This is a genomic window from Streptococcus sp. CCH5-D3 (assembly GCF_001556435.1).
GTDB lineage: Bacteria > Bacillota > Bacilli > Lactobacillales > Streptococcaceae > Streptococcus.
In genome coordinates, this window is sequence record NZ_LSIW01000011.1 from 1 (window position 1) to 45569 (window position 45569).

43 protein-coding genes and 1 pseudogene are annotated in these 45569 nt (G+C 37.6%); 40 read left to right on the forward strand and 4 right to left on the reverse strand.

Annotated elements, in window-relative coordinates; translation table 11 throughout:
- The 35 genes and pseudogenes from AX662_RS00195 to AX662_RS00360 all read left to right on the forward strand — a co-directional run.
- Positions 1-395: LPXTG cell wall anchor domain-containing protein (locus AX662_RS00195; protein ID WP_156430680.1), on the forward strand; the 395-nt coding region annotated here is incomplete at its 5' end.
- A 159-nt stretch (positions 396-554) separates the two neighbouring features.
- A complete protein-coding gene (gene rpiA / locus AX662_RS00200; protein WP_014634433.1) occupies positions 555-1235 on the forward strand; it encodes a ribose-5-phosphate isomerase RpiA in 681 nt (226 codons plus the stop codon).
- Positions 1236-1356: 121 nt separating this feature from the next.
- Positions 1357-2568: a phosphopentomutase gene (locus AX662_RS00205; RefSeq protein WP_060971250.1), complete on the forward strand. Its 1212-nt coding sequence runs from the start codon at positions 1357-1359 to the stop codon at positions 2566-2568.
- Position 2569: 1 nt separating this feature from the next.
- Positions 2570-3115, forward strand: a complete 546-nt coding sequence (locus AX662_RS00210) for a DUF1697 domain-containing protein (RefSeq protein WP_060971251.1) — start codon at positions 2570-2572, stop codon at positions 3113-3115.
- 18 nt (positions 3116-3133) lie between these two features.
- A complete protein-coding gene (locus AX662_RS00215; protein ID WP_060971252.1) occupies positions 3134-3943 on the forward strand; it encodes a purine-nucleoside phosphorylase in 810 nt (269 codons plus the stop codon).
- A gap of 13 nt (positions 3944-3956) precedes the next feature.
- The gene (locus AX662_RS10900; RefSeq protein ID WP_229040600.1) at positions 3957-4163 is read left to right on the forward strand and encodes a hypothetical protein; all 207 of its coding nucleotides are present in this window, start codon (positions 3957-3959) and stop codon (positions 4161-4163) included.
- Positions 4156-4482 carry a LemA family protein gene (locus tag AX662_RS10905; RefSeq protein WP_229040599.1) on the forward strand — a complete coding sequence of 109 codons (327 nt, stop codon included), beginning with the start codon at positions 4156-4158 and terminating at the stop codon, positions 4480-4482. Before AX662_RS10900 ends, AX662_RS10905 begins: the two co-directional genes overlap by 8 nt.
- Before the next feature lie 182 nt (positions 4483-4664).
- Complete coding sequence (locus AX662_RS00225) at positions 4665-5912, forward strand: chloride channel protein (RefSeq protein WP_060971253.1); 1248 nt, start codon at positions 4665-4667, stop codon at positions 5910-5912.
- Positions 5909-6622 (forward strand): type 1 glutamine amidotransferase, encoded by a 714-nt coding sequence (locus AX662_RS00230; RefSeq protein ID WP_060971280.1) that lies wholly within the window; start codon positions 5909-5911, stop codon positions 6620-6622. Before AX662_RS00225 ends, AX662_RS00230 begins: the two co-directional genes overlap by 4 nt.
- Positions 6623-7021: 399 nt before the next feature.
- A complete protein-coding gene (gene deoD, locus AX662_RS00235) occupies positions 7022-7732 on the forward strand; it encodes a purine-nucleoside phosphorylase (protein WP_060971254.1) in 711 nt (236 codons plus the stop codon).
- Positions 7733-8072: 340 nt separating this feature from the next.
- Positions 8073-9533, forward strand: a complete 1461-nt coding sequence (gene cpsA, locus AX662_RS00240) for an LCP family glycopolymer transferase CpsA (protein WP_060971255.1) — start codon at positions 8073-8075, stop codon at positions 9531-9533.
- The gene (cps4B, locus tag AX662_RS00245; protein WP_002890887.1) at positions 9534-10265 is read left to right on the forward strand and encodes a capsular polysaccharide biosynthesis protein Cps4B; all 732 of its coding nucleotides are present in this window, start codon (positions 9534-9536) and stop codon (positions 10263-10265) included.
- Positions 10266-10273: 8 nt separating this feature from the next.
- Positions 10274-10966: a capsular polysaccharide biosynthesis protein gene (locus AX662_RS00250; protein WP_049545874.1), complete on the forward strand. Its 693-nt coding sequence runs from the start codon at positions 10274-10276 to the stop codon at positions 10964-10966.
- Between the two features lie 9 nt (positions 10967-10975).
- Positions 10976-11716 (forward strand): tyrosine-protein kinase, encoded by a 741-nt coding sequence (locus AX662_RS00255; RefSeq protein WP_060971256.1) that lies wholly within the window; start codon positions 10976-10978, stop codon positions 11714-11716.
- 57 nt (positions 11717-11773) lie between these two features.
- Positions 11774-13141, forward strand: coding sequence for a sugar transferase (locus AX662_RS00260; protein WP_060971257.1), 1368 nt, complete (start codon positions 11774-11776; stop codon positions 13139-13141).
- 32 nt (positions 13142-13173) lie between these two features.
- A complete protein-coding gene (gene cps2T / locus AX662_RS00265; protein ID WP_060971258.1) occupies positions 13174-14346 on the forward strand; it encodes a beta 1-4 rhamnosyltransferase Cps2T in 1173 nt (390 codons plus the stop codon).
- A gap of 2 nt (positions 14347-14348) precedes the next feature.
- Positions 14349-15494, forward strand: a complete 1146-nt coding sequence (locus tag AX662_RS00270; RefSeq protein ID WP_060971259.1) for a glycosyltransferase family 4 protein — start codon at positions 14349-14351, stop codon at positions 15492-15494.
- 44 nt (positions 15495-15538) lie between these two features.
- A pseudogene (locus AX662_RS00275) lies at positions 15539-16177 on the forward strand (DUF1919 domain-containing protein).
- 24 nt (positions 16178-16201) lie between these two features.
- A complete protein-coding gene (locus tag AX662_RS00280) occupies positions 16202-17176 on the forward strand; it encodes a glycosyltransferase (RefSeq protein WP_060971260.1) in 975 nt (324 codons plus the stop codon).
- A 143-nt stretch (positions 17177-17319) separates the two neighbouring features.
- Positions 17320-18309, forward strand: coding sequence for a stealth family protein (locus AX662_RS00285; protein WP_060971261.1), 990 nt, complete (start codon positions 17320-17322; stop codon positions 18307-18309).
- 29 nt (positions 18310-18338) lie between these two features.
- The gene (locus AX662_RS00290; protein WP_049545866.1) at positions 18339-19451 is read left to right on the forward strand and encodes a glycosyltransferase; all 1113 of its coding nucleotides are present in this window, start codon (positions 18339-18341) and stop codon (positions 19449-19451) included.
- Between the two features lie 16 nt (positions 19452-19467).
- Entirely contained in the window at positions 19468-20397 is a 930-nt protein-coding gene (locus tag AX662_RS00295; protein ID WP_049545865.1) for a glycosyl transferase family 2, read from the forward strand.
- On the forward strand, positions 20394-21635 hold the full coding sequence (locus AX662_RS00300; RefSeq protein WP_049545864.1) for a hypothetical protein: 1242 nt from the start codon (positions 20394-20396) through the stop codon (positions 21633-21635). Before AX662_RS00295 ends, AX662_RS00300 begins: the two co-directional genes overlap by 4 nt.
- On the forward strand, positions 21628-23082 hold the full coding sequence (locus tag AX662_RS00305) for a flippase (RefSeq protein WP_060971262.1): 1455 nt from the start codon (positions 21628-21630) through the stop codon (positions 23080-23082). The genes AX662_RS00300 and AX662_RS00305 overlap by 8 nt, the downstream gene beginning before the upstream one ends.
- Before the next feature lies 1 nt (position 23083).
- Positions 23084-24190, forward strand: coding sequence for a glycosyltransferase family 4 protein (locus AX662_RS00310; protein WP_060971263.1), 1107 nt, complete (start codon positions 23084-23086; stop codon positions 24188-24190).
- A gap of 175 nt (positions 24191-24365) precedes the next feature.
- Positions 24366-25187: a Cof-type HAD-IIB family hydrolase gene (locus AX662_RS00315; RefSeq protein WP_060971264.1), complete on the forward strand. Its 822-nt coding sequence runs from the start codon at positions 24366-24368 to the stop codon at positions 25185-25187.
- A 17-nt stretch (positions 25188-25204) separates the two neighbouring features.
- The gene (locus tag AX662_RS00320) at positions 25205-25807 is read left to right on the forward strand and encodes a histidine phosphatase family protein (RefSeq protein WP_060971265.1); all 603 of its coding nucleotides are present in this window, start codon (positions 25205-25207) and stop codon (positions 25805-25807) included.
- Positions 25804-26412, forward strand: coding sequence for a histidine phosphatase family protein (locus AX662_RS00325; RefSeq protein ID WP_060971266.1), 609 nt, complete (start codon positions 25804-25806; stop codon positions 26410-26412). The genes AX662_RS00320 and AX662_RS00325 overlap by 4 nt, the downstream gene beginning before the upstream one ends.
- Positions 26409-27005, forward strand: a complete 597-nt coding sequence (locus tag AX662_RS00330; protein ID WP_060971267.1) for a histidine phosphatase family protein — start codon at positions 26409-26411, stop codon at positions 27003-27005. The genes AX662_RS00325 and AX662_RS00330 overlap by 4 nt, the downstream gene beginning before the upstream one ends.
- Positions 27006-27082: 77 nt before the next feature.
- Positions 27083-28219: an AI-2E family transporter gene (locus tag AX662_RS00335; protein ID WP_060971268.1), complete on the forward strand. Its 1137-nt coding sequence runs from the start codon at positions 27083-27085 to the stop codon at positions 28217-28219.
- 125 nt (positions 28220-28344) lie between these two features.
- Positions 28345-29781 carry a glycoside hydrolase family 1 protein gene (locus AX662_RS00340; protein ID WP_060971269.1) on the forward strand — a complete coding sequence of 479 codons (1437 nt, stop codon included), beginning with the start codon at positions 28345-28347 and terminating at the stop codon, positions 29779-29781.
- Positions 29782-30027: 246 nt separating this feature from the next.
- A complete protein-coding gene (locus AX662_RS00345) occupies positions 30028-30306 on the forward strand; it encodes a phasin family protein (RefSeq protein WP_060971270.1) in 279 nt (92 codons plus the stop codon).
- 17 nt (positions 30307-30323) lie between these two features.
- Complete coding sequence (locus AX662_RS00350; protein WP_060971271.1) at positions 30324-31901, forward strand: ABC1 kinase family protein; 1578 nt, start codon at positions 30324-30326, stop codon at positions 31899-31901.
- 3 nt (positions 31902-31904) lie between these two features.
- Entirely contained in the window at positions 31905-32525 is a 621-nt protein-coding gene (locus AX662_RS00355; protein ID WP_002890919.1) for an SGNH/GDSL hydrolase family protein, read from the forward strand.
- Positions 32522-33373 (forward strand): patatin-like phospholipase family protein, encoded by an 852-nt coding sequence (locus AX662_RS00360; RefSeq protein WP_060971272.1) that lies wholly within the window; start codon positions 32522-32524, stop codon positions 33371-33373. The genes AX662_RS00355 and AX662_RS00360 overlap by 4 nt, the downstream gene beginning before the upstream one ends.
- 24 nt (positions 33374-33397) lie before the next feature.
- On the opposite strand, the gene AX662_RS00365 is transcribed toward AX662_RS00360, so the two are convergent.
- Together AX662_RS00365 and AX662_RS00370 are read right to left on the reverse strand one after the other, a co-directional pair.
- Positions 33398-34744 carry a D-alanyl-D-alanine carboxypeptidase gene (locus AX662_RS00365; protein ID WP_060971273.1) on the reverse strand — a complete coding sequence of 449 codons (1347 nt, stop codon included), beginning with the start codon at positions 34742-34744 and terminating at the stop codon, positions 33398-33400.
- Positions 34745-34973: 229 nt separating this feature from the next.
- Positions 34974-36170: a cation diffusion facilitator family transporter gene (locus tag AX662_RS00370; RefSeq protein WP_013990637.1), complete on the reverse strand. Its 1197-nt coding sequence runs from the start codon at positions 36168-36170 to the stop codon at positions 34974-34976.
- Between the two features lie 212 nt (positions 36171-36382).
- On the opposite strand from AX662_RS00370, the gene AX662_RS00375 reads away from it, so the two are divergent.
- From AX662_RS00375 to AX662_RS00385, 3 genes are all read left to right on the forward strand, one after another.
- Entirely contained in the window at positions 36383-37036 is a 654-nt protein-coding gene (locus AX662_RS00375) for a uracil-DNA glycosylase (RefSeq protein ID WP_060971274.1), read from the forward strand.
- A 19-nt stretch (positions 37037-37055) separates the two neighbouring features.
- Positions 37056-38324, forward strand: coding sequence for a dihydroorotase (locus AX662_RS00380; RefSeq protein ID WP_060971275.1), 1269 nt, complete (start codon positions 37056-37058; stop codon positions 38322-38324).
- A gap of 77 nt (positions 38325-38401) precedes the next feature.
- Complete coding sequence (locus tag AX662_RS00385) at positions 38402-40369, forward strand: DUF2207 domain-containing protein (protein ID WP_060971276.1); 1968 nt, start codon at positions 38402-38404, stop codon at positions 40367-40369.
- Between the two features lie 167 nt (positions 40370-40536).
- On the opposite strand, the gene AX662_RS00390 is transcribed toward AX662_RS00385, so the two are convergent.
- On the reverse strand, positions 40537-41826 hold the full coding sequence (locus AX662_RS00390) for a hypothetical protein (protein WP_060971277.1): 1290 nt from the start codon (positions 41824-41826) through the stop codon (positions 40537-40539).
- Positions 41816-42808, reverse strand: a complete 993-nt coding sequence (locus AX662_RS00395) for a hypothetical protein (protein ID WP_231728401.1) — start codon at positions 42806-42808, stop codon at positions 41816-41818. The genes AX662_RS00390 and AX662_RS00395 overlap by 11 nt, the downstream gene beginning before the upstream one ends.
- Positions 42809-43266: 458 nt before the next feature.
- Here AX662_RS00395 and AX662_RS00400 point away from each other — a divergent pair, with 458 nt between their 5' ends.
- Positions 43267-44238 (forward strand): thiamine pyrophosphate-dependent dehydrogenase E1 component subunit alpha, encoded by a 972-nt coding sequence (locus AX662_RS00400; protein WP_021144192.1) that lies wholly within the window; start codon positions 43267-43269, stop codon positions 44236-44238.
- A 24-nt stretch (positions 44239-44262) separates the two neighbouring features.
- Positions 44263-45261 carry an alpha-ketoacid dehydrogenase subunit beta gene (locus AX662_RS00405; protein ID WP_060971279.1) on the forward strand — a complete coding sequence of 333 codons (999 nt, stop codon included), beginning with the start codon at positions 44263-44265 and terminating at the stop codon, positions 45259-45261.
- Positions 45262-45569: the final 308 nt, after the last annotated feature.

The following is a 45569-nucleotide window of genomic DNA, read 5'->3' on the forward strand; positions in this document are numbered from 1 at the left end:
AAGTACCTGGTAAACCACAAGCACCAACACCACCAACAGGTCCAACGGCACCAACACCACCAACACCAAAAGTAGTTGAAGTTCCTGCTAAACCAGTAGAACCTAAAACTCCTGAAAAACCAAGGGTTGTATGGCACAAGAACTATGTCGTTGAGAGAGAGTCTCACGTGGTACCACCAACACCACCGACTCCACAAACACCACCAACACCTGTTACTCCTCCAACTCCAGTGACACCGCCAACTACACCAACTCCAGATACTGAAGTTCCTGTAGTGCCTCAAGCTGAGTTGCCACAAACTGGTGAGCACACTAGCAATGCTGGATTTATTGGACTTCTTTCAATGATTTTTGCAGCCTTTGTAGGATTCTTCAAACGTCGTAAAGAAGATTAAGTGGTGCTATTAAATTAGTTCCCCATCAAAACTAGATTCTATTTAGAATCTAGTTTTTATTTTTGCTAGGTTTTACTCCCTCGTATCATTTCTATTTACTGTTGAAACATGTTATAATTATTCTGAACGACTATTATAGAAAGATGCAAGGAGACGAGCATGGAAGAACTTAAGAAAATCGCTGGCGTAACCGCTGCCAAATACGTTGAAGATGGAATGGTTGTTGGACTCGGTACAGGGTCAACAGCTTATTTCTTCGTGGAGGAAATTGGCCGTCGTATTAAGGAAGAAGGCCTTAGTGTTGTTGGAGTAACGACATCAAGTCAAACCACTAAACAAGCTGAAGGCTTAGGTATTCCTTTGAAGGCAGTGGATGATATTGACAGTATTGATGTTACTGTTGATGGCGCCGACGAAGTAGACCCTCAACTCAATGGGATTAAAGGTGGCGGTGGTGCCCTTTTGATGGAAAAAATCGTCGCTACACCTACTAAAGAATATATCTGGGTAGTTGATGAGTCAAAAATGGTTAATCAATTAGGTGCTTTCAAATTACCAGTTGAAGTGGTTCAATATGGTGCTGATCGTCTCTATCGTGTCTTTGAGTCGAAGGGCTATAAGCCATCATTCCGACTTACGGAGGAAGGTAATCGCTTTGTTACAGATATGAAGAACTATATCATCGATCTTGATTTAGGTAAGATTGAAAATCCAGTAGCTCTTGGTGAAGAACTAAAAGCTATGACAGGTGTTGTCGATCATGGATTGTTCAATGGTATGGTTAACAAAGTCATCGTTGCAGGAAAAGACGGTGTTAAGGTCGTTGAAGTCAAGGCCTAGTCCAATTTTGATTTCCCCTCACTTTTAATGAGGAAAACTAATTAATTTTTGTCAAACTATTAAATAATATAGAAAGGCAAGAGGTAATTTCGAAAAGATTTTATCTCTTTGTGGTGTTATTATGTCCAAATTTAACCGAATGCATTTAGTCGTTCTTGATTCAGTAGGAATTGGTGCTGCTCCAGATGCCAATGACTTTGTCAATGCAGGTGTGCCAGATGGTGCTTCAGATACCCTTGGTCATATCTCTAAATCAGTAGGATTGAATGTGCCAAATATGGCTAAGCTTGGTCTAGGAAATATTCCTCGTGAAACACCTTTGAAAACAGTACCAGCAGAAAGTAACCCAACTGGTTATGCAACAAAATTGCAGGAAGTTTCTCTTGGTAAGGATACGATGACTGGTCACTGGGAAATCATGGGTCTCAATATTACTGAACCTTTTGATACCTTCTGGAACGGATTCCCAGAAGAAATTCTCACTAAAATTGAGGAATTCTCAGGTCGTAAAGTCATTCGTGAAGCTAATAAACCATACTCAGGTACAGCTGTTATTGAAGACTTTGGACCTCGTCAAATGGAAACTGGTGAATTGATTATTTATACTTCAGCTGACCCAGTTCTTCAAATTGCTGCACACGAAGATATTATTCCATTGGATGAGTTGTATCGTATTTGTGAATATGCGCGTTCAATTACCCTTGAGCGTCCAGCTCTTCTAGGGCGTATCATTGCTCGTCCTTACGTTGGTGAGCCTGGAAACTTCACTCGTACATCTAATCGTCGAGATTTGGCTGTTTCACCATTTGCACCCACTGTTTTGGATAAATTGAATGAAGCTGGTATTGATACTTATGCCGTTGGTAAAATCAATGATATTTTCAACGGAGCTGGTATTAACCACGATATGGGCCACAACAAATCAAATAGCCATGGTATTGATAATTTGATTAAAGCTATGACTTCTGAAGATTTCAAACATGGCTTCTCATTCACAAACTTGGTAGACTTCGATGCCCTTTATGGACACCGTCGTGATCCACATGGATATCGTGATTGTTTGCACGAATTTGACCAACGTTTGCCTGAAATCATTGCTGCCATGCGTGAAGATGATCTCTTGATGATTACAGCAGACCACGGAAATGATCCAACTTATGCAGGGACAGACCATACTCGTGAATATATTCCTTTCTTGGCTTATAGCCCATCATTCAAAGGAAATGGACTTATTCCAGTAGGTCATTTCTCTGACATTTCAGCAACTGTCGCTGAAAACTTTGGTATAGATAAAGCCATGATTGGTGAAAGCTTCTTGGATAAACTTGTCTAAAATGAATCGCTATGCATTTTTGGTTCGTGGGATTAATGTTGGTGGTCGTCACAAGGTAGTCATGGAAGAATTTTGTCATGAGTTAAAAGAACTTGGAATGTCAAATGTTTCTTCCTATATAAATAGTGGAAATTTTTTCTTCGATTCGTCCTTGATGAAAGTGGAACTCCTCTTAGTTTTAGAGAGATTTCTTAATAAGACTTATCAATTTATTAAGGTGTTTTCTCTTTTTACTCTAGAAGATTACCAAAATGAAGTGGCATCTTTACCTAAGTGGTGGGAAGAAGATTTCTATAGAAAAGATGTTCTCTTATATACTGAAAGACTTGATAAGAACGAAATGAGGAATGTTATGGAGTCTTTAGAGTTGGGGGATGAAATTATTCATCTTGGTCAACTTGGGATCTACTGGGGTAAATTTGATAAATCAAGCTATAACCAAACGGCTTATCATAAGAAGCTATTGAAAGCACCTTTTTATCCTTCTATAACCATTCGAAATGCAAGAACTTTTTCAAAAATTGGTCACTTTTTAAGAATGAAATAAAATTAAGGGAGAATTAACATGTCGCTACTTGAAAAAATTAGAGTTACTCAAGCATTTTTGGAAAGCAAAGGAATTGAAAAACCTGAGTTTGGTTTAATTTTGGGTTCTGGACTTGGTGAGTTGGCTGAAGAAGTTGAAGACGCAGTTGTCATTGACTATGCGGATATTCCAAACTGGGGACAATCAACGGTTGTCGGTCATGCTGGAAAACTTGTTTATGGAACCTTGTCTGGACGTAAGGTTTTAGCTCTTCAAGGACGTTTCCATTTTTATGAAGGAAATCCGCTTGAAGTAGTTACTTTCCCTGTACGTGTTATGAAAGCACTTGGATGCGAAGGAGTTGTTGTAACCAATGCAGCTGGTGGTATCGGCTTTGGTCCAGGTACTTTAATGGCCATCACTGACCACATCAACATGACTGGTCAAAACCCATTGATTGGAGAAAACTTGGATGATTTTGGTCCTCGTTTCCCTGATATGTCTAAAGCGTATACTCCAGAATACCGTGAGACTGCACATCGAGTTGCTGACAAATTGGGCATTAAATTAGATGATGGTGTCTATATCGGCGTAACTGGTCCAACTTACGAAACTCCAGCTGAAATTCGTGCTTATAAGACTCTTGGTGCAGATGCTGTTGGGATGTCAACTGTCCCTGAAGTCATTGTTGCAGCACATTCTGGTTTGAAAGTTCTTGGTATTTCATGTATTACCAACTTTGCGGCCGGTTTCCAAGAAGAACTCAATCACGAAGAAGTTGTGGAAGTGACAGAACGTGTTAAAGGGGATTTCAAAGGCTTGCTGAAAGCTATTTTGGCTGAACTTTAAAAAGGAATAATTGATGTCAAACTTAATGAATAATCCATTATTTCGTATCATTCGTGGAGTTTTTATAATTGCTTTCCTAACCATGGTTTGGTTGGTTATATTTTCTGCTATAGATACAAGTGGTAGTGAGATAGATTATGAACCATTTCAAGGAGCATCTATCGTATTTGCAGTTTTAAGAATTGTTAGAGGAAAAAAAGTCTGTCAACAATTTGACTAACGATGAAAACAAAGCTAATCATTCAGAATCTAAGCGGAAGTCTTACGGTGAGTCTGGCAATTTTTCTAAACATGAATACTCTACTAAACTAGAGGAAACGAAGAATAAAATTATAGAGGAAATCGAAAGAGATACAAATATTACAGCTGATCAAAGTATAAAGGATTTGATTGCTGAGATTAAAGAGTCAGAAGTACTTGTTGCTAATCAAAAATTACACTACAATGAAATGGTGTCGCAATATAATAAAACAATTTACAGTTTGCCACTTGCTTTGTTAAGAACAACTTTAGGTCATTCAGAGATAAACTACTTATAACATAGAACAAAATCATTAAGACTAGAATATAGTTAAAAAGGTCAAAGAATGAAAGCTAGTTTTAGTTTTTCTAATTCAGCACGAGATTGCCTTACTATGAAATAAAAACAAAGAAGGGATTGACCCTACTCAAAAGACAGTAGGAAAAGTTGGTTAAAGCAATTTTAGCCATACTCTAATATATGGGTAATAAAGAGAGAAAGAGTTTGACTTGGCTCCCCAAGTCGATTAGGTTAAGTTTGGCTGTTTTGACAACCGGAATAGCTTCTGGTCTGATTGGTATTCTTTGCCACTATCTTTTAGATTTTATAAAATTTCTTGCTTTTGGTAACGATACGTCAGATCTCTTGTTACAATTTAACTCTATAAGTGCTTATCGACGCTTCGTAGTTATAGTGGTAGCTGGTGTCTTAGCTAGTATCTTTTGGTATTTCCTTCAGCGACGAGTGTCCCTTCTTTCCATTAGAAAGGCTAAGCAACTCGTTGGCAAGAAGAGTCCAAATTTTCTTGGCCAAAGTCTACATGCTTTGGTGCAGGTAGCAATCGTTGGAGCAGGTGCTTCGGTAGGCAAGGAAGCAGCTCCACGAGAATTAGGTGCCTTATGTGCTGGCAGTTTATCAAAAAAACTGGGTTTAGAAATTCCTGAAAGACAACTCATGATTGCATGTGGTGCAGGAGCAGGTTTAGCTGCGGTTTACCAAGTTCCCTTTGCCAGTACACTGTTTGTTTTGGAAACTTTGGGAGTTGCTTGGAAACTGAAAAACATTGGTATCATTCTTGTGACAACCTATTTGTCAGCTTATTGTGCTCGTCCAATTGTTGGTGGGAAAGCTATATATTTAGTTGATAAAGTAAGCTTACATCCTACTAGTTTGATACAGATTCTTGTTTTGACGCTGTTTGTAACTCCGCTTGCTCTTATATTTAAAGTTTTAGCTAAAAAGGCGAGTAAAAGTCGTATAACAGATAAACATATTCTCTGGACCATGCCCGTCTCTTTTATAATATTAGGTGGTATTGTAGCTTTCTATCCTATAATCATGGGAAATGGTCAGGTTCTAGCACAATGGATGTTTTCTGGAGGAACTTCGGAATACCTTCCGATTTTGCTAGTAATTAAAGGGCTTATTGTGTGCTTGTTGCTATGGTCAGGTACTTATGGAGGGACACTGACGCCTTCGTTTACTTTAGGTGTCGGATCGGGTTTCTTATTAACAAGGTGTCTTGAGACTTTTGGTTTATCCCTAAATCCTAATCTAGGAATGTTACTTGGTGCAACCATATTTTTAGTAACAACTTTGGATGCTCCTCTGACGGGAATAGCCTTAGTTCTAGGTTTTACCGGTCAAGGAGGGCTGGTAGCAGTTCCTCTAATCTTAGCGGGTCTACTATCAAGGATAATTAATAATAGATGGAAGAAAAAACAATGAATATTCATTTTATCTTACACGAAACGTTTGAAGTTCCAGGAGCCTATTTAAAATGGGCTCAAGACCGTGGGCATAATATCACATCAACCAAGGTATATGAGGAAGAGGTCCTTCCTGAAACCGTTGAAGGTATTGATTTTCTAATTGTGATGGGTGGTCCTCAGTCACCTGATGAGGATCGTCAGACCTTTCCTTATTATGACCCAAATGCTGAGATTGTATTTATGCAAAAAGCAATTGCTGCTGATATCTATATTGTTGGTGTATGTTTGGGAGCTCAGCTTCTGTCTGTAGCCTATGGTGGTAAGTATGAGCATAGTCCAGAACGCGAAATTGGTGTGTTTCCAATAACACTTACGGATGATGGATTAGCTGATGAGCATGTCAAAGGTTTTGGCACAACTCTCAATACTGGCCACTGGCATGGTGATATGCCTGGATTGACTGATAATGCAGTTGTTCTTGCTACTAGTCAAGGTTGTCCACGTCAAATTATTCGCTTTAGTCCTAAACACTATGCCTTCCAAGCACACCTAGAGTTTGATTCCCAAGCCATTGATTTGCTCATAACTGCGGATGGTGAAGAACACTTGCGTAAGCAAAATAAGGAGTTACCTTTTGTTCAAACACCTGAACAATTGCGTACCAACGATTATTCAGAAATGAACAAGAAGTTATATGATTTTCTTGATTCATTGACTCAAGCTTAATCCACTATTAAAAAAGTAATAATTTATCAACTATATAATAGTAGAAAAATTATTTAAAAATAAAAAAATAAGAATGGTAGATAGTGTGTTCAGGTTGCTCTTTTACCATCAAAAAATAGAAAGGACGGGTTAACTGTATTCACTAAAATGAATACGGGCGGAGAACGAAGTAAAAAGATAGACTGTCTAGCATTTATAATGCGTCGTCAGTTTCCAATTATTACTTTGTTCTCTGTCGCCTGTCCTGTATATAAAAAATGAAAGGAAGGGTAGTTCGGGTTTGAAACTGAACCCGGGCTAGAGGCTGTGTAAAAAAGATAAATCCTCCTAGATGCGAAGCATCTTTGTCAGATTTCCTATTTTTACTTTGCCTCTTTAACGCCCTTGGTATCTTATATTATGTCTATCCATATTGCTGCTAAGCAAGGTGAAATTGCTGATAAAATTCTCCTACCTGGAGATCCTTTACGTGCGAAAGTCATTGCCGAGAATTTCCTCGAAGATGCTGTATGTTTCAATGAAGTTCGTAATATGTTTGGTTACACAGGAACATACAAAGGTGAACGTGTCTCAGTAATGGGAACTGGAATGGGGATGCCATCTATCTCTATCTATGCTCGTGAGCTTATTGTTGACTACGGGGTTAAAAAATTGATCCGTGTGGGAACTGCTGGTTCATTGAATGAGGATGTTCACGTTCGTGAGTTAGTTCTAGCGCAAGCGGCAGCGACAAACTCTAACATTATTCGTAACGATTGGCCACAATACGATTTCCCACAAATTGCAAGTTTCAATCTCTTAGATAAGGCTTACCACATTGCTAAAGAGCTTGGTATGACTACACATGTTGGTAATGTCTTGTCATCTGATGTTTTCTATTCAAATTATTTCGAAAAAAACATTGAGCTTGGTAAGTGGGGAGTTAAGGCTGTTGAAATGGAAGCAGCAGCACTTTATTACCTTGCAGCTCAACACCAAGTAGATGCTCTTGCCATCATGACTATTTCTGATAGTTTGGTCAATCCAGATGAAGACACTACAGCTGAGGAACGTCAAAACACTTTCACTGACATGATGAAAGTTGGTCTTGAAACACTAATTGCAGACTAATTTGTAAAAGGACGCCATTAGGTCGTCCTTTTGTGTTGTAACTACTATCTACTCGAAGAATCAATAGGTTAAAAATTTTCAAACTACTAGAAAAAAATAAAAATATTTGGAAGAAAAAGACTTGTAATAAATAGATAAATATCCGACAATTTAAGATTCAACCACCAAAAATGTGAAAAATAGTTTACAATATTATGAAAAATGATAGAAATTAAATGCTTGATATCATAATGAAAAACGGTTTCTTCTTTTTTAAAAAGAATGACAATTGAAATGAAGTTATAGTAATGTTATAATGATAATGGGAAATGTCTAATTTTAATTTTTAGGAGCAATTTATATGAGTTCGCGTACGAATCGTAAGCAAAAACGTACGAGTAATAGATCGTGGGGGATGGTCAACGTTGGGTTGACCATTCTGTATGCTATTTTAGCATTGATCTTATTATTCACAATGTTCAATTATAATTTCCTATCATTTAGGTTTTTGAACATCATTATCACCATTGGTTTGTTGGTAGTTCTTGCTATTAGCATCTTCCTTCAGAAGACTAAGAAATCACCACTAGTGACAACGGTTGTGTTGGTTATCTTCTCGCTAGTTTCTCTGGTTGGTATTTTCGGTTTTAAACAAATGATTGATATCACTAACCGTATGAATCAGACGGCTGCATTTTCTGAAGTAGAAATGAGCATCGTGGTTCCTAAGGATAGTGACATCAAAGATGTGAGTCAGCTTACTAGCGTACAAGCACCAACTAAGGTTGATAAGAACAATATCGACACCTTAATGTCTGCTCTAAAGAAAGACAAAAAGGTTGATCTTAAAGTTGATGATGTTGCTTCATATCAAGAAGCTTATGACAATCTTAAGTCTGGCAAATCTAAAGCTATGGTCTTGAGTGGCTCTTATGCTAGCCTACTAGAGTCTGTCGATAGTAACTATGCTTCAAATCTAAAAACAATCTATACTTATAAAATTAAAAAGAAGAATAACAATTCTGCAAAACAAGTAGATTCAAAAGTCTTCAATATTTATATTAGTGGTATTGATACCTACGGTTCAATTTCAACAGTGTCACGTTCAGATGTCAATATCATTATGACCGTTAACATGAACACACATAAGATCCTCTTGACGACCACTCCACGTGATGCGTACGTTAAGATTCCTGATGGAGGGGCAGACCAGTATGATAAATTAACCCACGCAGGTATTTATGGCGTTGAAACATCTGAAAAAACTCTGGAAAATCTATATGGCATTAAGATTGATTACTATGCACGTATTAACTTCACATCTTTCCTTAAGTTGATTGACCAACTTGGTGGTGTGACAGTTCATAATGATCAAGCCTTCACGAGTCTTCACGGGAAGTTTGATTTCCCAGTTGGAGATATCCAAATGAATTCTGAACAAGCCCTTGGCTTTGTTCGTGAGCGTTATAGTTTGGATGGAGGAGACAATGACCGTGGTAAGAACCAAGAGAAAGTGATTTCTGCGATTGTAAACAAGTTAGCTTCACTAAATTCTGTATCAAACTTTACTTCAATCGTTAACAATCTTCAAGACTCTGTTCAAACGAATATGTCTCTAGATACCATTAATGCTCTGGCCAATACACAACTTGATTCAGGTTCTAAATTTACGGTGACTTCTCAAGCAGTAACAGGTACAGGTTCAACCGGACAATTGACCTCTTATGCTATGCCAAATTCTAGTCTCTACATGATGAAACTGGATGATTCTAGTGTGGAAAGCGCCTCTCAAGCTATCAAAAATTTGATGGAGGAAAAATAAGTGATTGACGTTCACTCACATATTGTTTTTGATGTTGATGATGGTCCTAAAACTTTAGAAGAAAGTCTTGACCTCATTGGCGAAAGCTATGCGCAAGGAGTGCGTACGATTGTTTCAACATCCCATCGTCGTAAGGGAATGTTTGAAACCCCAGAGGATAAAATCTTTGCAAACTTTTCTAAGGTAAAAGAAGAAGCAGAAGCACTTTATCCAGACTTAACTATTTGTTATGGTGGTGAACTTTATTACACCTCAGACATTGTGGAGAAGCTTGAAAAGAATCTCATTCCACGCATGCACAACACTCAATTTGCTTTGATTGAGTTTAGTGCTCGCACATCTTGGAAAGAAATTCATAGTGGGCTTAGTAATGTTTTACGCGCAGGGGTGACACCAATTGTTGCTCATATTGAGCGCTATGATGCCCTCGAAGAAAATGCTGATCGTGTTCGAGAAATCATCAATATGGGCTGCTATACTCAAGTCAATAGCTCACATGTCCTCAAACCAAAGCTCTTTGGCGATAAAGATAAAGTAAGAAAGAAACGTGTTCGTTATTTCTTGGAAAAAAATTTGGTTCATATGGTTGCTAGTGACATGCATAATCTTGGTCCAAGACCACCATTTATGAAAGATGCCTACGCTATTATCGAAAAGACTTACGGAACGAGACGTGCTCGTAACCTTTTCATCGAAAATCCACAAACACTACTTGAAAATCAATACATATAGGAGAAACTATGACTCAGGAAAACACGAAGCGTGTTGAAATCGATGTACTTGCACTATTGCAAAAACTTTGGACTAAAAAAGTATTTATTCTATTTACAGCCTTCTATGTCGCTGTCTTTGCCTTCTTGGGAACTTATTTCCTCATTCAACCTACATATACGTCTTCTACACGTATCTATGTGGTTAATCAAGCTAATGATGGCAAAAACCTTTCTGCTCAAGATTTGCAGGCCGGTACATTTTTGACAAAAGACTACAAAGAAATTATTACATCAAATGATGTCTTGTCAGAAGTTATCAAAGATGAAAAATTGAATATGAGTGAAGGTGAACTTGCTAAGATGATTTCAGTTAATATCCCTGCTGATACTCGTCTTATCTCAATTTCAGTCAATGCAAGAACAGGTCAAGATGCGCAAACACTTGCTAACAAGGTTCGTGAAGTTGCTTCAGAAAAAATCAAGAACGTGACAAAAGTTGAAGATGTTACCACACTTGAAGAAGCTAAATTGCCAGAGTCTCCATCTTCACCAAATATCAAGCGTAACGTTCTTCTTGGAGCTGTACTTGGAGGTTTCCTTGCAGTAGTTGGTGTATTGGTACGTGAGATCTTAGATGATCGTATTCGCCGACCAGAAGATGTGGAAGATGCTCTTGGAATGACACTTCTTGGAATTGTCCCTGACACAGATAAAATTTAAGGAGAAAAAATGCCTAAATTAAATTTAGTAAAATCTAAAGCAAACTTTGCCAAACAAACAGAAGAGTACTATAATGCCATTCGCACAAATATTCAATTTTCAGGTGCTCAGATGAAAGTGATTACTATTAGCTCAGTTGAAGCTGGTGAAGGAAAATCAACAACATCTGTTAATTTGGCAATTTCATTTGCTAGTGTAGGGCTTCGAACACTTCTCATTGATGCTGATACTCGTAATTCTGTTTTGTCAGGTACATTTAAGTCAAATGAGCCTTATAAAGGTCTTTCAAATTTCCTTTCAGGAAATGCTGATCTGAATGAAACTATTTGCCAAACTGATATTTCTGGTTTGGATGTCATTGCATCTGGTCCTGTACCACCAAATCCAACAAGTCTTTTGCAAAATGATAATTTTAGACATTTGATGGAAGTTGCCCGTAGTCGTTATGATTATGTCATCATCGATACACCACCGATTGGTTTAGTTATTGATGCTGTTATTGTTGCCCATCAGGCTGATGCCAGCCTTTTGGTTACAGCGGCTGGGAGAATTAAAAGCCGTTTTGTAACTAAGGCTGTTGAACAATTAGAACAAAGTGGCTCACAGTTCTTAGGTGTCGTCCTTAATAAAGTTGATATGACAGTTGATAAATATGGATCATATGGTTCTTACGGATCATATGGGGAGTATGGGAAAAAAGTCGGTCATAAAGAGACTCATTCAAGAGCGCATCGTCGTAGAAAAGGATAGCATTAAGGGGGATAATGCGGCTCCTTACACCTTAACAGATTAAAAAAGAGGTTTAGAGTGAAAGAAAAACAAGAAATTCGTCGCATTGAAATTGGTATTATACAGTTGGTTGTGGTTGTTTTCGCAGCCATGGTAGCTAGTAAAATACCTTATACAGAGATTACGCAAGGAAGCATTGTTCTTTTAGGTGTCGTTCATGTAGTTTCCTACTATATCAGTAGTTATTATGAAAATCTAAAATATCGGGGCTACTTGGATGAACTCATTGCAACCATCAAATATTGTTTTGTATTTGCCTTATTTGCGACCTTTCTCTCATTCTTTGCAGATGGAAGTTTTTCTATCTCACGTCGCGGACTTCTTTATGTTACCCTGATTTCAGGTGTTCTCTTATACGTTACAAATACTGTTCTTAAGTATTTCCGCTCTTCTATCTATACACGTCGTAAAAGTAACAAGAATATTCTCTTGATTTCTGATCAGGCACGTCTAGAAAATGTTTTGTCTCGTATGAAAGACAATATGGATGGTAGGATTACAGCAGTTTGTGTCTTGGATAATCCTTATTTCACTGATCCATTTATCAAGAGTGTTAAACCTGAAAATTTAATCGAATATGCGACTCACTCAGTAGTAGACCAAGTTTTGATTAATCTGCCAAGTGAGCAGTATAAGATTTGGGATTATGCATCACCTTTTGAGCTCATGGGAATTCCAGTATCCATTAATTTGAATGCCCTTGAATTTATGAGTCAAGGTGAAAAACGTATCCAACAATTGGGTCCTTTCAAGGTTGTTACGTTTTCAACGCATTTTTATAGCTATGGAGATATCTTGGCGAAACGCTTCCTCGATATCTGTGGAGCCCTAGTTGGTTTGGTGCTCTGTGGGATTGTTGGAATCTTCCTTTATCCACTTATTCGTAAAGATGGTGGGCCAGCCATTTTTGCTCAAGACCGTGTGGGTGAGAATGGACGTATCTTCAAGTTTTATAAATTCCGTTCTATGAGAGTAGATGCTGAAGAAATCAAGAAGAATTTGATGGCACAGAATCAAATGTCTGGTGGTATGTTTAAGATGGACAATGATCCTCGTATTACTAAAATCGGACATTTCATTCGTAAAACGAGTCTTGATGAACTTCCACAATTTTGGAATGTTCTAAAAGGTGATATGAGCTTGGTAGGAACACGTCCACCAACATTGGATGAGTACGAATCTTATACACCTGAACAAAAACGTCGCCTCAGCTTTAAACCAGGTATTACTGGTCTTTGGCAAGTAAGCGGTCGAAGTGAAATTACTGATTTTGATGAAGTTGTAAAACTAGACGTTGCTTATATGGACGGATGGACAATCTGGCGCGATATCAAAATATTATTGAAAACAATTAAAGTAGTAGTAATGAAGGATGGAGCAAAGTGATGGCTTTCTCCATTTCTTTTAATGGTGATTAAATGACAAAAACAGTTTATATCGTTGGTTCTAAGGGAATTCCAGCAAAATATGGTGGATTTGAGACCTTTGTTGAGAAGTTGACAGAGTTCCAACAAGACAAAGATATCCAATATTATGTAGCTTGTATGCGTGAAAATTCTGCTAAATCAGGAATTACAGCAGATACTTTCGAACATAACGGTGCTAAATGCTACAATATTGACGTCCCAAATATCGGGCCCGCACGTGCCATCGCTTATGACATCGCAGCTCTTAATAAGGCCATTGAGATTGCTAAGGAAAATAATGATCAAGCACCAATCTTCTATGTTTTGGCCTGCCGAATTGGTCCATTTATCTCAGGTATTAAAAAGAAAATCAAGGCTATCGGTGGTACCCTTATGGTTAACCCGGATGGTCATGAATGGCTTCGTGCAAAGTGGAGTCTTCCGGTTCGTAAGTATTGGAAAATTTCAGAGCAACTCATGGTTAAACATGCAGATCTCTTGATTTGTGATAGTAAAAACATTGAATCTTATATTCAAAAGGATTATGCGAAGTATCGTCCTCAAACAACTTATATTGCCTATGGGACAGATACAACTAAATCTCGATTGACTAAGGTTGATGATAAGGTTCGCACATGGTATTTTGAAAAGGGTGTCATTGAAAACAATTATTACCTAGTTGTAGGACGGTTTGTGCCTGAAAATAACTATGAGGCTATGATTCGTGGCTTTATGGCATCTAACTCTGATAAGGACTTTGTACTCATTACCAATGTTGAAGAAAACAAGTTCTATGACAAATTGCGTCAGGAAACTGGTTTTGACAAGGACTCTCGTGTGAAGTTTGTCGGGACTGTTTATGACCAAGAATTGCTCAAATACATTCGTGAGAATGCCTTTGCTTACTTCCATGGCCATGAAGTAGGTGGGACCAATCCATCTCTTCTTGAGGCTCTTGAGTCTACCAAGCTCAATCTCTTGTTGGATGTTGGCTTTAACCGTGAAGTCGGTGAAGATGGTGCTCTCTATTGGAAGAAAGACCAATTGGCAAGTGTCATCGATCAAGCTGAGCAATTGGATGAACAAGCTATCGAAGACCTCAACCAAAAATCAAGTAAACGTATCGCTGAAGCCTTTACTTGGGAAAAAATTGTTACAGACTACGAGAAAGTATTTAAAGGATAGAAATGCAGAAAATTTTATATCTTCACGCTGGTGCCGAAATGTATGGTGCTGACAAGGTTTTATTGGAGCTTATTAAAGGTTTGGATAAAGATGCCTTTGAGACTCATGTCATCTTGCCCAACGATGGTGTCTTAGTGAGTGCATTGGAAAAGGTTGGGGCTAAGGTAAAAGTTATCGATTATCCGATCTTGCGCCGTAAATATTTTAATCCTAAGGGAATTCTTGAGTATTTTGGCTCTTATAATCGTTATTCAAAACAAATTGCTAAATATGCTAATGATAATGGGATTACTCTCGTTCACAACAATACGACTGCGGTGCTTGAGGGGATTTATCTCAAACGTAAGTTGAAATTACCTTTGATTTGGCATGTGCATGAAATTATCGTCAAACCAAAAGCAATTTCTGATTTCATCAACTTTTTGATGGGGCGTTATGCTGATACGATTGTGACAGTTTCAAATGCTGTGGCTAACCACGTCAAGCAGTCTCGCTTTGTAAAAAATGACCAAGTTCAAGTCATCTATAATGGTGTTGACAATGCCGTCTATCATGAAATGGATGGTAGTACAGTCCGTGATCAGTTTGGTATTGCACAGGATGCTTTGGTTATCGGAATGGTTGGTCGAGTGAATGCATGGAAAGGTCAAGGCGACTTCTTAGAAGCTGTGACTCCAATCTTAAAGGCTAATCCAAAAGCAGTAGCCTTTCTGGCAGGGAGTGCTTTTGAAGGTGAAGAGTGGCGAGTTGATGACTTGGAAAAGGCTATATCAGACTCACCAGTAGCTGGGCAAATCAAGCGTATCGATTATTATAGCAAGACGACAGAGCTCTATAATATGTTTGATATCTTTGTATTGCCAAGTACCAATCCAGATCCTCTACCAACTGTAGTTCTCGAATCAATGGCTTGTGGCAAGCCTGTAGTCGGTTACCGTCATGGTGGTGTCTTTGAAATGGTTAAAGAAGGCGAAAACGGCCTTCTTGCCACACCAAATCAGCCTGCAGAATTGTCTAAAGCTATTCAAGAATTGGCTGATAACACCGAGAAGAGAGAGCAATTTGGCAAGGCATCTGTCAAACGCCAAAAAGAACTCTTTTCATTACAAAGTTATATTCGTAATTTCTCGGAGTTATATAAGAAATAAAAAGAAGTACTAAGAAGTACTAAGAAGTACTAATAAGTACTAATATGAACAGCGAAACACTAAAAAATAAATTAAAACCTATCGTTTATCCAATTATTAATTTTATTCCTAGACGAAGACTTAAGAATAAAAATTTTACTATCATTTGTGATAATTGTTGGGCAGGAAAAGTCTATCAGGAATTGGGCTTGCCATATCAAACACCATTTGTAGGGATGTTTGTCTTTTCGCCTGATTACATCAAGATGCTCAAGAATTTAAAACACTATTTGAGTGGAAATATCCCTTTAACATTTGTTAAGGAATCCAAATATATCAAAGATTTTGATAATGCTTATCCCCTGGCACTTTTAGACGATATCGAATTGCATTTCTTACATTATGAAGATGAAGAAGAAGCAAGTCAAAAATGGAACCGTCGTTTAGAAAGAATTCATTGGGATAATTTGTATTTCAAGTTCAATGATAATGATGCTTGTACTTACGAGCTGATGAAAGAGTTTGAAGAACTTCCATATAAGAGTAAGGTGATTTTCTCTTCGAAGAATTACAGTGACCTACCTTCATTGGTCCACTTTAAATCAGCAGAGAAGTAAGGACATGTTGGAATTGATTTAAAAACTTACCACCGCTATTTTAATGCTGTTACCTGGTTGAATAAGGGTGGGGAAGATTTAACATAAAATAAAAATTTAGGTGAAGAATCCATGAAACCACTTTTAACTGTTGTCATTCCAGTTTATAATGTCGAAAAGTATTTAAAACGTTGCGTAGAAAGCGTACTTGTCCAAGGGTGGCATAATTATGATATTTTACTTGTTGATGACGGAAGTACTGATCGTTCGCCTCAAATTTGTGATGACTATGTGAAAGTGTATGACTTTATATCAGTTATTCATAAGGAGAATGGCGGGCTTTCGGAAGCTCGGAATACGGGTATTTCTCAGGCCAAAGGAGAATATGTTTATTTTCCTGACTCAGATGATTGGCTTGAACCAGATGCCTTTATGGCATTAGCGGAAGTCCTTGAATCCCAGAAGTTTGATATTATTTCTTTTAATCGTGAATTTGTGAAGGGTGAAGAAGATGCTATAGTTTCAGAACCAGAAGTGACTCAAGTGTTTGAAGGTAAAGATGCTTTTGTCCAAATGCTCAAGCATAGTTATATCACAGGTTTTGCCAACGACAAAATATATAAAAAGTCTCTATTTATTGATAATAATATTTCTTTTCCAAAAGGAAAATATTATGAAGACTTGGGAACGAATTACAAGCTTTTTCTTTCAGCTGAGAATGTCTTTGCTACCAATCAAAAGTATTATCACTATTTAATTGATAATCCTGATTCCATTACACAGTCTTGGAATGAGCAGAAGTTTAGTGATATGTTTGAATTTTATAAAGATATTTTCTATTCTGATTTTGTTCGTTCACGATTAAATCAAGAAGAATTACAAATTTCACAGCTATATTATGTGAATGGCTTGATTCATATCTTGGCAAGTTTATATAAATCTAAATTAGATAAAAAATATATAGACATTACTAATCAAGTGAAACAAGAATTACTTAAGCATGGTGTTGCTCTTTCTCAAATGAAAGGCCAACCAAATAAGTTAAAATATATACTGTTTAGACTTAAAGTATTAAAACTAGCCTTCAGTATTCAAAACATTTTCTGATATGATTTAGGAGTTTAATTTGCATTCTTTATTCAGAGTTTTAGGTTATGAAGTCTAAAATATTTAATTCTGATAATGGGATACAAAACGTTGGCTTAATTTGAGTAACTTGGCTTGGAAAAATATTTTATAGGTAATTTAATATGGAAAAAAAAATTGATTTCGTTGTACTTTGGGTTGATGGAAACGATCCGGAATTCATTAGAGAAAAAAATAAATACACACCTTACATTGAGCAAATCGATAATGATGAAGATAATTTGCATCGTTATCGTGACTATGGAACATTCAATTATTGGTTTCGAATGGTAGAGAGGCATGCACCGTGGGTAAATAATATTTATCTTATTACTAACGGTCAAAGACCGAAATGGTTAAATGTAAATCATCCTAAACTTAAATGGGTTAGACATGAAGAATTTATTCCAGAGGAATATCTTCCAACATTTAATTCTTCTGCAATTGAGATGAATATACATCGGATAGATGGTTTATCTGAAAATTTTGTTTTGTTTAATGATGATATGTACCTAATCCAAGATGTTAAATATAGTGATTTTTTTGTCAACGAAAAACCGAAGTTATTAGCTGTTTATGAAGCCTTAGTTCCATGGTCTTCTTTTTCAAAAATTTATTTTAATGATGTACTTGTTCTTTATAGACATTTTCCAAATAAAAAGGCCTTGAGACAGTCACCATTTAAGTTTTTTAATATTAAATATGGTCAATTGATGTTAAAAAATATCTTATTACTTCCGTGGAAGGTAACTGGATACTATAATCAGCATATCCCAGTTCCGATTAAAAAAAGTACTCTAGCTCATTTATGGAATTTAGAGGAAGATGTTTTTATTCAAACATCCAAAAACAAATTTAGAGACTATAATACGGATATTAATCATTATCTATTGTGTTACTGGCAAATTGAAAGTAATGATTTTATACCATCTAGTAAGGATTTTGGGAAATCAATCCCAATTACAGCTATTGAAGAACTTCCTAAATTATTATTAAAAAAACGAACAAAATTACTTTGTGTTAATGATGATATGGCGATGACTGAAGATGATTTAAAGAAATTTTCTAAGATATTGTCCGAACGTTATCCAGAAAAGTCTCAATTTGAATTATAACTTTACAGTGTAGTTATTGGAGTAAATAGATGAAAACTAAAATTTTACAAATGGGGGCAGACAATTTCGGAGCAGGAGGTAGGTCTGTAATAGCCTATAACTTGACTCGTCCTTTAACAGATGCCTTTCAAGTTGACTTTTTAGCTATTGGAAAATTGAAGAACCCTAGTTTTCATCGAATCATTGAAGAAAACGGAGGATATGTTCAACACGTCAAGGAAGCATCAAGTAAAATAAAAAGGCTAAGAAGTATCTACTCTATTTTAAAAAATGAAAAGTACGATATTGTTCATATTAACGTAGATGATGCAATCGAGGGGTTGTTTAATATAATTTTGTCAAAGATTTCAGGTGCTAAAATAGTGCTTCATGCTCACACTACTTCATCTAGTCGTGGTAAGGGATTTATTGGCAGATTAAAAATGTTATCGGCAAAAAAGATAGTTAATTTTTTTGTTGATTATAAGTTGGCCTGCTCACTAGAAGCAGCAAATTATTTGTATGGCGATACTGATTTGTCTGATGTGGCGATTATAAAAAACGGTATTGTAATCAATGACTTTTTATATAATGAAGAGTTAAGGCAAAAGGTACGAGAAAATCTAAATATTCCGATGGAGGCTATTGTTTTAGGTACTATCGGAAGGATGTCATATGAAAAAAATCCTGAGTTTATGGTTAGCCTAATACAAACTCTTTTTTCAAAGGCACCTAATTTTTATTTTATATGGATTGGTGATGGTGAAGAACGAGCTAGTATAGAAAAGAAGCTAGATGAAGAAATAAAATCAGGAAGGGTTTTATTACTTGGAAAACAGGAACAACCGGCACAATATTTACAAGCAATGGATGTTTTTTTGTTACCTTCTCTCTATGAAGGATTTGGAATCGTGAATATTGAAGCACAAGCATCTGGACTGCCTTGTGTGGTGAGTTCTGCAGTTCCAGAGTCAGCATCGGTTAATTCAAACTTTTATAGATTATCATTATCTGACGGTGTTGAAAAATGGCTAGATTTTATCACCTCTATGAGCTTTGAACGCCTTCCATATGGTTCTGCAGAAAAAATAAAAGAAGCTGGATTTGATATAGAGGATAGTGCTAGAAAGTTACGAACAATCTATCAGAAACTGGCGAAGTAAAACATAAGGAGATTCTATGTACTCATTAATTATTACTGATTACAAATCAATGAGTGATACAGTAGATTATATAAAAAAGTTTATTGATATATATGTAGGGAATGATGTTCATTATATTATCGTAGACAACAGTGCGGAAGAATTAGGAAAGCAATTCTTACAAGATTCTAAAGTTGAATTTACTTCCTCTACTTTTAATGGGAAAAAAGTTTATTCTTTTGAAGTATCACAAAGGACTATTTATATAATTGATTCCAATGAAAATGGTGGATACTCTAAAGGAAATAATTTAGGTGCCAAATTTGCAATTCAGAACTTTGATACACCCTATCTAATTTTTTCAAACAATGATTTAGAGTTTCCTAATGGCTTACGGTTGGAAGAATGTAAAACTATCATTGAAACGAGTGATAATCCAGTAGGTATAGTTGGTCCTAAAATTCTCACTCCTCAAGGAGATATTCAAAGCCCTCGTAAGCGGATGAATTTTGTAGAAGAAATGATACTTCAGGATTACAATAGACAGTGGTTTGATAGTAAGATACATAAATGGATAGATATTGACTATACTGCTCCTGAGGGTGAGACTGGATGGGTTAGTGGTAGCTTTATGTTTGTTTCTAGAAAAGCTTTTGAAGCAGTATCAGGATTTGATGAAAATATTTTTCTTTATTGTGAAGAAATGATTTTAAGTGAAAGAATGAGGAATAAGGGATATATTACTTATTTCTATCCTGAATGGACAATTTATCATTATCATAGAGGAGCGCATAATCCTGAGTCAGAGAAAATTGGCCGTGTATCAAAAAAATATTATTACAGAGAATATAGAGGGGCCTCTACACTTTCTTTAAAAATATCTGATATATCCTACTTTTTATGTAAAAAGATATATCGATTGAAAAAAATATTGGATGGTACGTATTTCAGGGAGAAAAAACATTGAAATTTAATAAATATCTTTTTCTATTTTTACTATTCTTTTTAATTGAATTTAGAGGGTTTTATCTAGTAAGTTGGCCAAGTTTGCTAGGAGGAGCTGCTAGTAACAAATTGGGTATTGCATTCTATGCCATAATATTATTTTTGGTATATTTTATCCACAATAAAGGAAAACTTAAAGTAGGTATTTTTGGAAATTATATCCTGGTTTTTTATCTAATTCTGATTTTAAGTTCACTTGTGTCCATGTATTTATTTGGCTATTCAATTACGCAAGTATTGTGGGATATCCTGCCTTTTTCAATCTTACTTCTCTATTTTCCTCTTTGTGAGGTATTTCAAAAAGATAGTAACTATGCACTTTTTGTTAAAATAGGTCAAATAACAATTTCAATAGTATCCATACTGTTTATTGTACAAGTATATAAATATCAAGGCTTACCAACAGTATTTTTGAAAATTAAAGATATCATACCTTTAAGCTATATTTATAATTTGACTGTGCCGTTACGTATTTATAGTGTTTTTGAGGGGCTTGTTCGGATTTTTGTCATATTAGTTGCATGGAAAATTATTGCAAAACAATTTAGAAAATCTTTTTGGGACATCATTAGTTTATTATTGATGTTAGGTGCAATTTTTTATGTCGATCAGTCTAGATATTATTTAGTAACAGTACTTGTAGCCATCTTATCAATGTATTTGATTTATAATAGGAATAATCTAACAGTATCATCATTGTTAGGTACTCTGATTTTTGGTACGGCAGGTCTTCTCATTATTTTTAATAGATTTGGTTCAATTTCTGATAGTATTTCAGATAATACTGGTTCCTCGTTTGCTCGGACAGGTGCAATTGAATACTATTTAGATAAGATTTTTACTTATCCATTTGGATTGGGTTTACATACTCCAGATAAGGGAACTTCTTTGTATTATTTGATTAAAGGACCTGACGGATATTTTAATTATGATGATATCGGATTATTTGGAACACTAGGTTCTTTGGGACTCCCTGGATTTATTTGGTATATCTTTTTAACTATAAAATTAGTTATGATATGGATAAAGAGAATCAGTTCTAACGCATTAATTTCAGGACTAATGATTAGTTTTGTGATGAGTCTTACTATCATGTCTTATCTTGATAGGCCACGGATTATTGCATTAGTGTTGACATTGGTTATTGTCAATAAAGAATCTTTAAAATTAAATAGAGATGGAGATTTAATAAATGACTAAAAAGATGGGAGTAAATGCTGCTTTAAATTTATTTAAAACAGCACTTTCAATTATATTCCCTTTAATCACCTATCCCTATATCAGTAGGATATTAGGAGTAGAGAACCTTGGGAAAATTAATTATACAGCTTCTATTGTAGGTTACTTTTCTTTAATTGCTGCCCTTGGAATTTCTACTTATGCTATTAGAGAAGGAGGTCGTATTAGATCTAATTCTGTGAAGCTAAGTCATTTAGGTAATCAAATTTTTACTATAAATATTTTATCGACGGTAGTATCCTATCTGTTGTTATTATTAGTTGTCTGGTTATTTATTCCAAATAGAGAATATCAAATTCTGATTTGTATTCAAAGTCTAACAATTGTTTTTACAACATTGGGAGTGGATTGGATAAACGTTCTTTTTGAGGATTTCCTTTATATTACGATTAGAAGTATTATTATACAAATCTTATCGTTGATATTGATGTTTGTTCTTGTTAAAACAGCTAACGATTTATACCTATATACATTTATCTCGGTAATTGGTTCAGGGATATCTTGTATTTTAAATTTAATCTATTGTAGAAAGTATTTGAAACTCTCTCTTGTTTGGAGACTTGATTTAGTAAAGCATTTTAAGCCAATTATGGTCTTGTTTTCTGGTGGTCTAGTAATTAGTATCTACGCTAATTCTGATATGCTAATATTAGAGTGGTTCAAGGGTGCATATTACGTTGGATTATATGCTGTTGCGGCTAGAGTGTATACAATCTTAAAAAATTTATTGGCTTCCATCTATTCTGTTACAATACCCAGGTTGTCACATTTGTTTGGTGAACAGAAAATTGATGAATTTAAAAAAAGTTATACCCAAATACTTTCAGTTGTAACTCTAATCTTAATTCCAATGAGTGCAGGCCTTATTGTTTTATCTAGGGAGATTATCTTATTTTTAGGTGGAATTAAATTTATTGATGCTACTTTAACATTGCAATTATTAGCTATTAGCTTAATCGGAGCTATATTTGGTGGAATATTAACCTATGGTCTTAATATTCCTATTGGACGTGAGTCTGTAAACCTAACAGGAGCGCTATATGGAATTATTGTGAATATCGGAATTAGTCTTCTTTTAATTCCCGTATTTAAACAGAATGGTGCAGCAGCAGCAACAATCGCTTCAGAGTTTTTTATTGTTTTATATAACTTTCTGGTTGTAAGAGAAAGTGGAAAATACATTGATTTTGTAATATGGAGAAAGAACTTAATTCAAGCTTTGCTAGGTTTCTTTTCTATAATAATCATTGGTTTTGGGGTTAAGTTATTCGTAACTAATTCACTTATTTTAATTTTTAGCATTACTTTAGTTGGCATAATCGTCTATTTATTAGAGCTCAAACTTTTAAAAAATCCATTGTTAGATCATATTTTAGATATGGTTAAACATAAATTTAGGAGGGGTTAGTTTGAAGATTGTAATTCCAAGAATTATTCATAACAAAGAACAACTGACCTGGGATTGGTCCGGGACAATAACTAATATAAAAAAATATTTAGGGAAATACGAGATTGTTGAGGAACAGAATATTTTCTATACTTTTAGAATGAATGTGCACAAAATGCTTGTTCGTTTAGGTATTAGAAAATCCGATATGAACATGACGTATATAAAATATGCTGAAAATCATGTTCATCTCTCTCCAAAGGATGTTTGTCTTACATTTGATGAGTTTCCTTTATCTTTTCCTGATAATCCAGTTTATATCTATCAAGACTTGAATCTTCATTATTTGATAGAGAGTTCTCAAAATAATAGTCAATCGTTCAAATATAGTGGTTTTCAAAACGTCCCGGATGATATTCTAGATAGTCGAATGAGAAAACAGGAAATATTTTATAATCAAGCCACTGGAATATTTACTATGAGTAAATGGTTTTCAGATTACCTGATCGCTCAACAAGGGCTTCCAGTTGAAAAAGTTCATTATGTGGGAGCGGGAACAAATATGGATAACCTATTACTTGAGCACTCACATAAGGAACGCAATAAATTTTTATTTATTGGCAAAGATTTTTTACGTAAAGGTGGGGATCTTGTTTATAATGCTTTTGTTTATTTGCAAAGTAATCTCATGCCGGAGGCAGAGTTGTACATTATAGGTCCCTCAGATGCTCCGATAGAATTTAACAATCCAAATGTTTATTTTTTAGGTAATCTACCAGCTGATAAGGTTCAATATTATTATAATATTTGTGATGTATTTGTTTTACCATCCCGATTTGAAGCATTTGGAATTGTATTTGTTGAAGCTCTTTGCTATGGTTTACCATGTATTGGCCGTAATTTAATGGAAATGCCAAATCTAATTCAAAATAATGAAACTGGATTATTAATACCTGCTGAAGAGGAAAATCCACAGGTTTTAGCTGATAAAATGTATAATCTAATAAAAAATGAAAGTTTCTTTAGAAATGTTCAGACGAAACAAGAGTATTATAAAGCAGAATATTCGTGGGACACAGTTGCAAAAAGAATGATTTCAGTGATGAAACAAGATTTAGATAAGATGTAGTTATCTCGTATACATAGCTACTGTTTTGAATTCAATTTATTCTGTATTTTTGTTTAAGAGATTCCGATGGAATCTTTTTTATTTCCAAGAATAGTATCAGTTTTTCCTAGTATGGTACTGGTAAGCGTTTTCCAAAAGGGTTATAATAGGGATAAGTTAGTCAAGGAGGTGCTTTATGACCATTAAGGTGATTGCATCAGATATGGATGGAACATTTTTAGACGATAAAGGGAGCTATGATAAGGAGCGTTTTAGTCAGATTTTGGATGCCATGGCTGCGCGTGATATGCACTTTGTCGTTGCATCAGGTAATAGTATGAGTCGCCTTAAACCTATGTTTGCGCAGACTTTTGACCGCCTGCATTTTGTAGCCGAAAATGGTGGTCAGGTGGTTAGCTATGGCAAGCTTCTGTGTCAGGAGTTTATGGCATCAAATGATGTTGAAAACTTGCTAAGCTATTTTAATTATGATTTGTTAGATAAACCGACTATATTTAATGGGGCTAAATCTGCTTATATGCTATCAGGAACGAAACTACATTTCGGTAAAGAGATGATAACAGAAGAAGAGCAAGCCGCTATGGAAGCATCCATTCACCGTTTGAATAGGTTGGAGGATTTAGAGGATGATTTCATCAAAATTACCATGTTGCTGAGTCCTGATGAGGCTAATCAGGTTTCACAAGCCTTTAATCGTGATTTTGATGGTAATCTTGTCGCTGTTCCAAGCGGTTTTGGTGCTATTGACTTCATTCAAAAAGGCATGCACAAGGCTTGGGGGCTTAAGCAGCTTCTTAACCATTGGGACTTGAATGAGGCAAATGTTATGGCTTTTGGTGATGGTGACAATGATATTGAGCTCCTGCGTATGGCTAGTCATTCTTATGCGATGGAAAATGCTAGCCCTGCTCTTTTGCAATTGGCAGACCAAGTAGCACCGCATCATAAGGATCAAGGTGTCTTGACTATCTTAGAAGATTATTTAGGTTTATATTAAAAAAGGGTGGTAAAGAAATGAAATTATATTTAATGCGACATGGTGAGACATTATTTAATACACAAAAGCGTGTTCAGGGATGGTGTGACTCTCCCCTAACTGAAAATGGAATCTGTCAGGCAGAACAAGCTAAGCAGTACTTTGCGAAGAAAGGTATTTCTTTTGATGCTGTCTATTCATCTACGCAAGAGAGAGCAACTGACACGGCAAAGATTGTGGCGCCTGAGTACACTGTAACCCAGCTCAAGGGAATTAAAGAAATGAATTTTGGGTCTTTTGAAGCTCAACCAGAGCATCTCCTACCCAAACATCGTCCAGGTTCACGATCCTTTGAAGATCTCTTAGTCCCATACGGTGGCGAAGATATTCGCAAGGTTGGACAGAGGGTTTTAAAGACTGTCGTAGAGAAAGCAGAAGAACATACTAAAGATGGTGCTGAGAATCTCCTATTTGTCAGTCATGGGGCGGCTTTATGGGGATTAATCATTACCATGGACTTAGCCTTTCCTGAAGGAGTGCGTTTTGGGAATTGTAATATTTGTGTTTATGATTATAACCAAGGACAATTGGAGCTTCTTCAGGTGATTGATCCGATTTCTGGTTTAGAGGTAACATTATGAAAGAATTTTATTTAATGAGGCATGGAGAAACACGATTTAATGTTCATCATAGGCTTCAGGGGGTCTGCGATGCCCCTTTGACGGAAGTCGGGATTGAACAGGCTAAAAAGGCTGGTCAGTATCTAGCCAAGCAAGAGCCAATTTTTGATCATGTCTTTACGTCAACCTCTGAGAGAGCTAGCGATACTCTAGAAATTGTGACTGGACGAACAGATTATGAAAGACTTAAAGGTCTTAAAGGACAGGATTTTGGTGCTTTTGAAGGGCAACCAGAGTATCTTACTCCTAAAACCTTACCTGACGGACAAGGCTTTGGTGATTACTTTGTTCAATTTGGTGGCGAGAGTACGAGCCAGGTCCGGGATCGTATGGAGTTGACGATTAGGGCCATCATGGAGAGTGTGGCCGATGGTTCTAAGTCCTTGCTGGTTAGTCATGGTCCATCTATTTTGCAATTCTGTAGACGTGTTTTAGATACTGTTCCAGATATTCGTGGTCTTAAAAATTGTTGTATTTTACACTTTACTTATGACCAAGGTCAATTTGAACTGGTCTCAGTTTATAATCCAGTAGAAGAAGAGTATATCTATGGAGGTGAAGAATGACACGATTCTATTTAATGCGACATGGACAAACACTTTTTAACACACTCAATCGAATTCAAGGTTGGTGTGATTCCCCTTTGACTGAAAAAGGTCAGGACCAAGCTCGTCAGGTGCGTGCCTATTTTGAAAAACATGGTTTGACTTTTGATCAGTATTATTGCACGACTACTGAAAGAGCTTCTGATACGCTTGAATTGGCTACTGGGCGTACTGATTATAAACGTGTTAAGGGACTTAAAGAGATGCACTTCGGTATCTTTGAGGGGCAACCGGAGTATCTTCATCCTAAAATTCAAATTCAGGGGTATTTTGGGGACCACTATGCCCAGTTTGGTGGGGAAAGTCAAGACCAGTTTGTAGAACGAGTGGTAAAAGGTGCAAGAGAGATAGTGGATAAACATCCTAACCAATCTATTTTGGCTGTCAGTCACGCAGGAGCCTTGATGACTTTTCTTCATGCTGTGGAGCCGGAGCGTGCCTTTCAGTCTTGTCCAGGCAATTGTGCCATCTTAGTCTTTGATTACGATGGATCGAACTTTCACTTTGTCAAACTGATTGATCCTTTAACTGATCAAGAGTTGGTGGAATTTTAGTGGCTTTTATGACCAAAGATAGTAAGAAACCCTTTCTTAGTGTATAATGGAAGGGTATTTTAAATTATGGAGTGCCTATGAAATTTACAAAAAATCAGTTCATTTGGTTGGCTGTCCTCTTCTTCAGCTGTTTCTTGATCTATACTTACTGGGAAACAGTTGTTTCAATTTGTAACACCATTTACGTTGCCAGTCAGCCCTTCCTGGTTGGAGCAGGGATTGCCTTTGTGGTAAATATCCTGATGTCTTTTTATGAGAAGCTGCTGGTCAAGTTTATTCCATTTGGTTTTATCGCTAAAATCAAGCGTCCTATTGCTCTGCTCTCGGCATTGGGAACCATTGGTTTGGTTTTTACTTGGGTCGTGTTCACTGTTCTTCCTGATTTGATTGACAGTATCAACACCTTGATTAGTCAAGACCGCTCAGCTATTAATAACTTGATTAATTGGTTGCTTAAGAACAAATCCTTGCAAAAAATTATTCAAGACCTGGGTGGTGTGACACAGGTTAGAGAGCTAATCAATAGCTACAGTGCTCAGTTGCTTCAACAAATCATGAATGGTTTGACAAGCTTCTTGACTTCTTTAACGAGTCTGCCATCAACCTTGATTAATCTTTTTATCAGTATTGTCTTTTCTTGTTATGTCTTAGCTGGAAAAGAGAAACTTGGGAATCAGGTCAATCGTTTGGTAGACGTCTATTTAGGACGTTATGGTAAGACTTTCCACTATGTAGTTGCTATTCTCAATAATCGATTCCGTAATTTCTTCGTCTATCAGTCGCTTGAGGCTTGTATTTTGGGGAGCTTGTGTTATATTGGGATGATTATCTTTAATTTCCCATACGCTGCAACCATCTCTATCCTAATTGGGTTTTCAGCAATGATACCGGTTGTGGGGGCTTATATTGGTGTGACGATTGGTACTATCTTGATTATGACGCACTCTGTGACCTTGGCGCTTTTGTTTGTTGCCTACGTGGTTATTTTGCAGCAGTTTGAAGGGAATCTCATCTATCCTTATGTGGTCGGTGGATCTACCGGACTTCCTGGTATTTGGGTTATCTTCGCAATCACCATAGGTTCTGCCTTGGGTGGTATCTTGGGTATGTTGGTTTCTGTGCCAGTAGCCGCAACCCTATATCAGATTGTTAAAGATAATGTTGTTAGGCGAGAAGAAGCCAAAGCAGCAAATGCTCTTGAAAGTAATGACTAATTCAAACAGACTTCGGTCTGTTTTTTTTTCGTGCTATAGTATCAGATTTCAATAAGATAGTATAAGTGTAATCGTTTTCTAAGTGTTATACTATTAGTAAATTGAACAATGTAAGGAGATAAAAGATGACATATACATTTCCAAAAGATTTTCTCTGGGGTGGTGCAACAGCTGCCAACCAGTTTGAGGGTGCTTACAACCTAGATGGCAAAGGCTTGTCTGTACAGGATGTAACGCCAAAAGGCGGTGTTCCCTTTGAACCCGGGGCCTTGAATCCTTTGATTACTGACCAACCAACACCAGATAATTTAAAACTAGAAGGTATAGATTTCTATCACCGTTATAAAGAAGACATAGCACTTTTTGCAGAGATGGGCTTTAAGGTCTTCCGCATGTCAATTGCATGGACTCGTATCTTTCCAAATGGTGATGATGCCGAGCCAAATGAAGCAGGTCTAGCCTTCTACGATAAGGTTTTTGATGAATTGGCCAAGTATGGCATCGAACCGCTTGTAACCTTGTCCCACTATGAAACACCACTCAACTTGGCGCGTGAGTACAATGGATGGACTAATCGTAAATTAATTGGTTTTTATGAGAATTATGTTCGTACAGTCTTTACACGTTATAAAGATAAGGTCAAATATTGGTTGACCTTTAATGAAGTGAACTCTGTTTTACACGCACCATTCATGTCAGGTGGGATTGCAACTCCGATGGAAGAGCTCTCTAAACAGGATCTTTACCAAGCAGTTCACCATGAGTTAGTCGCTTCGGCTTCAGCAACCAAGATCGGTCATGAAATCAACCCTGACTTTAATATTGGTTGTATGGTTCTTGCCATGCCAGCTTATGGAATGACAGCTAATCCTTTGGATCAGTTGGCTGTTCACGAGTTTGAAAATCAAAACTATCTCTTCTCAGATATCCATGCGCGTGGGAAATATCCAAACTATATTAAACGCTATTTCAAAGAGAATGGTATTGAAATACAATTTGCTTCAGGTGATGAAGAAATCTTGAAGAATACCGTTGATTTTATTTCATTCTCATATTATATGTCTGTGGCAACAGCACACAATCCGCAAGACTATAAGGTTGGAAAAGGCAATATCTTAGGAGGTGTCGAAAATCCCTACCTTGAAAAATCTGAATGGGGTTGGGCTATTGATCCAATAGGTCTTCGACTAGTTTTGAATGACTTTTATGATCGATATCAGTTGCCATTGTTTATCGTCGAAAATGGTTTAGGTGCCAAGGATGTTCTTGTTGATGGCCCAGATGGTCCAACAGTTGAAGATGATTATCGTATTGATTACCTTCAAAAACACTTGATTCAAGTTGGCGAAGCTCTTCAAGACGGTGTAGAACTTTGGGGCTATACGACATGGGGGCCAATTGATTTGGTATCAGCTTCAACGGCTGAACTCAGTAAACGTTATGGCTTTATCTACGTTGATCGCAATGATGATGGTAGTGGTAGCTTGGCTCGTTATAAGAAAAAATCATTTGTTTGGTATAAGTCTGTTATCGAAAGTAATGGTGAAGCCCTTTACAAATAGAATATGACTAAGAATCTCAAAAATATTCGAGATTCTTTTTTAGTATTAAAGTACAACTTTGATATATCTGGATTTCTGTTGACATGATTAAAAAGAGAGTATTTTTATACACAATAACTTTGTTTATGTTATTCCACATATTTTCTGAAAAAGTGGTAGAATAAAAGTGTGAAAGCGTTCTTATATTTTCCGAAGAAGTAGCGAGTCTATCTCTTTGCTTTTCCTACTTAGATGGAGGTAACGATAATGAATGATTTGAAAAAAGTTCTCTTAGCTGGAATCGGGTTGACTGCTATGACAGTTGATAAGGCCGATAGCTTTGTTAAAGAGTTGGTTGAAAAGGGGCGTTTGACTGTTGAAGAAGGTAAGGAACTGGAACAAGAGCTCAAACGTCAAAGTAAGGAAGAAGCTCAAGAATTTTTAGCGAAACTTGATGCTAAGAAATCTTCAGTTGAGTATGCGTCTAAGGATGATGTGAAACGTCTTGAAGAAAAACTTGACGCTTTGCTCAGTCAAAATAAATAAAATGTAAGGAGTCTAAAATGGCTAGTAAACGATTGAGACATGTGTTGAAGGTTTTCTCGTCAGTTGGTCTCCTTTCTTATCGTGAAAAACACCTTCCTCAAGACCAACAGACAACACCTGTCAAGCTACGCCAAGCCTTTGAGCAATTAGGACCTAGTTTTGTTAAAATTGGTCAAATCCTATCCACGCGCTCTGATCTTTTGCCAGAAAACTATATCAAAGAATTATCAAAGCTCCAGAGCTCAGTTCCTCCCTTGAATAAAGAGGAAGTCATGACTGCCATTAGGCGAGAATTACCTAATGAGCTTTCTGACAGTTTCCTTGATTTTTCGGAAGAGCCCTTAGCTTCTGGTTCTGTCGCTCAGACCCATAGAGCTAGATTATTGTTTGGTCAGGAAGTGATTGTAAAAATCCAGAGACCTGGTATTGATGAGGTCGTTAAGGAAGATATTCAGCTTCTCATTAAGCTTGCACGGCATATACCAAAGCATTTTATCCCCATGGTCGATGTTCAGGAGGTTTTGGAAAATCTGCGTGAAACCTTAATTAAGGAGCTAGATTTCAGGAATGAAGCAGAGGCCATGAAGTGCTTTAAGGCCAATAACAGGGCTATTGCTTGTCTAGGTGTCCCCGAGGTCTATGATACCTTCACGACGCCTCATCTTATAGTTGAAGAGTTTATCAATGGGATTCCGCTTAATCACTACAGCCAACTGATTGAGGCTGGTTATGATCTGGAAGATGTGGGCAAGAAGCTTATGCTGTCATTTATCAAGCAAGTCTTCAAAGATGGCTATTTTCATGGTGACCCCCATCCTGGAAATCTGTTGGTACGTGATGGCAAGATTTATTTCATTGATTTTGGAATTATGGGTGAGTTGGAAGTGGGGATGCGTGCGTCCTTAAATGACATCCTGTACAGTTTTACCGCACAAGATGTTGATGGTATGACCAAGGCCATCTTGTCCGTTACACAATTTGATAATGGTCTTAATCGTGCAGTCCTAAGTCAAGATGTAGAGCAAATGTTAGGTCGTTATTCTGGTATTGACTTGGGAAGTCTCTCTATAACAGATTTGCTGCAGGATTTGATGGCTATTTTCCAGAAAAATCATCTTAAAGCCTCCTCTCAAATTACCATTTTAGAGAAGGCTTCGCTTCAAATTGAGGGGATTTTCCGAGAGTTAGCGCCAAATATGGATCTTATGACCCTGGCCAAGGATTACTTCCTAGAAAATATGGGACCTGACATGCTTAAGCAGGCCCTGAATAAAGAGAGTATCTTGATTGAACTCTTTTATCTGATTCGCAATGGGAAGAACATTCCACGTCGTCTGCATCAGCTCTTGGAGCAAATTTTAAACGGACGAATTGTGGTGAACCATGATTTTATTAACTTTTCGGGTCGAATTAAAGTTTTTGAGAAAGTGTTAAATAATCTGGTTTTAGCCTTATTGACATTGGGATTTCTACTTTCCGGTGCCCTTTTGGCTAATAAATCAGGTTTTGAAAATCTTGCCTGGCTATTTCTTGGACTTGGAACTTTTCTAGCTTTAATCACAGTAGTTCGTATAATATTTAAGAAAAAAGGATAAAGTATGATTGAAACAACTAGGCCTGAGCTTGTGGCCTATCAAGAAGAGCGTTTAGCCAAATTTGTGAATGAAAATCAAAAGTTAGACAAAGGCCAAATCGTTTTTGCAGGGGACTCCATCACGGAGTTTTTTGCATTGAAAAAATATTTGGGTCGAGAGTTTCCTCTTGTTAACCGTGGGATTGCAGGAACAGACTCGGTTTGGCTTTTAGAACACCTTAAAGAGCAGGTCTTAGATTTGGAACCAAGTAAATTGGTGCTCTTGATTGGCATTAACGACATCGGAAGAGGTTACCCTATTCGAGATATTGTCACTCGTATTTCCGATATTATCATGACAGTTCGTCAGGAATCCCTCTTTACTGAGGTCTATTTGCTGAGTGTCTTTCCAGTTAGTGAAGAATCACAGTATGCTTCTAAGGTTAAGATTCGAAATAATACGACTGTACGTGAGCTAAATCAACAATTAGCTGTCCTCCCCGGTGTGACTTATGTCGATCTTTTTGATTACCTTACTGATGACATGGGACAGTTAAATGACAACTATACAACGGATGGTTTGCACTTGAGTCCACAAGGTTATCAAGTCCTTGCGGAACCAATCATAAAGGAGATTTTAGAATGAAAGTTGGCTTAGTCCTCGAAGGCGGGGGGATGCGTGGCTTATATACGGCTGGTGTATTAGATGCCTTTTTAGAAGCTGGAATTAAGGTGGATGGCGTTGTTTCGGTATCGGCTGGAGCACTTTTTGGTGTTAATTACCTTTCTAACCAGCCCCAAAGAGCCCTTCGCTACAACAAGCGTTTTATGGGAGACCGTCGCTATATGAGTTTCTGGTCATGGCTGACAACAGGTAACTTCGTTAATAAGGAATTCTCCTATTATAAGGTTCCCATGGAGTTGGACGTTTTTGATCAGGAGTCCTTTGCTGATTCAGGTGTCCCCTTCTATGTGGTCACTACAGATATTGAGACCGGAAAACCAGACTATATCAAGATTGACCATGTCTTTGAGCAAATGGAAGCCCTTCGGGCAAGTTCCGCCTTACCTCTGGTTTCTGAAATTGTCGAGTACAAGGGTAAACGCTACATGGATGGTGGTCTGTCTGATAGTCTCCCTATTGATTTTATGGAAAATTTGGGCTTTGATAAACTCATTGTAGTTCTGACACGTCCTAAAGGCTACCGTAAACAGCCATCTAAAACGAGTAAGCGAATCTACAAGTTCTTTTACCGCAAGTATCCTGAATTTGTCCAAGTGGCTTCAAATCGCCACATACACTACAATAAGAGTATTGAAAAGATAGAGGCTTTGGAAAAAACTGGAAATCTTTATACTATCCGTCCAGAACACGCACTTGAAGTTAGTCGTTTGGAGAAGGATCCTGAAAAGTTTGAAGCCATTTATCAAGAAGGATTGGATCAAATGCGTAATGATATGTCTAATCTCAAAACATTTCTTGGAGACAACTAAAAACGTGCTCAACCGAGCACGTTTTTAGTTATTGATTTGTCTTGCTTGACGACGTTCTTTAACTTTTTGACGACGTCCTTTTTCATTAAGGTAAATCAAGTAGAGGAGACCAACTGGGATAAGGCATAGCAACCAGAAATAAACTGGGAGTTGGCCATTATTCGTTGCTTTAGTAGCCTTTTTATCTTTTTGGTTACTTCCAAAATCGAACCATCCCTTAACTTTTGTAGCCTTAACAGAAGTAGCCTTGATCTTAGGTGATACTGTCTTCAGACCATTATCAATGACAATGTGATCATCTTTAACAGAGATTTTAGGGTCTTTGCCTTTTTTGACTGTGGCGTAGACATCTTTTTCGACATTGTATTTTTTACCGTCGATTTCTTGTTCACCCTTGCTAAGAACTTTCTTGTAAGAGAAATCTTTATACATTTTCTCAACGAGTGCATTACCAAAGGTATGGCGGATTTCTTCACCTGTTTGGTCAGACCAATCACCAGAACCCATGATGACAGCAATCATACGTTGATCACCACGCTTGATGGTATCAATATAGTTGAAGGCACCTTCTGGGCTTGATCCTGTCTTCAACCCATCAACCCCATCAATTCCGTATTTAGCTCCTGGAATAGAGTAGTTATAAGTTTCGAAGGTTTCCTCGTAAGGTGTTCCCTTTTTAACTGTGACAACAGGTTTGCTAGTGTACTTGAGAATTTCTGGGTATTTCTTGATGAAGTTATAGGTCATGATAGCCAAATCACGCGCAGTTGTTTGGTTGGTTTGGTTGTTATCATAACGTTGAGGACTGTAGTAACCTTTGAAGGCAACAGCAACGGCACCAGAAGCATTAAACCATTTGGTATTGGTCATCCCTAGCTCTTTAGATTTTTCATTCATCATGTCAAGCCATTTATCAGGATCATTATTGGTCAAGTAGTTGGCCAGCATCACGGTTGTAACGTTAGAGGAAGGCACCGCCGTCATAGTGATGAGTTCTGAAACCGTATAATCAACACCCGCAACAATCTTGTTGTTGGAAATTTCGTAAATATCGGCAATAGCTTGGTCGGTTGGAGTAGCTGTGATAACAGTATCTTCAGAAATCTCTCCTTTAGACATAGCTTCAAAGACCAAATAAAGTGTCATGGCCTTAGACATAGAAGCAGGGTCACGCACCTCGTCAGCATTTTCTTCCCAGAGGACATCTCCGGTATTGCCATCAATTAAGAGGGTTGATTTGGGACGATAGGCCTCAGTGGCTTCAGTATAACCAGCAGCGCGTGTGATATCCATCAATTCATCTGCACTAGACAAACTCGGTGCTAGGGCTAGACAAGCTGCTAAAAGGACGGCAACAATTTTCTTTTTCACAATGTGTCTCCTTTAATATCTATGGGGTTCTGTAGCTGGCAGAACCTATTTCTATCTATTAATAACATTTGCCTGTCAAAACCCTAAATTCAGTAGTGACAAACACCTTAATTATAACATATAAAAGTTAGAGTTTTCCCAACATTCGGCATTTTAATGTAATTTTTAGAATTGATTGAATGTTACACAAATATAGTTGGAAGTAGAAAAAAACGAGCTTGCTCGCTCGTTACTTTTCATCTTTTATCCTTGTCACTTGGTGGTAAATCATGAACCAGGTTTCATTTCGACGCCAGATACTAGTGTGGAAATTTCCTCCCAACTCATAACTAATTAATTTCGTTTTTTGGCTGACAGATGTCATCTTGAAGCTGTCAAAGTTATTGAGAAGTGGTTGTTGATTGGCGATGACTTCTTCACGAGTGTGATGATGACCATTTTCATCTATTAAGTAGAAATCAGGTGCCAAGAGATTTTCATAGTCAGGAATTTTCGACAAAATAATCTTTTCATTGCGAGAGAGTTTGTGAAGGACATTGCCATAAATTTCGTCTTCAGGAATAGCAGCGGGCTCTACGTGGACATCAGTGTCATAAACAGAGAAACGCTTGCTGAGGACCTCCTCGATTTGTTCGGTAATGGCATGGCTCTCGTAAACAGAGAGGTCAGGATTCATTTCAACCACAATATCAAGATAGACGTTGCTACCATAAGAACGGCCACGTTGTTTCTTAACTTTAGTGACTTTTGGAATCTCAAGAATGGCTTTTTCATAGGCCTTGAGGTTTCTCTCGTCGAAACCGTCTGACAAACTAAAGGTTGCTTCCATGAAGATATCATAGGCTGTCTTTAGGATGAAGAAGGTAATGATAATGGCAGTAATATAGTCAATAATCGTCAGGTTGAAGGATGCTGCAACGATAGCGATTGAGGTACCAATAGAAGTTACAGCATCAGAGAGATTGTCCTTGGCCGCAGCAATCAGAGCACTGGATTTCAGCTTTTTAGCAAGTCTTTTATTGTAAAAGTAAACGCCACACATGACGATAGCAGATAGGATACCGACAGTAGCACCAAGTGGATCAACCACTGTTTCCTCTCTTAGAAAAATCTTTCGAACAGTTTGAATCAGGACCTGGAAACCTACCACGAACATGATAAAGGAAGTGACTAGGCTTGATAAGTCTTCAATCTTCCAATGACCAAATCTATGATCTGCATCAGCTGGTTGACTAGCTAGGTGCAATCCAATGAGTAGGGCAACGTTCCCCAAAATATCTGACAAGTTATTGAAACCATCGGCAATCAAAGAGCTAGAGTTTAAAAAGTGTCCAGCTAGAAGTTTTGCAATGGTAAGAAGAACGTAGGCAGCTATGCTGACAATAGGACCTCGTCTGGCTGCTCTTAAATTTTCATACGTAGTCATAGGGTTACCTTTTCTCTTAAAATACAAGTTTAAATTATAGCATAAAACTATAACGAGTTAAAGGTTGTAAGCCCTTTAAACTTGTGGAGTCACGCATTTTTTAAACTTTATAGAAAATGCCTCGTAATCAGAGTGCTTTTCAGTATTTTCCGAATATTCCCTACAAATTATGGTATAATTTAGGGTGTAAAACAGTCTAAAAAGAGGTTTTTATGGAACATTCGACATGGCACAAGCTTCTGAAAGAGGAACTGCCAGATCATTATTTTTCAAAGATAAATCAGTTTATGGATCAGGTTTATAGTCTGGGAACGGTTTATCCGCCACGTGAAAAGGTTTTTAATGCCTTGTTGGAGACCCCATTTGAAGAAGTGCGGGTGGTAATTCTTGGTCAGGACCCTTATCATGGGCCTCATCAAGCACAGGGACTATCCTTCTCAGTACCTGATAGCCTTCCTGCTCCCCCGTCTTTGAAAAATATTCTTAAGGAGTTAGAGGAAGATTTGGGTCCTAGACCCTTTCATGATTTAACTTCATGGGCTGAGCAGGGGGTGCTTTTGCTTAATGCCTGTCTGACGGTTCCAGCTGGTCAAGCAAATGGGCACGCCGGTCAGGTTTGGGAACCTTTTACAGATGCTGTGATCAAGGTCCTCAATCAAAAGGATACTCCTGTCGTCTTTATACTTTGGGGTGGCTATGCTCGCAAGAAAAAGGCTCTGGTGACCAATCCAAAGCATGCCATTATTGAGAGTGCCCATCCGAGTCCCTTGTCGGCCTATCGTGGTTTTTTTGGCAGCAAGCCTTTTTCAAAAGCTAATGCCTACCTTGTATCTCAAGGCCAATCCCCAATTGATTGGTTGAAGTAAAATAGAAAGTTGGAAGATTATGTTACTGATTAAAAATGGTCGTGTTGTAGACCCTAAGTCTGGTTTGGATACGCAAGCTGATGTTCTCGTTGGTGGTAAAAAAGTCGTTAAGATTGCCGAAAACATCGAAGCTGGAGATGCTCAAGTCATCGATGCGACTGGTCTTGTGGTTGCTCCTGGCTTGGTGGATATCCATGTTCATTTCCGTGAGCCAGGTCAAACTCATAAGGAAGATATTCATACTGGTGCCTTGGCAGCGGCTGCAGGTGGTTTTACAACAGTTGTCATGATGGCTAACACTAATCCAACGATTTCAGACAAGGAAACCTTGGAGGAAGTCTTGACTTCAGCAGCTAAGGAAAATATCCATGTTAAGTCTGTTGCGACTATTACAAAGAACTTTGATGGTGAAAATATCACTGATTTCAAGGGCTTGCTTGAAGCCGGTGCTGTTGGTTTCTCAGATGATGGTATTCCATTGACCAATGCTGGTATTGTCAAAAAAGCCATGGAGCTAGCTAAGGAGAATAATACCTTTATCAGCCTTCACGAGGAGGATCCAGATCTTAATGGCATTCTCGGTTTCAATGAAAATATTGCTAAAAAAGAATTCCATATTTGTGGGGCAACAGGTGTAGCTGAGTACAGTATGATTGCGCGTGATGTCATGATTTCTTATGATACACAAGCCCATGTTCATATTCAACACTTGTCAAAAGCTGAATCTGTAAAAGTGGTTGAATTTGCTCAAAAACTTGGAGCACAAGTTACAGCCGAAGTGGCACCACAACATTTCTCTAAGACAGAAGACCTCTTGCTCTCAAAAGGTGCTAATGCCAAGATGAACCCACCACTTCGTTTGGAATCTGACCGTCAGGCCGTCATCGAAGGGTTGAAATCTGGAGTCATCTCAGTCATTGCCACAGACCACGCGCCACACCATGCCGATGAAAAGAATGTCGATGATGTGACTAAAGCACCATCAGGAATGACTGGTCTTGAAACATCTCTATCTCTTGGATTGACCTACTTGGTTGAAGCAGGACACTTAAGCTTGACGGAACTCTTGAAAGTAATGACTAGCAACCCATCTGATCTTTATGGCTTCGATGCTGGTTATTTGGCTGAAAATGGACCAGCTGACCTTGTGATTTTTGCAGACAAGGAACAACGTCAGGTCACAGCAGACTTTAAGTCTAAAGCAGCCAATTCACCATTTGTAGGCGAAGAACTTACGGGCAGTGTTAAATACACTATCTGTGACGGTGAGATTGTCTATCAAGCCTAGTCATAAGAGAAGAGAGGTAAAACGCTTATGTTTCAATCTCGATATTTAAAGATTGACTGATATGTAAGGAGTGACTGATGAAAAAAGGACTGCTTTGGTTAGGACTAGTCTTAGCTATGATACTAACGATTGGAGCTTGTGACATCGCTAAAGCCAGTGATAGCGATAATGAGGTGTCGTATAGCATTCCAAGTTATAAGGGACACTTGGCTATTCACGAGGATGGCGGAGCGACCTTTACCCAAGAAGTGACTTATGATTTTTCAAGTTCTTATAATGGTCAGTACGTGACATTAGGCAGTGTAAAACCACTTCCAAAAGGTTTTAATATTGAAGAAAATCCAACTGTCACAGTCTCTGATAAAGCTGAAAAAATAACCACAGAAAATGGTGTGGAAACTGTCTTTACGAAAAGACAGATACGTGTGGAATCAGAAAAACTCAAAGACGGTATCAAACTAAAGGTCTATAATCCTGGGGCTTATGATAAAGTGGTTCTTAAGGTGACTTGGCAAATCAAACACATGTTAGACCTCTATTCTGATGTGGCTGCTTTAAACTGGTTCCCTATCTCAGATTGGGATAACTCCATTGAACATGTTGATTTTACGGTTACTGGTTTAGACGCTGCTAAGGGTGATTTGTATGCCCATACAGGCTTTTTCAATAAAAAGCCAACAGTTACTCGTACTCCAGATGGATTTAAGATACATATCGATGATTTAGCCCCAAAAGGAAAGTTAGAACTCCATGCTTATTGGCCAATGACTAAGACCTTAAAAGAGGCTAATGCCTCCTATATCAAAAATGAGGCGCATAAGACTACTTTTCTTAAAAAAGAAGCTCATATCGTCAGAATGGGTGTCTTCTTTCGTTTCCTAAGCTTCCAGTTAATTCCAAGCTTAATCATCATAGTAACGCTTATGGGAATTCTCTTTTTTATCTGGCTTCTCATCAGTACAAGGCTTCCTGACTTTCCAAAAAATGCAAGACTTTATGAGGCACCAAACAATCTAGCACCTTTAGTTGTTGCTAAATCCATCTATAACCAGTCCTTTGATAAGATAAGCTTGAAAGAAGAAAAAGGTCCTCTTTCTTTCGGACATATGATTCAAGCTACGATTTTAGACTTGCTAGATAGAGGCCATATCGTCTCCAAGTCATCGACGTTGGCCGTCATCCAAAAAGAGGGTCTTTCAACATTCGAAGAGACTTTTATCGATATGATGTTTGATGGTCGCAGTGAAATCACAAAAGGCGATATATTTTCGCGGTATTATCTTGATAAAAAAGAACTAAGCACAAAATTCAAAAAAGCTAAAAGCACTGTTGAAAGAGAAAAGATTAAGGATATCGGGCTAAAAGTCAAAGCTCAGTTTTCATCTGACGTTTATAAGCTTTCAAAAGAAGTTGACCGTGAGGTTCGAAATCTGGGGCTTGTAAAGATCTATAGAGAATTCACACCTCTTGAAAAACGCCTATCTCTGTATAGTCATTTAAGCTTTGCATTTGCATTCGTAGTTTCATTTGTTAGTGGTTTATTCTTTGCTATTGCTTTTGGGGCCTCTCTTAGTGTATTTTACTTTTTTGCTATCATACCAATCTTCCTGTTATGGCTAATAGTAACACGCATTGTTAAAAAACGTCGAAAGAGGTGTCTTGATAAGGCGACCATAGATACTTACTATCAGTGGTATAGTTTTAGAAATATGATAAAGAGTATTCCAAGCTTCAAACAAACCGAAATTGACGCTATCGTCTTATGGAACCGTATTTTGGTTTATGCGACCCTATATGGATACGCTAAGAAAGTTACCGAGACCTTGAAAAAATATCATATTCACTTATCAAACCCTTCTTTGGAATCGACTCTTGATTCAGATACATCCTTTAACACTTATGTTGCAAGCCAAATGCTTCAAGGCTATATCAGCAACTCAGATACCGTAAGTAGCTTTTCTATCAATTCAAATAGTGGTAGTGGCGGCTTTGGAGGCGGTGGCTTCTCTGGTGGTGGCGGAGGAGGCGGTGGTGGCGCCTTCTAAGCTACGCTAGTTGGAGTTTACTATCAATAGAGACACTCAGTCTATATGATCTTGGGTGTCTTTTTGTTTGGCGAATAATTCCTTTCATTCTAAACTGTTAGGAATTTTTAGTGAGAAGAGATATAAAGTAACAAAAAAAGAGCCAGTGGCTCTTTTTAAATATGATCTTAATAACCAGGTTCAAAGATTTCAATAATTTGAGTCAGATAACCTGCATGTAAACCGATACGATAGTCAACATTTGGCAAACTCTTTACTAAATCATTCAGTTCTTTATCTTTGCTAACCTTATCAGCCAAAACTGGTAATTCAACAACAAGGAGTTGTGAGTGATCTAGTTGAAGGTAACTACTATTGACCTTGACATCAGGACGAAGTAGTTTAAATATCGCTCTTTCCGAAGCTTGGAGCAGTTGATATAAATCGAGGTCAGATAAAGGAATCTCACCAAACTGAGGACTGATGTTTATAGCAATATCAATATGAGCAGCTCGCATTTCTAAAATGCGGTTAGAGAGGAAACTAGATATTATTGGATTGCTAAGCCTATCCAAGTTTTCTTGAGTCTCTGGATTACCAATGCTAGCATTGTCCGTTTTATAAATCTCAAGTAGACTAGTAGCTTTGGTAGTATCTTCATTTTCCAAGGCAAGAGAAACCTCCTTGAGATTTTTCTTGAATAAGTCGAAGGACGTTTGCTTTTGCATAATAATCTGGATAAATGATTTGCTATAGTTAGTCATAGTACCCAACAATTTATGACGTTCTTTGTTCAGTCTATCGATAGATTGTTGGTGGACAGCCTGGTTCCAATTGTAAAAATCCCATAGTAGTAGGGCAATATAGAGAACTAAGATAACAGAACTATTAGGACTGACCTTGAAAACTATTTCAAATAAATTTTTAGGGTCATTTGCTGTTGGAAGAATACTGTTAAGACCATGGATAACAGTAAAGAAGACATAGTAGACAGCTAGGAAGGCAGTGCTTCGCAACCAGTTACGTCTAGCCCAAGCTTCGTCAAGACTACTCATCTGATTTAGGTCTACAGCGAAGATTTTAAGCATTAGGTAAATGATTAATGGTGCTAAGATGTAGGTCAAGATATGTAAGTTAGTGTTGAGGGTAATATCACCTTTGATATGTAAGACGTGAGGGATAATGACAATTGAAAGTAGTCGTGTTGCCATATCAAAAAGGATAGTTGGATAAAAAGCGTAAAGCAATCGATGATAGAAAGAACGCTCTTTGACAAGGGCCAAATCGGCAACAAGGAAGAAAAGCGGGTCCACAACGATTTTTACGAGACTAAAATAGGACGCTGCAGCTACATAGGACAAAAATAGAAGTAAGAGGTGTCCTCGTAGTGGCTTAATCTTAGACATAGTCTGGTAGAGGTACCAAATAGAAATGAAACTAACGGCTTGTAAGAGAGGATTGATAATATTAGTAATCATTGTAACCTCCTTTAGTCATGTCAATCTCAATTTGTAAGCGATAAATCCCAGCACGTGTATTTGAAACAATGTTAACGTTTGGATAAGTAGATAGAATAGTATTGACGCGTTTTAGTTCGGGATCAGAGAAATCAGATGTAATAGCTGAATCTTCTTTAGTGCTTGAACTTTCAACGACAAAGTGTTGACTATCCTCATCTTTAAAATAAGCATAGCTAAGGTATTTCTGTTCACTATCTTGTGCTTGGTCAATGACATGATCCAAGATAGTTGATAGGACATATACCCAGTCTAAAGGATAAATAGGATAGACGGTAATAGGTTCTGGGACCTCCATACTAACCCAAACATCCAGTTCTTTTGCCTTTAGAAATTTAGCTTCAAAGAGTACCTGTAAATCTGGCAGTTTAATATTTTCTAGTTTGTCTCGATAAAAATGATCAATCTTCTTATCTAGCGGATTCGGTGTCAGCAAGTAGTCAATTAACTCCTGAGCTTCCTCATTTTGTTGAAAACGAATGATATCGTAGAGATTTTCAGCTTCGTCTTTGATGAAGAGCTCTTGGCTAGTCTTTTTCTGGTACCAGGTATTGATGTTCTGACTTGATTTTTGAAGAAGATGAGAATGTTCCTCTTGGGCTGCTTGTGTTTGAGCATTGAGGTCTTTTCTATAGAGATTAACCTGCTTAGATAGAATCAGAGCCGTAATGATAAGAAAGGCAATGGTAAAGTGAATGTCTGTTGAAACGAGTTCAGAAGCAAAGTAAATAAAGGCTAAGCTACAAAGAGCGACAGACGTTGACCTGTACCATGGTCTTGCTTTATCAATTTGCATCATTCGAGAGTAGTCCACCTGAAGAAGGGCACTTTGTGCAAACCAAAGTAAAAAAGCAAGAAAGAGAATAAAGGGACCGGCAAAATAGTAATCCAAGACTGCAGGGAAAAAAAATGGAATAATCAGGAAAATGACCAATCTTACCATTAAGGCAAAGGTGAAAGGTATGAAGAAAGTCTCCAAAATGGTATGTCTTAGATTTTTGTAGGATTTGGCAGCTAGAAAGAGTACAAGTGCAATAAAACCGGATTTTGGATACAAAATGCCCAAATAACTAGAGGCAAAAATTGCTATACTAGCTAAAATAATAATCCAGTATCTAAGCGGCCTTTGCGTGGTCACCTTGAAGATAATAATTTGTAAAATAAAAGCTATACATGCCGTAAGCCCGTGAATTATGACATCACTCAATATCAAATATTCTCCTATTCGGGTAAAATCTATATAATCATATCATTATACCATATCGCAAACAAAAAGAGCATACGAATTGACTATAAGTGATAAGGATGTAAGGCTTTTCATTTTTCAAGCATATTTCTTGCTCATTAAGTTTTTTTAACCTATCCTAGATATATAGAAAAATTTCGATAGAGGAGATCGATATGGTAAAACTTTCTAAAGAGACACATCTTGAGATGTTCACTAAAATGGAACGTATTCGTGAATTTGATTCACGTATTAATAAATTGGTTCGTCGTGGTTTTGTTCAAGGAATGACTCACTTTTCAGTTGGTGAGGAAGCAGCCAACGTTGGGGCTGTTCAACACTTGAGCTATGACGATATCTTCTTTTCAAATCACCGTGGTCACGGACAATCTATTGCCCAAGACATGGATTTGAATAAAATGATGGCGGAGCTTGCAGGTAAGGCGACAGGTGTTTCTAAGGGCCGTGGTGGTTCTATGCACTTGGCTGACTTTGAAAAAGGTAACTACGGAACTAACGGTATTGTTGGTGGTGGTTATGCTCTTGCAGTAGGTGCAGCTCTCACTCAGCAATACAAAGAAACAGGAAATATTGTTGTGGCCTTTTCAGGAGATGGTGCAACTAATGAAGGCTCATTCCATGAGTCAGTCAATATGGCAGCTACTTGGAAATTGCCGGTTATCTTCTTTATCATCAATAACCGTTATGGTATCTCAATGGATATCCATAAAGCAACAAACACACCTCACCTTTATACACGTGCGGAAGCTTATGGTATTCCTGGTTTCTACTGTGAAGATGGTAACGATGTTTTGGCTGTATACGAAACAATGGGCAAGGCTGTTGAGCATGTCCGTGGTGGTAACGGTCCCGCTATCGTTGAGGTAGAATCTTACCGTTGGTTTGGTCACTCAACTGCTGATGCAGGTGTTTACCGTACTAAGGAAGAAGTTGACGAGTGGAAGAACAATAACGACCCAATTATTAAATACCGTGACTATCTCGTTTCTGAAAATATCGCAAGCGCTGAAGAGTTAGATGCTATCCAAAGCCAAGTCAAGGCAGAGGTTGATGCAGCTTATGAGTTCGCCCAAAATAGCCCAGATCCAGAACTTTCAGTTGCCTTTGAAGATGTATGGGTAGACTAAAGAGAAAGGTTGAGGAATACAAGTATGAGTGAAACAAAATTGATGGCCTTGCGTGAGGCAGTAAACCTTGCTATGAGCGAGGAGATGCGTAAAGACGAAAACATCTTCCTTATGGGTGAAGATGTCGGTATCTATGGTGGTGACTTCGGTACATCAGTTGGGATGCTGGCAGAATTTGGTGAAAAACGTGTTAAAGATACACCAATTTCAGAGGCAGCTATCGCTGGTGCAGCTGTTGGATCTGCCATCACAGGTCTTCGTCCAATCGTTGACTTGACTTTCATGGACTTCATCACGATTGCCCTTGATGCTATCGTTAATAATGGTGCGAAAAACAACTACATGTTTGGTGGTGGTTTGAAGACTCCTGTAACCTTCCGTGTAGCTTCTGGTTCAGGGATTGGTTCTGCGGCACAGCACTCACAATCTCTTGAGTCATGGTTGACTCACATTCCAGGGATTAAAGTGGTTGCTCCAGGTAATGCAAACGACGCTAAAGGTCTTTTGAAATCTGCTATTCAGGACAATAACATTGTTATCTTCATGGAACCAAAAGCACTTTACGGTAAGAAAGAGGAAGTGACTCAAGATTCTGATTTCTACATTCCACTTGGAAAAGGTGAAATCAAGCGTGAAGGGACTGACCTTACTATTGTCACATATGGTCGTATGTTGGAACGTGTTCTTAAGGCTGCTGAAGAAGTGGCTGAACAAGGTATTAACGTTGAGGTCGTTGACCCACGTACGCTTATCCCACTTGATAAGGAATTGATTTTCGAGTCAGTTAAGAAGACTGGTAAACTGATGTTGGTCAATGATGCATATAAGACTGGTGGATTCATCGGTGAGATTGCTGCTATGGTTACTGAAAGTGAAGCATTTGATTACCTTGACCACCCAATTGTACGTTTGGCAAGTGAAGATGTTCCTGTACCTTATGCGCGTGTCTTGGAACAAGCGGTTCTGCCAGATGTTGAAAAGATTAAGGCTGCTATTATCAAGATGGCCAATAAAGGAAACTAACTTTCTAGCGACGGTTAAGTGATATGTCTCGCTAGTAAAATGTGTTTCTTGTTTTAACTGTGAGAGTATCGGAAAATATAATTTAAAGTAGAAAGGAGAGGGCGAACCAGAGGGTGTAACTGAACCCGAGCGGAAAGCTTGGAAAATAGACCGTCCGTCTACGTCAGCAGGCTGACGTGTCGGACACCTAATTTTCAGTCGCTTTCTGGTCGCTCTTGGTATCTTATAAATGGCTTTTGAGATTATTATGCCAAAGCTTGGTGTGGACATGCAGGAAGGCGAAATCATCGAGTGGAAGAAACAAGAGG

Excerpts from the sequence above, each read along its gene's own strand:
- rpiA (WP_014634433.1), top strand. The coding sequence starts at position 555 with ATGGAAGAACTTAAGAAAATCGCTGGCGTAACCGCTGCCAAATACGTT.
- AX662_RS00205 (WP_060971250.1), top strand. The coding sequence starts at position 1,357 with ATGTCCAAATTTAACCGAATGCATTTAGTCGTTCTTGATTCAGTAGGA.
- AX662_RS00210 (WP_060971251.1), top strand. The coding sequence starts at position 2,570 with ATGAATCGCTATGCATTTTTGGTTCGTGGGATTAATGTTGGTGGTCGT.
- AX662_RS00215 (WP_060971252.1), top strand. The coding sequence starts at position 3,134 with ATGTCGCTACTTGAAAAAATTAGAGTTACTCAAGCATTTTTGGAAAGC.
- AX662_RS10900 (WP_229040600.1), top strand. The coding sequence starts at position 3,957 with ATGTCAAACTTAATGAATAATCCATTATTTCGTATCATTCGTGGAGTT.
- AX662_RS00225 (WP_060971253.1), top strand. The coding sequence starts at position 4,665 with ATGGGTAATAAAGAGAGAAAGAGTTTGACTTGGCTCCCCAAGTCGATT.
- AX662_RS00230 (WP_060971280.1), top strand. The coding sequence starts at position 5,909 with ATGAATATTCATTTTATCTTACACGAAACGTTTGAAGTTCCAGGAGCC.
- deoD (WP_060971254.1), top strand. The coding sequence starts at position 7,022 with ATGTCTATCCATATTGCTGCTAAGCAAGGTGAAATTGCTGATAAAATT.
- cpsA (WP_060971255.1), top strand. The coding sequence starts at position 8,073 with ATGAGTTCGCGTACGAATCGTAAGCAAAAACGTACGAGTAATAGATCG.
- AX662_RS00250 (WP_049545874.1), top strand. The coding sequence starts at position 10,274 with ATGACTCAGGAAAACACGAAGCGTGTTGAAATCGATGTACTTGCACTA.
- AX662_RS00255 (WP_060971256.1), top strand. The coding sequence starts at position 10,976 with ATGCCTAAATTAAATTTAGTAAAATCTAAAGCAAACTTTGCCAAACAA.
- cps2T (WP_060971258.1), top strand. The coding sequence starts at position 13,174 with ATGACAAAAACAGTTTATATCGTTGGTTCTAAGGGAATTCCAGCAAAA.
- AX662_RS00270 (WP_060971259.1), top strand. The coding sequence starts at position 14,349 with ATGCAGAAAATTTTATATCTTCACGCTGGTGCCGAAATGTATGGTGCT.
- AX662_RS00280 (WP_060971260.1), top strand. The coding sequence starts at position 16,202 with ATGAAACCACTTTTAACTGTTGTCATTCCAGTTTATAATGTCGAAAAG.
- AX662_RS00285 (WP_060971261.1), top strand. The coding sequence starts at position 17,320 with ATGGAAAAAAAAATTGATTTCGTTGTACTTTGGGTTGATGGAAACGAT.
- AX662_RS00290 (WP_049545866.1), top strand. The coding sequence starts at position 18,339 with ATGAAAACTAAAATTTTACAAATGGGGGCAGACAATTTCGGAGCAGGA.
- AX662_RS00295 (WP_049545865.1), top strand. The coding sequence starts at position 19,468 with ATGTACTCATTAATTATTACTGATTACAAATCAATGAGTGATACAGTA.
- AX662_RS00305 (WP_060971262.1), top strand. The coding sequence starts at position 21,628 with ATGACTAAAAAGATGGGAGTAAATGCTGCTTTAAATTTATTTAAAACA.
- AX662_RS00315 (WP_060971264.1), top strand. The coding sequence starts at position 24,366 with ATGACCATTAAGGTGATTGCATCAGATATGGATGGAACATTTTTAGAC.
- AX662_RS00320 (WP_060971265.1), top strand. The coding sequence starts at position 25,205 with ATGAAATTATATTTAATGCGACATGGTGAGACATTATTTAATACACAA.
- AX662_RS00325 (WP_060971266.1), top strand. The coding sequence starts at position 25,804 with ATGAAAGAATTTTATTTAATGAGGCATGGAGAAACACGATTTAATGTT.
- AX662_RS00330 (WP_060971267.1), top strand. The coding sequence starts at position 26,409 with ATGACACGATTCTATTTAATGCGACATGGACAAACACTTTTTAACACA.
- AX662_RS00335 (WP_060971268.1), top strand. The coding sequence starts at position 27,083 with ATGAAATTTACAAAAAATCAGTTCATTTGGTTGGCTGTCCTCTTCTTC.
- AX662_RS00340 (WP_060971269.1), top strand. The coding sequence starts at position 28,345 with ATGACATATACATTTCCAAAAGATTTTCTCTGGGGTGGTGCAACAGCT.
- AX662_RS00345 (WP_060971270.1), top strand. The coding sequence starts at position 30,028 with ATGAATGATTTGAAAAAAGTTCTCTTAGCTGGAATCGGGTTGACTGCT.
- AX662_RS00350 (WP_060971271.1), top strand. The coding sequence starts at position 30,324 with ATGGCTAGTAAACGATTGAGACATGTGTTGAAGGTTTTCTCGTCAGTT.
- AX662_RS00355 (WP_002890919.1), top strand. The coding sequence starts at position 31,905 with ATGATTGAAACAACTAGGCCTGAGCTTGTGGCCTATCAAGAAGAGCGT.
- AX662_RS00360 (WP_060971272.1), top strand. The coding sequence starts at position 32,522 with ATGAAAGTTGGCTTAGTCCTCGAAGGCGGGGGGATGCGTGGCTTATAT.
- AX662_RS00370 (WP_013990637.1), bottom strand. The coding sequence starts at position 36,170 with ATGACTACGTATGAAAATTTAAGAGCAGCCAGACGAGGTCCTATTGTC.
- AX662_RS00375 (WP_060971274.1), top strand. The coding sequence starts at position 36,383 with ATGGAACATTCGACATGGCACAAGCTTCTGAAAGAGGAACTGCCAGAT.
- AX662_RS00380 (WP_060971275.1), top strand. The coding sequence starts at position 37,056 with ATGTTACTGATTAAAAATGGTCGTGTTGTAGACCCTAAGTCTGGTTTG.
- AX662_RS00385 (WP_060971276.1), top strand. The coding sequence starts at position 38,402 with ATGAAAAAAGGACTGCTTTGGTTAGGACTAGTCTTAGCTATGATACTA.
- AX662_RS00390 (WP_060971277.1), bottom strand. The coding sequence starts at position 41,826 with ATGATTACTAATATTATCAATCCTCTCTTACAAGCCGTTAGTTTCATT.
- AX662_RS00395 (WP_231728401.1), bottom strand. The coding sequence starts at position 42,808 with ATGGTAAGATTGGTCATTTTCCTGATTATTCCATTTTTTTTCCCTGCA.
- AX662_RS00400 (WP_021144192.1), top strand. The coding sequence starts at position 43,267 with ATGGTAAAACTTTCTAAAGAGACACATCTTGAGATGTTCACTAAAATG.
- AX662_RS00405 (WP_060971279.1), top strand. The coding sequence starts at position 44,263 with ATGAGTGAAACAAAATTGATGGCCTTGCGTGAGGCAGTAAACCTTGCT.